This is a genomic window from Methylobacterium sp. Leaf85, from assembly GCF_001422125.1.
Classification (GTDB): domain Bacteria; phylum Pseudomonadota; class Alphaproteobacteria; order Rhizobiales; family Beijerinckiaceae; genus Methylobacterium; species Methylobacterium bullatum.
The window spans coordinates 280,063-329,657 of record NZ_LMME01000031.1 but is presented as its reverse complement, the minus strand read 5'-3'; the positions used below and the strand labels follow the sequence as shown (position 1 = coordinate 329,657).

Below are 49,595 nucleotides of genomic sequence, written 5' to 3'. Positions count from 1 at the left end.
GTGGATGGTTTTGTCACCGCCCTACACACGTGTAAAGGGCGGACCAATTCCAGGCCGCTGCGGCGGAGTAAAACCAGGCCAGTGGCGGTCGGCCGCTTGAACGATGAAGGGGCCCGATCGGGCCCCTTCATCGTTCGTCGCCAACCATGAGGATCAGGCCGACAGGATCTCGCCCGTCTCGGGATTGTGGGGATCCGCCGTGGCCTGGTTTTGCTCCGCCCTTCCGTCGGCCCGACTGCGCCGGCTGCGGGAGGATTTGAGGCGGTAGCTGTCGCCGTTTAAGCTCAGGATGCTGACGTGGTGGGTCAGGCGGTCGAGCAGCGCGCCGGTGAGCCGCTCCGAGCCCAGGACCGAGGTCCAATCCTCGAATGGCAGGTTCGAGGTCACCACGGTCGAGCCACGCTCGTAGCGCTGGGAGAAGACCTCGAACAGCAACTCGGCTCCCGTCGGCGACAGCGGCACGTAGCCAAGTTCGTCGACGATCAGCAGCTTGACCGAAGCCAGTTCACGCTGCAGCCGGAGCAGACGGCGCTCGTCGCGGGCCTCCAGGAGCTGGTTGACCAGAGAGGCCGCGGTGGTGAACGCGACCGAGAAGCCCTTCTGGCAAGCCGCCAGGCCGAGCGCCAAGGCGATGTGCGTCTTGCCGGTGCCGGAGTTGCCGAGTGCGATGACGTTCTCTCGGCCGAGGATGTAGCCGCAGCGCGCCAGTTCCAGCACGAGCATCTTGTTCAGGCTCGGGATCGCGGTGAAGTCGAAGGTGTCGAGGCTCTTCACCGCCGGGAAGCGTGCCGACCGGATCCGGCGTTCGATCATGCGCCGCTCCCGATCGATGAGTTCCAGCTCGACGAGCCGGAGCAGGTAGCGCGGATGATCGACGCCACCCTGGGCGCACTCCCGGGCGACCTTGTCGTACTCGCGCAGCACCGTGGGTAGCTTCAGCTGCTTGAGGTGGTGGGCGAGCAGGATCCCCGGCGTACCGCCGGTGGTACCGCCCGGCATCGTCTCGTCACGCGCCGCGCTCATGCCGCCACCTCCGGCACCAGCACCGTATAGTCGGCGGCCACGGTCGTCCTCACCAAGGTCCTGGGCAGATGCGGATAGGCCGCCAGGTCGAGCCGGGGCGGTCGTCGTTCGAGCCGGGCCAGGGCGATCAGCTTAACCGCGTCGAAGCCGATCGCCCCGAGCCGGATCGCGTCGGTGACGGCTGAGGCCACGACGTCCTTCGGCATCGCCTCCATCAAGCGCAGAACCTGGATGAACTCGCGCTTGCCACGGTTCCCCATGCGCGCCTCCAGGAGGTGGCGCAGGTGCTGGAATGCCTCGGGCAGATCCCAGCCCTGGAGCGCGGCCGCTTGGTCGAGGGCGTTCGGTTTGGTCTCGATCAGCGCGAGGTAATGCAACGGATCGGAGACGAACACGCCGGTGCCGTAGCTGCGCTCATGCCGGGCGATCTCGATACCGCCACATAGGATCACGACCTCCTCGACGAAGCCCTTCACCAGCACGTTCCGGAAGCCGTAGGCGGTCGGCACCGAGTAGTCGTTGCTGCGGTAGCGAACCAGCGCTGTCGAGGAGACCCGCCCAGCCCGCTTCTCACACGGCTCCAGCGGGACCGCCGGCAAGGCACGCAAGACGGCACGATCGGCGACCAGTCGCGTGCCGATGCTCTCGGCATGCCGTCCGGCCCGTTCATCCTGCCGGGTCCGGCAGCGTCGTTCTAGATCCGCGTTCAGTTCTTCGAAGGACGCCGCCACGGGGGCCGGGGTCATGAAGTTGGACCGGGCGTACTTGACCAGGCCTTCGACCTTACCCTTGTCGTTGCCCTTGCCCGGACGCCCGAAGCGGTCCCGGAACAGGTAGTGGCTCACCAACTCGGTGAAGGCGCGGGTGCGATCGCGCTGGCCTCCGCCGCAGATCTTGGCGACCGCGATCTTGGTGTTGTCGTAGAGGATCGACAGCGGCACGCCGTCGAAGAACCCGACAGCAGCGACATGTCCATCGAGGAACGCCTCGGTGGTCTCCCGCGGATACGCCTTCACGAAGCAAGCGTCGGAGTGCGGCAGGTCCATGCAGAAGAAGTGGATCTTCCGGCGCACGCCGCCGATGGTGGCGATCGCTTCGCCGAAGTCGACCTGGGCGTGGCCAGGCGGGTGCGCCAACGGCACGAAGGTCTCCCGCCCGCTCGCACGTGCGATCCGGACGTGATCCTTCACCACCGTGTAGCCGCCAGCATAGCCGTGCTCGTCGCGCAGACGCTCGAAGATCCGCTTCGCCGTGTGCCGTTGCTTGACCGGTGCGATCCGGTCGGATTCCAGGATCGCATCGATCACCGGCAGCAGCGGTCCCAGCTTCGGCTTCTCGATCGGCTTCGAACGCGTGTAGCCCGGCGGCAGTGAAAACCGGCACATCTTGGTGATCGTCTCTCGGCTCAACCCGAATATCCGAGCTGCCTCTCGACGTGAATTGCCACCGTTGAATACGAACTGCCGAACCGCCGCGTAGACTTCCACGACAAACATCCTCAGCTCCTCTCGAAAGAGAAGCTTCTCCACTGGCCGGATTTTACTCCGCCCGCATCAGCACCCCGCCGACGCTCCAGTGGATGGTTTTGTCACCGCCCTACACANAAACATCCTCAGCTCCTCTCGAAAGAGAAGCTTCTCCACTGGCCGGATTTTACTCCGCCCGCATCAGCACCCCGCCGACGCTCCAGTGGATGGTTTTGTCACCGCCCTACACAGACGGTATGGTCAGGAGACCGGCGGCTCTTCTCCGGCCAGACGCTCAGACCCAAGAATGTCCGGATCTTTGCGGCCTTATGGAGCAAATGCACCAAATATGATGGCGTAGGCCATCGCATAAGGCTGCATTAAAATCTTCATTGATGGCGTGCCGTTGATCAAAGATTGAAGTCTCACTGCCCTTGCCGGCGGCGTCCAAAAAGGAGGAGGCCGACCCAGCCTACCAGCCAACCGACCCCGTACACCACTACCGCGCTCGCGACGGAAAGCGATGCGATTGTGAATGAGTTGGGCAGCTGGCTTATGGCGGGTGTAAGCCGTGCTGCCTCTATCACGATCAGAGCCGGGATGACTGGGAGCACTTCCGCTAAGAACTTTGCTTCTTCGTCTCCTCGTATTGAAGCAGCATAGAACCACGAGGCGAGCGAAATCGCTGCGTAGGCTGCGATGAGAGACAGACCTGTTTTGCTGGCCCTCATGATTGCGGGACCATGCTATCGCTTATGGGCTTGGCAAGCGATGCCATGAGTTCACGCCGCTTCTGATTAAGCCTCGCGTTGGGAGGCCATGCGGTGATGATCCGCCGCTTGACGGCCAAGACGTAAATGCGCTCGCTCGCAGTCTTGAGACGGACAGAAAAGATGGCCTTGCCTTTTGGCCTTTCGACCAACCGTAGAGCCCGCCCCTTGGTGATATCGTTGAGCATGGCGGTGAACTCGCCCGGTGCCATGACGATGCCATAGCGAGCCAAAAGCTGGCGGTGGAAGTGCCAGTGATCGGACGGGATGGACGCGCCTAGCCAGCGCTCGTCAAACGCTTCGTCGCTAGCCCTAGCCATAGAGCGGTCTTTCGCGATGCGGACTGGCCTATTCCCAATTTTCGTAACGGCCCGTTTGTGGGCCGACCGGGGGAGTTGGTTCTTCGATGTTTAACCGAAGTTGTCTAGCTGCGGGCTTATGATCAACAACCTTTTCAACCGTATACTCTGTTCGTAGAGTATCGGCAGATTGCATCTGTCGGACTCTTACGTCGCATATCAACACGTCGCCTTTAGAAAACGACACTTCATTATTATTCACTTTGCTTAAGAACTCAAGATCATTGATTGTTGCGCTGATCTGGCTGTTGCCATCATAAAGGCGCCATTTGTTATCATGCTTGAACGCAAGAGCGACAATAGAGAATGCAGATCGGCGCACGTCATCTAAAAGAACGTGCTCCTCATCCTCAGGTTTCTTAAATACGAAGGCTTCTTCATCATTGATGATGAACGGGTCGGCGTGTCCTTTGAAGGCAATGAAGGTGTCAATTCCCTCGGAAAGCAAAGGCTCATATACAACCTTTTCTGCGGCATCTCTTACAGCCAGGTCTTGATATAACTGCATAACTTTGAGGGGGACAATCAGCGTAGTGCTGCCATGAGTTATTCTGACTGTATCGGCATCAAGCCTTTCCACCTTTTCAGGCTTCTGTCCTCGCAGCTTTTTGATAAGCAAAAATAGACCAGTTGCACCTCCAGAAGCGCCACCTAGGAGCGCGAGTAGATTTGATGCTGCTGTTGCCTCATCACCTTTTAAAAATCCAACGATTTGCCGTGCAACCGTTTGTATTATATCAAGATCTATATTGAAGCACCCTGGGTGCGTTGCTCTTACCTTGACGGCGATATTTGTGTCTTTGCCATTTAATGCCGAGTTCGCGGCGTCAATAAGCTGGCCGACAGCTAGTAGCGCCGGGGCAAGCGCGCGCACGTCCATAGTGCCGTCTCTTAACGCCTCACCATCGTATGCGATCGTGAACTGTGCCTTGCTCATCTCGGCATCCGCCATCTAAGTCTCACTAATATAATGACTTTTGCCAAAATTGCGATGCCGTTAGGTATCCAATCTAACCTCTTTTGCGCCTATGGCGGTTAAAACTTGCACGAGAAAAACCGCCGTAAACTTCCCTCGTGCCAGCTTGTTGCGAATGTTCGGCTCCGTCTCCTTCACGCCGATAGCAGCCAGCTTGTCGACAAGCTGCGCGTAGGTAACGCCTTTCCGCTTCAGTTCCGCCTTTAGTATCGCCTTCACGCGCGTATCCCAGTGTTCCTCTAGGCCTTCGGTCATGCGTCTGCATCCTATCTGATTGCGGATGCCATCATACGCGATGCTTTTGCCCTTGACTACGGTGTGGTTATGCCATCATATGCGATGCATAAGCATTCGAGACGATGGCAATGGCCTCCCACTTCCTCCTTTCCGCAGCCGCCCGTACCCTTTCGCTCAAGGCGATCTACAAGGGCGGCGAGGACGCGGCCTACCAGACCTTCAAGCGCCTTCGCTGGCCTGAGACGGATGGTGAGCCCGTGTGCCCCGGCTGCGGTTGCCTCGACCACTACGACATCTCGACCCGTCGTCGCTTCAAGTGCGCGGGCTGCGGTAAGCAGTTCAGCGTCACCAGCGGGACCATCTTCGCCTCGCGCAAGCTGGCCTTCACGGACTTATGCGCCGCCGTCGCTATTTTCGTGAACGCGGTGAAGGGCCTCTCGGCCCTGCAACTCGGTCGTGACCTGTCGGTGTCGTACAAGACCGCCTTCGTCCTCGCCCACAAGCTGCGCGAGGCCCTTTCGGCTGAGACGGCGGGCCATGGCCTAGACGGCGAGGTCGAGATCGACGGCGCGTACTTCGGCGGTCACGTTCGTCCTGAGAACCGCAAGGAGGATCGCAAGGATCGCCGCCTCAAGGAGAACCAGAGCGACAAGCGCCGGGTCGTCATCGTCATGCGTCAGCGCAAGGGCCGCACCCTGACGTTCGTCGCCAAGCGCGAAGCCGAGGGCGTCGCCCTGGCCGAGCAGCACGTCGCCCACGGCTCCAAGGTCTATGCGGACGAGGCGACCCACTGGGACGAGCTAGAGGCCAAGTTCCCCGACGCTGGCCGCATCAACCATTCCGAGGCCTACTCGGCTGATGGTGCCAACACCAACCAAGCCGAGAGCTTCTTCGCCCGCCTGCGCCGCATGGTGTCGGGCCAGCACCACTTCGTCACCGCCCGCTACCTTCACCAGTACGCCGCCGAGGCCGCTTGGAAGGAGGACAACCGTCGCCTGCCGAACGGCATGGCCTTCGCTCAGACCATCCGCCTGACCATGGTGTCGCCCGTCAGCCGCGCTTGGAAGGGGTATTGGCAGCGTGCTGCGGCGAGGGCGTAAAACGCACTGCGCTACCGATAGCCCCTTCCAATACGGATCGAATGTTACATATATACCACGACATGACCTCGTACGCTCACTATGGTACTTCAACACCCAAGCCAATTTAGACTAGGAATTTAGCCGTGAAAGAGTCGTTCGGCCATAGGCCCGTCGACATTGCAAAGTGGTTCATAAACGCCACGGACCGAGAGTCCGGGGACGCGATAACTCACCTTAAGGTTCAGAAACTTGTGTATTATGCACAAGCTTGGTCGATTGCCCTCTATAATAAGCCTTTATTTGATGAAGACTTTGAGGCTTGGGCTCACGGGCCAGTCGCAGTTAGCGTATGGGATAACTATAGAGAGCACGGGTTTGCGTCTATTCCTGAGCAAAAGTTAAAAGTGAAGTTTTCTGAAAAACCATTAGCTTTACTCAATGCGGTAAATAAAAAATACGGCATCTATACAGCTAAGAAATTAGAAAACATGACACACAAAGAAACCCCATGGCTTGAGGCGCGCGGTGATCTACGCGAGCTTGATAAGTGTAATACCAAAATATCTAAAGATACGATCAAATCATATTTTAAGTCGAAAATAACGGCTTAGAAATGCAAGTGAATGGAGATCTTGTACTACCTGACATTGACGAAGAAAAAGATGAAGGCGACTCCCTTGAGGTTGCCTCAGCTAATGCAAAAAAAGTAACTATATCAATGCAGTATTGGCATTCTGGCTCGGAATGTATATCTGAGTGGCAGAGGCCCGAATTAAAGAAACTTGCCAAACTAATTAACAAAGTACAAGGCTTCACGGAAGCAAGTTTGAAGGCTGACCCTGGTTTAGGATGGAAACTTCATTCCGGCCCCGCCAAGGGAGGTGGCTTCTCACGCCCTACATATCTATCAAAAGACATTGAGCTATCCGAATTGCGCGTTGATGGAAAATCAAGGGTCCACGGAGCTTTGATTGACGATATATTTTTCTTGGTTTGGCTGGACAGGGGTCATGCTGTTTTTCCCCAGAAGAAGCAGTAATAGCCTGAAAATCCATTAGGCCGCACGTTCGATTAAAATCGAATTGTGCGGGCGCATCTTTTATCGTCCTCTTTCCCGCCAAACCTGCCCGTCCTTCGTCCGCTCCCCCTCGACCATCCGGCTCGCACGCATCCGTCTGAGCGCGCAGCCGACGCGGCGGGTTACGTCCGTCAGTAGGCGACGATCCCGCCCGTCCTTGCCCTCCGTCTGGCAAACGAGAACCGCTAGCTGGCGGGCCGTCAGAGGCCCGTCTGCCTTGCGTATCTCGGCCAGGAGGTAGTCCCGCAGTTCGTTGCGGTAGAACAGGACGATACGGGCCGCGCGGGGCGTGGAGCCTACCAGTTCGCCCCGATACCCGCAGGCGTCCAGCACCCTATCCAGGGCCTCTATTTCGTTGGAGAGGATCGCCATGCGCTCGCGCAGTTCGGCGTTCTCTCGGCTCAGTTCCTCGCGCTTGGCGAGCAATCCGTTGATAAGGGTCTGGTCCTGCATTTTGCCATCATAGGCGATGACATAAGCCTTTACATAGCGTGCTTTTTGGTGCATTTGCTCCATAAGGCCGGATCTTTTGAGCGTTTCTCGCCGAACTCCTGCTGCACCGTCGAGATCGGATGGGTAGGCCCGGCGATCGACAATTTTGCGAGATGCACCAAACCGGCATCGGTTCGGCCATGCCGCGCAGGAATACGCGCCTACAATTTCGAGATCAGGGCGCGAAGGCGCTCCTGCGCGAGTTTGAGACGACTTTCGGCCTTGGATCGAGCCTCGCCGAGGCTGGTGAATTCGTCTTCCTGCGTGCTCAACTGAGCGAGATACCTCCGGGCAAGTTCGCTGTCTTTGGGAACTGCACCGAGGTTGCTGCGAATGCGCTCCTGCTCTGTGCTCACTTTCGCGATCCGGTCATTGATCTCCGTGATCTCACGGGCAACGGCTTCGCTGTCGGAGTGGGCATTTGAAAGCGTTTTCAAGGTGTCCGCCAGCTTCGCGTCGCCGGTAAGGGAACTCCAATGCAGGAGCATCGACGCGTCGGCGTCGACGAGCGCGTAAGTCTCGACGTGGAGGCGTTCCAGCACCGCCTGAACCTCGGCCGTACCCGCGGCGGGAACCGAGACCTTCAACCGATAGGCCGTCGGGGTCTCGGTATCGAGCGCCGCGGACGTGAAGGTCCAGCCACTGCGGCGTGGATGCTCGATCACGACGGTGCGCGGTGCGTCCTGAGCGCCTTTCACCGTGTAGCTCGTCACTTCGCGCGATCGTGTCTTGGCCCGGACCGCGCCGTCGACGACCGTAATCTCCGTCAGTACCTGGTTCGGCTGCGTTTCGGCCTGGACGCGGACTTTCCGATCGACGGCGAAGGCGGCGAAACGCTGTTCGCCGACGGGAGTCGCGGGCAGCCGCGCATCGCCGACATAGCCGAGCTTGCCGTCGTAGATCGTCATGATGCCCGGCGGCAGCGTCGCCGCGGATCCGTTGCGGATCATCAGAACTGCGGTCGGGTGGACGCCCTGTCCGGGTTTCCAGAGCGCGATCCGCGCGGCCTCGATCTCGGTGTCGAGGATGGGCACGGATAATGTGCGGCCGACTCCCAGATCGACGGGGTGGGGGAGCGTGAAGTTCGCCGCCACATCCCCTTCCGTCGCGTCGGCAGCCGCCGCTGCCGGCGCGGCCTCGTAGCGCGCATCCGGTAATGACAGTCGGTCCATTCGCGAAATCGGAGCCGGGCGGGGAGGCGAGGGGGCAGCGATCCCGTCGTCCTGGAACGCGCGCGCGGCGGCCCTGGGCGCGACCGTACCGGGATCGAGGTCGGGCAAACCGACCTCGTCGATCGGAAGCGGGGCCTCCGGACGCTGGCGCCAATAGCGGCGATGCAGACGCTGCCGGAGCGCCACCGGCGATCCGGACGAGAGGGTGACGGTAACCCCCTTCCAATCCTCGCCCAGGGCGTTCTCGATGATCGCCCAGGCCTGGAGGTTCGCCCGCCCGCTTCCGCCATCGACGAGCCGATAGCTCGTCTTCCACACGGGCGCGGGAACCACATAGGTGAGACGAACCTCGCGCTTGCCGGTGCCGACGAGGGCGATCTCGACGCGGCGGGCACCGTCGGCCTTGGCCTTACCGGCCACGTCGACCACCTTCGCGATCCTGTCGACCATGGCGGGATCCCGGATCGTCACCGTGACGCCGTCCTCGACCTTCACGGATTCCAAGGTGCCGGCCTCCGTCAGGACGGAGAGCACGCGCACCGTTCCGGTGTCGGATCCGGCGTCCCGCGTGGACAGGCCGAGCACGCGCCCTTCCAGCACCCGCCCGGAACTCTCGATCCTGATCTTGACCCCTTGCAGCTTGCCCGCGAGCTGCGCGGAAGACGAGAGATCGTCTGCGGTGAAGGGCGCGGAGCGCAGGACCTCCTCGACCTGATCCTCCGCGTCCAGCCGGATGGCGCCGACCGAGCCTGCGGGGTCGCGCACCACGAGGCTCTTGAGGATGTCGTCGATCTGATCGGCCTGGACGTCGATCGCGACCGTGGTGTCGCCCTCGACGGACCGGGTCACGGTGACCTCGGCGAGTCCGCCGCTCGACAGCGTGACGTCCCGAATGCCGCCCGACGCCGCCATGAGAGGCGGTGCCGTGGCGAGCATGAGCATCAGGCTTCCGGCCAGCATCAATTGATAGGTCACCATCGCTACCTCCTTTATCCGGTCACGGGCTCCCGCAGGCCCGCCTCGTTCGAATACCGTCTTGCCGTCGGCCTTCGGCGTGACGGCGCCGGAGACGTTGCTCCAAGTTCCGGCAAGGCCGTCCTCGGGGGGATGCGCGGACTGCGCAAGACGGTCACGCGCCCTGCGATCTCGCCCAGCTGCAGCGCCGCCGGATCCTTGGCACCGAAGCCGAAGGCGGGGCGGGCGTGCGGGGGCCATCTCGCGCGGCGCGGGCGGGGTTCCACGCGGGGTGGCGGAACGTCGTCGGGGGCGGAGGCCGGCTGCTCCGTCCGAACCATGGCCTTCGGGGGCTCGGCGGCGGGCGCCCGCCGGTTCGCGGGTGCCGCTTCGCGGACCGTGTCACGAAGGAAATCCTCCGTGGTGGCGGCCCGACCTGTCGGGGCGAGGCGGGCCGTTTCGGCCGGCCGGCCGCTGCCCCTGCCGCCGTCGCGCGGGGCGGGCGCTTGCGAGACGGCGGGAGCCTGGCGGCGTTCGCCCTCCGGCACCGTGATCCGAAAGGTGTAGGGGAGCGTCCGACCGTTACTGAAGGTCACGTCGACGGACAGCGTGTCGAGACCGGAAAAGTCGGGTCGAGCCGTATAGAACTTGGCGCTCAGCATCCAACATCATCAATCTCTCTGGAAACTATTACCGCAAATTTGTGCCCATATTGATATATTTTTGCCATAATATCTGAGGGTGGATAATTCTTATTCTCAAAAGGAGTGGATTCTTTCCTGCCACTAGGCATGAGCAAACTTCTAGTCAGGCCTCGGAAATCGATCTAGTAGTGCACATGAGCTATGCCGCGCCCGGCCCGTGATGGGCATGCCGGCCATCAAACGCTTGGCACGGAACGATGGAAGGTGCTCCCAGTGACATGAGCGTACGCGAGATGACGGCTCGAGGAGCCGAGACCGTCATCGTCGCCGACGACCATCCGCTGTTCCGCGAAGGGATGAGGCACGTCGCCGAACGCCTCTTTCCGGAAGCGCTCGTTCAGGAGGCCGCCACGATGGAGCAGGTTCTGGCGCTCGCCCGCGCCGGGCGGCCGCCGAAGACCTTCATCCTCGACCTGCTGTTTCCCGGCCTCGATCCTCGCTGTTCGATCCGCAGCTTGCGTGAGGAGTTCGAAAAGGCGTCGATCGTCGTCGTCTCGATGATCGACGACGAGGAGCTGATCCGTACCGTGATGGCCGAAGGGGCGGACGGGTTCATCGGCAAGGCGCTGCCCGCCAGCGAGATCGCGCTGGCGATCACGGCGATCGACGAGGGTGAGTTCGTGATCCGGCGAGCCGCGACCTCGGAGATCGCCGTGACGCACAGCCCCCTTCCGTCCCTGACGCAGCGTCAGCGGGACGTTCTGCGCCTCGTCGCGAAGGGACGCACGAACAAGGAGATCGCCAGGGAACTGGACATCTCTCCCTTCACCGTCCGCATCCACGTCTCGGCCCTGTTGCGCGCCCTCGACGTTCCGTCTCGTTCGGCCGCTGCCGCGAAGGCGGCCCATGCCGGGATCTGGAGATGACCGGCTCCGGCCGGGCCGGAACCGGATCGTACACGTGCCCTATGTAGGCTTGGCCGGGATTGTGGCAAAGCCCGATGCCATGATGCGATCCGGTCAAATCGCTGGGCGTTCAGCGCGTCGAAGCATGGCGGCTGCCGTGGCCCTGGTGGGATCCGCCGCCGTGACATACGCCCTCGAGCCCCCTCGCTGGCAGCTGAAGGGCGTCGAAACGCTGACTTCACGGATCGGGACGGGAAACGGGAACGGGGATGCACAGGAGGTCGACGAAGCCCGCGGGTCGGTGGTCAGGACGATCAGCCGGAAGGCCTGCTGATGGGACTTCGCCTCAAGTCATACGGGACGGCAGGGTCGAACGGCTTCTCCATCCTTCTCCTTCGGTTCCGGGAGGTCCCCCTGCATTGGGCGTTCGTCGGCGAGGTTCCTGCCGGTTCCGAAGAGATGGCCAGCTGCCCGCCTGAGGACGAGGGGGCCTGCCGGTTCGGTGCGAGCAAGGGCCTCCTCGACATCCCGCCGGAGGATTCTGCGGGGCTCCTGTCCTGGCCGCCGATCCGCGTCGCGCTCACGGGCACGGGCACGGTGAGGGGACAGGATGGAAAGGTGCGCGCCGCCACGGACGCGGATGACCGCGTCTACCGGATCGACGAGGCCGTGGGCGCATACCGCTAAGATGGGCAGGAGGCCGCGGACATCGAAATGCGCCAAACGCTCGTGTCCCGTCTCCTCGAGGAGATTCCAATGCCGAATGGCGAGCCCCCGGCCGCTCATCGCTCTCGAACGACCTTCCGCATGAGCGGATCCCAGACGGGCGCCCCGACGAGGCCGGTCCACCGGTGAGGGACATGAACCGCGAGCGGGACGAGGATTCCGGTAACGAGAAGGCGCAGGCGTTCATCCGGATCGTCGTGATGGGATGCGTCGACCTGTACGTTCTGACCCGGGTCTTCGCCGGGATCGCCGGCCCCGACCTGAAGATCATCGCCGTTCTCCTGACGGTCCACTGGCTTCTCGCGGTCGCGATGTATCTTTGGATCTCGCGACATCCGGGCAGCAGTCCAAGACGGCGCGGCCTCGCCTTCGCCCTCGACATCGGTGGGATCACCTACACGATGGCCTACGGTGGCGCGCCGTTCCTCCCGCTTTACGTCATCGTCCTGCGCATGATCGTCGGGAACGGGTTGCGGTTCGGTCTGACGGCTCTGAAGATCTCGACGGTCGCCGGGCTCGTCTCGATCGCGGTGACGACCTCCGTCAACGCGTACTGGCGCGACAACCCCTTCCTCGTTCTCACGTTTGTCCTCACCACCATCTTGGTGCCGACCTACATCTATGATCTGCTGAAACGCCTGCGCGGCGCCTACGAACGCGAGCAGGAGGCGAGCCTGTCCAAGTCGCGCTTCCTGGCTCAGGCGAGCCACGATCTGCGTCAGCCGATCCACGCCATCAGTCTGTTCACCGCCTGTCTGCGCAGCGCGAAGCTTGGCGCCGGGGAACTGCAGATGGTCGACAACATCGAGCGGTCTCTGCAAAGCGTATCCCGGCTGTTCAAATCGCTCCTGGACATCTCGACGCTCGACAGCGGCAAGGTGCAGCCTCGCCTCGAACCGGTCGAGATCAACGAGATCATTGACGAGGTTCTGCGCCAGAATTCGCAGGCCGCTCAGATCAACGGGATCGAACTCCGCAGCGTGCCCTGCAACGTCGTCGTCGGGACCGATCGGGCGCTGTTCACGACGATGCTTCAGAACATCGTCAACAACGCGATCAAGTACGCGCCGGGCGGCGCGGTTCTCGTCGCCTGCCGGCGGCGCCGGAATGGCCGGCTCGCCGTCCAGGTCTACGATCGCGGGCCCGGCATCCCCGTCGAACATCAGGCCAAGGTCTTCGAAGAATTCTATCAGGTTCGCCGACGGGGCGATTCTGACATCGAGGGCGTCGGCCTGGGGTTGCCGATCGTCCAGCGCCTCGGCCGACTCCTGGGCGTGGAGGTCGAGCTCCGCTCGATACCGGGGCGCGGAACCTGCGTGACCTTCGACAATCTCCCGATCATCCCCGAGCCGGTTGCCGCGAAGGCTTGGCACGCGCTCGATCCGCCCGCGACGCTGCGGGGCTTGCGGGTGCTGCTGGTGGAAGATGACGAGGCCGTCTTGATCGCGACGGCGAGCCTCCTGCGTAGATGGGGGTGCCAGGTGCGAGCCGAACTCGCGATCCCGGGCGCCGTCGCCGATCTGGATCTCCTGATCACCGATTTCGATCTCGGACATGGCGTGACGGGAACGGACTGCATCGCGGCGATCCGGACTCTCTCAGGCCGCGACGTACCGGCCCTGGTGATGACCGGCCACGACCAGGCGTGCGTACGCGAGGATCTGGGGGCGCCGGACATTCCGATCCTGTCGAAGCCGGTGCGGCCCGCCGAATTACGGTCGGTCATCGTTTCGCAACGGATCAGGATGCGTGCGTGAAGGGGCCGGCTGTTCCAGCCAAATGTGAGAAGGAATAGGATATGATCGATAGAGGGTATCTGATCGCCGCGGCGTTTGCCTTCGGCTTCGTTCTTTCCGCTCCGGCGTGGGCTCAGAATGCGCCGAAAGGCTATTACGAAGCCATGGCCGAGGCGGGCGGTCAGCTCGATGCCTTCGGAGTGGCATGTGGCAAAATCGATCGGATCACAGCAACGACACATCGCTCCAAACTGCAGCAGGATTTCGCCACCAAGGGGCTGTCGGCGGTGGAATTTGCCCGGATCTATGACAAGGCGTTCGACGCGATGACCGTAGAGACACAATCGAATCCCGCTTCACTGAAGGCGAGTTGCGACAAGATTTCTAAGATCGTCACCCCCCCGAAGTGATCGCGGTTCGTCTGATGTCATGGCGTCCGGCGGTCGTGCGCTTCCAACGGTGCGGCCGTGCCTATCGGATCTGATCCATGTCGATTGCCGGAGGTCGGCAGGAACGCTCCCAGATCGGAGACCATCGTCGGCAAGAGCAGTGCCACGGCAGGTTCCTTGAGGTCGCGTACAAAATTCTGCGCCGTGCACGTGGTCGCAATCGCCCTGCTCAGCCCGGTTTCGTCGCCGGCCTCAGAAGTGGATCGGCCTTGAAGCGTGACCCCGCCTCGACGTGTGATTCTATGTATAAATCAATGCTTTAAGCTATTTCGCGAGAAGCGAGATCTTTCAGCGCTTATTCTCGCCGGGCGTCCTCGTTGGACAGCCTGCGCCGGTGGGCCACTTCTCAAACCCGCAGGTTCGTCTTCGACGGAACCCGCCCCTGGCGCAGGTCGATGCGGGATCGTTGGGCCGCTGCGACTGGAAGGTCCATGCCCTCCGAGGCGGACCGTCCGGGTCTCCGTCTTGAGGTACCAGGCCCCCCTTGCTTGCCCACGCGCAGCACCAGGCCGCGCTCCTGCTCGTCGGCCCGCTCGTGAGCGCGCCCCTCCAACCGGCCTGACGCCACAAGTTTCCGTGCGGCCTCGACGTGGCGTGCGGTGAGTTTGGCGCGCTCGCGTGTCCGGGCGTTCGGGGGCGGCATGCGGGCTCCGGGGTCTGATACCAGTCACGCCAAAGCACCCGCGGCAAGGCTCTATACCTACCTAGTTCAGGGATTTTCCCAGCTCACACAGGGGTTTGGCGAACGGCGGAGAGGATCAGGGAAGGGGGTCGAAAAGGCGCGTCTCAGCTTCCCAAGCTGAATGTCGTCGGTTCGATCCCGATCGCCCGCTCCAGTCCGACGATGTGAAGCCTCGGGCTTTTCTCCGGTACGCTCGACCTTTCGTTCTCCTCTCGGGCCAGCGACCGATCCGTGATCGGCCCCGACTCGGGTCTGTTCCCGAGGATCGAAGGCGACTACACCCGGCTTCCGGCACCGTCACGCACGTGTGGCGGACCAACCCCGACGTCGCGGATTTGGGGGCGGGGCCTTCGACAGGAATCATCGCATGCGGTCCAGCCGAAGATTGTCCGAACGCTGGTTGACGCTCGGGCTCTGGCTCATCGCCTTCCTCTTTGCCTGGTTCCTCATCGGCCTCGGCTCCCTCGTCGTCGGCGACCTGCCGCAGGTGGAGCACCGCCAGACCCTCGAACAGTTCCTCGACGGGCCGACGGACGAGGCGGCGGCCGAGTCCCTGAAGCGGATCCGGCGGGAGCAGGACGACAACCGACGCCGGACCGAGCAGGAGCAACTCGCCCTCGATGCCGCGCGCTCGGCCTCGGAGGCGGCCCGCGAGACCTTCGCCAATTGGCTGAGGACCCGCGACGCGACGCAGCGCGTCGATCAGGATCCCGACCTGATCGCGCGCACGCAGGCGCTCGATGCCTTGAAGGGGGCCGAGCGGACCATCGAGGAGCGGCTGGAAGCGTTGGCCAAGGCCCGGCTCGATCTCTCCGAGGAGGAGGAGCCGCTCACGCGGGCGGAGAGCGAACGGCGTAGGGCGGCCGAGGTCAAGCTCGGCGCTGCGGAGCGGGAGCAGGAGTTGCGCGTCTTCGGATACCGCCTCGCCCTGACGCTGCCGCTTCTGGCGCTGGCCGGTTGGCTGCTGCTCAAGCGACGGCGGAGCCGCAACTGGCCCTTCGTCTGGGGCTTCGCCTTCGCGGCGACCTTCGCGTTCTTCGTGGAGCTCGTCCCCTATCTGCCGAGCTATGGCGGCTACGTTCAATACGGTGTCGGCGTCCTCGTGACCCTCATCGCCGGCCGCGCCGCGATCGGTGCCCTACAATCCTACAACGAGCGGCAGAAACTCGCGGAAACGCGCCCGACAGAGGAGCGCCGGGGCGAGATCGCCACGGACCAGGCGCTGGAGCGGCTTGCCAAGAAATCCTGCCCGGGCTGCGAGCGGCCCATCGCCCTCGACGATCCGGGCCTGAATTTCTGCCCGCATTGCGGCCTCGGCGCCTTCGAGCGCTGCCCCGCCTGCGACCACCGCAAGAGCACCTTCGAGCGTTTCTGCCGGGCCTGCGGAACACCCTCGGCCCCCGTGGCGCATCCGGTCGCCACGTGACGACAGAGGGCCACCCGCGGTTCTCCCGGCCTCGGGAAAGGCCGGGGCGCACCGGCGAAAAAATCCCGCTCGGTTCGAAACCCCTCAACGATTGCAACCCACTAACCGTCGAGCTTAAAGGATTTTTTAACGCTGATCGGTATGTTTGATCTCGGCCCGACAGTCTGGAACGCTCTCTCGGCGTGATGTCGAGAACCATCAGCGTGAGATGAGATGAAGAAGTCCGGCTTGAGCCTGATGTCGCTGAAGTCGCTTTATGCCCTGGTGGCGGGAGGCTCCGCGCTCGTCGGCATCGCCGTCGTCGTGGGCAGCATGACGATCTTCGGCCCGGGCCGGACCGACGCGCGCAAGCCCCTCGATGCCGCGCAGACCTCCCAGCGCTTCGCCGCCGCGGTCGATCGCGGGGTCTATGACGTCGTCCAGGATCTCAAGACCCTCGCGATCACCCTGAAGCAGGCGTCCCCGCGCCTCGATGCGGATGAACTGCAGCCGGTGATGAGCGCATGGCTCAGGTTGCGCCCCGATTATGCCGAACTCAACCTCGTGGGCTCGAATGGCCGCGTGAAGGTCGCCGGCAACGATCTCGGATTCGGCCGGGACGTGTCCGGCCGGTCCTGGTTCCTGCGAGCCAGGACCTCCCAGGCCATCGTCGCCGTCCCGTCCCCGGGGGGCAGCGGCCAGACTGTCTTCGACATCGCGCTCCCGGTTTCGGCGACGGTGTCCGGAGGCGACGATGTTCTCGTCGCGCGCCTCAACGAGGCGTGGCTCGGCGATATCGGGGACAAGGTGCTCGGGCCGTCTCGCGGCGCGGGCGGTGCCATGAGCCTGTTCGTCCTCGGCGCCGACGCGCGGCCCGGTTCGGGCCTCATGGCGCAACAGGCGGCCGGTGCACGGGAGGTGGTGGAACAGGCCACGCCGAGTGCTGGATTCCGCGACCTCGGCCCATCGGGCTGGCTCGCCGTGGCGCGGGTGCCGAATGCCGGGCTGCCGCGGAGCCTCGAGGCGGCCCTGCCCGACAACGGCAGCCTGGCGCTGTGGCTGGCGGCGTGCGTTCTCACGGCCTGCGCCGGCTGGGTCGTCGGCGATCGCATCGTGCGGCGGCTGAAGCTGATCGGGGAAAGTGAGCAGGGCGTCTCGTCGCCCTCGCGCATCGCCGAACTGGTGGAACACGAGGAGCGTCTCGTCGCGCGGGAGCGCAGCGGCGTCCGCGCCCTGCAGGAGACGCGCTCGGCCCTCTCGCGCATCCGGGAGCGCTTCCGCACCTTCGAGGCCATGTCGGGCTGGACCTACTGGGAGATCGACATCGATGCCGGCAGCGTCACCTGGTCCGATCCCGCCACGCGTTCGGCCCATGCGGTCCCGGACCGCGCCGTCGCCCTCACCGACCTGAAGAGCGGCATTGCCCCGGACGACCGCGACCTCATGGATTTCACGATGCAGGCGGCGCTGGATCAGCCCGGCCCGCACGACGTCGTTCTGCGCACCACCGGGAACCTGGCGGAGAATGGCCAGCGTCGCCTCTTCGTTCGCTTCATCCGCGCCGAGGGCGACACGCAGACGGCCAAGCCCACGATCCTGCATGCGCTGAGCCGCGAATTCGTCGGCGAGGCCGTGAAGGACGTGGATCGCGTCGGCGGTTCACCGGCGGAGGGCAGCACCTCTCCGATCGATCGCCGTCGCCGGGAGAGCGACGCTCCCGCGGAATCCCGCACCGGTACCGTCCTGCGCAAGGTGGTGGACGGGGTGATCCACGACTTCAACAACGTCCTCACCATCGTCATCGCCAATCTCGCGACCCTTCAACGGCGTCATGACCTTCCCTCGGATCAGGGGCGCCTGATCGATGCCGCCCTGTCGGGCGCGCAACGCGGATCGAGCCTGACCCGGCGGCTCGTCAACTTCGTGCGCCGTGACGATACCGGCCTTCAGGAGACCGATGTCGGTGTGACGCTGGCCGCCTTCGGCCCGTTCCTCGGCGCCAACGTGCTGCACCAGACCACGGTCGAGACCCGCGTCCGCCCGGGGCTGGCCAAGGTGCTGTGCAGCGAGAAGGTCCTGGAGGCCGTCCTCCTCAATCTCGCCTTCCATGTCCGCGACATCGGGTCGGAAGGGTTCGCCATCGGCGCCGACGAGAAGGTGTTGACGGACGACGAGGGCATCGCCCTCGCCTCCGGCCGCTACGTGCGGATCGTCCTGGCCAGCGGAACGCCGGGCCGCCATGCCGCCGAGATGCCCTCGAGCGACAGCGAGGCGACCAAGGCGGTGTCGGCCCTCCTCACCCAGGTCGGCGGCGGCTTCCGGCTCCTCTCGGATGGGAGCGGCGGCACGGGCTTCCTCGCGGAGCTCTGGCTCCGGGCCGGAGAGGCGTCCTCGGAAACCGAGGCGTCCGAGGCCGGTGCGCGGATGCCCGCCCTTCGGGTCCTCCTCGTCGACAGCGACAGCCTCGTGCGCCAGAGCTTCGCCGATGCCCTCGTCGATCTCGGTCACGTCGTCGTCCAGGCCGGCTCGGCCGAGCACGCCCTGGCGCTCATCGACGAGGCGAAGGATTACGACGTGATGATCGCCGACTGGGCCATGCCCGTGGTGAGCGGCCTCCAGCTCGCGGTGACCATGACCAACCGTCATCCCCAGATCCGCGTCATTCTCGCGAGCCCGGGGGGCCAGTTGCCGGCGAGCGCCCGCGCCTTCCTGCATATCGAGAAGCCGTTCCGCTATCCCGCACTCGCGGCCGTCATGCGCGAGGCTGCCCGGAAGGCCCCCTCGGCCGCTGCCTGAGACGGGCCGGCGCCCGCATCGTCCCGTGAGCGCCGGTCGGAGACATCGGCCGGCGTCGACCCGAGGGTCGCTTGCCGAGGAAGAGATGGGCCGATGGTCGCCCCCGTCCGGAGCGCGTCGAGCGGATCGCCCGCGTCGAACAACCGGTCCCCCGCCTGCCACCATGTCGACCGGCCGTTCCTGGTGACGCGCGCCATTCGGGGCTGCCGTGAGGCGACGGCGCCCGGTTCAGGGATCGGCCGCCCTGCAACGGATATGTCCGAGTCCGATTGCGGCACGAAATGAAGTCAAGCCGCGCAAGATTTCGGTAAGGTTTCGAGAGGCCGTAAATTCTCGGATGCTGTTAGGTTCCAGTTAACGTTGACGCAACATAAAGGAACCAGCGTCGATGGTAACGGTACCCGCTGAGGGATGCATCCGGGCGCGTCGGGACAACAGGGTCGTGCCGCCATGAACCGCTTTGCAGGTCTTACCGCTGTCCTCATCCCCGCCTTCCTCGGTGGGATGCAGGCGCAGGCTGCGGATTGGTACACGGGTGCCGAGCCGGTCGCCCGCGACGATGCCTGGACGACGGCCGTGGATGCCTCGGCGGCGGTGACCTCGAACAGTTCGGCCTTCGGCTCGGTCACCGGCACCTTCGCGACGGAAGGCACCCTGCTTCAGAGCGGCCCGCGCGTCCGGGTCGAGGCCGTGGCCGGAACCTACAGCTATCCCGGTCAGGGGGTGGGACAGCGGGTCGACGGCTACCAGCAGGAAGCCGCTCTCAGCGCCGGCTACGAGTGGATCTGGCGCGATGCCGCCCTGGCCGGCTTCGTCGGCTTCAACGTGCGGAGCAACCAGCTCTCGATCCTCGATCCGGGCAACCCGGTGGTCGGAACCGGCGTCGGTGCCAAGCTCGCCGCGAATTTCTATGCCAGACCCTCGGAAAACACGATGGTCTCGGCCTACGGCTCCTACTCGACGCAGTTCAGCGCCTATTACACGCGCTTCCGCGCCGGATACATGGTCGCGGACGGGGTGTATATCGGCCCCGAGGTGATGTTCCTGGGCGACAATTTCTTCACCCAGTATCGCATCGGCGCCCATGTCACCGGCTTCTCCATCGGCCCGATCAAGATGGCCGTGGGCGTCGGCTACGTGAAGGACCGGATCCAGGGCGCCGGCTATTATTCCAGCGTGGAGGCCCGGGCTGCGTTCTGACGTCGCACAGGCGGTGTTCCGTTTTGGTGCACCGCACTCTCGTGCATGGCCGCGGCGTCGCAGCTGGCCGGTCCTGTCCAAAACGACACATTAAAAACGCGATTTCTCTATTTCGAGCCTGGCAAGATAATCGCAACCGGTTGGCCGCACTCTGTGCGCGCGGCCCGCCGGGCTCTGTCGTGTTTCGGGATTTGCGAAGTTAAGCATCCTTCCTCACGACAGCTTCATCCAGCCGCGCGATACTTGCCTACGTCGACCCATTGCCCGCCCCCAGAGGGATACTCGTTTTGAGATCTGCATTGCGCTGGACCGTGTGGCTGGTGTCCACGGTCGCCGTACTCGCTCTGCTGAGTCAGCCGATCAGCACGCAGGATCAGCTCGCCATGAGCCTGTGCGCCATGGCGGCGATGATCGTGCTGTGGATCTTCTTCGACAACCCGCCGGCGCGGTTCGTCTTCCTGGCCCTCGGGAGCCTGGTGGTCCTGCGCTACATGTTCTGGCGCGTCACGAACACGCTGCCGTCCCCGTCCGATCCGGTGAGTTTCGGGTTCGGCCTCGTCCTGCTGCTGGGCGAACTCTACTGCGTCTTCATCCTCTTCATCAGCCTCATCATCAACGCCGATCCGCTGCGCCGCAGCACACCGCCCATGGGCGCGCCCGAGGACCTGCCCACCGTCGACATCTTCGTGCCGAGCTACAACGAGGATGCGGGGATCCTCTCGACCACCCTGTCGGCGGCCAAGCTCATCGACTACCCGGCCGACAAGCTCCACGTCTGGCTGCTCGACGACGGCGGCACCGACCAGAAATGCGCCGATCCCGACCCGGCCAAGGCGCAGGAGGCGATCCAGCGGCGGAGCGAGCTTCAGGCCCTGTGCATGGCGCTCGGCGTCACCTACCTGACCCGCTCGCGCAACCAGCACGCCAAGGCGGGCAACCTCAACAACGGCCTCAAGCATTCCCAAGGCGAGATCATCGTCGTCCTCGATGCGGACCACGTTCCGTTCCGCTCCTTCCTCCGGGAGACGATCGGGCATTTCGCCGCCGATCCGCGCCTGTTCCTCGTCCAGACCCCGCACGCCTTCCTCAATCCGGACCCGATCGAGCGGAACCTGCGCACCTTCGACCGCATGCCGTCCGAGAACGAGATGTTCTACTCGGTGACGCAGCGCGGCCTCGACAAGTGGAACGGGTCGTTCTTCTGCGGCTCGGCCGCCCTCCTGCGCCGGCGCGCCCTGGACGAGGCCGGCGGATTCTCCGGCGTGACGATCACCGAGGATTGCGAGACCGCCTTCGAGCTGCATTCCCGCGGCTGGAACAGCATCTACGTGGACACGCCCCTCATCGCCGGCCTGCAGCCCGACACGTTGGTGGCCTTCATCGGCCAGCGCTCGCGCTGGTGCCAGGGCATGTTCCAGATCCTGATGCTCAAGAACCCGCTGTTCAAGCGCGGGCTCCACCCGATCCAGAAGCTCGCCTACCTGTCGAGCATGACGTTCTGGTTCTTCCCGGTGCCGCGCATGATCTTCATGTTCGCGCCCATGCTGCACATCTTCTTCGACCTGAAGATCTTCGTGGCCAGCGTCGATGAGTCGATCGCCTACACGGCGACCTACATCGTCATCAACCTGATGATGCAGAACTACGTCTACGGCAAGTTCCGCTGGCCGTTCGTCTCGGAGCTCTACGAATACGTCCAGGGCCTCTATCTCTTCCGCGCGATCATTTCGGTGATCGTGTCGCCGCGCAAGCCGACCTTCAACGTCACGGCCAAGGGCGCCGCCCTCGACCAGGACCATCTCTCGCCCATGGCCTGGCCCTATTTCGCGGTCTACTTCATCCTGCTCATCGGCTGCGGCACGGCCCTCTACCGCTACCTGTTCGAGCCCGGCGTCACCAACCTGATGCTGGTCGTGGGCCTGTGGAACTTCTTCAACCTTCTCACCGCCGGCGTGGCCCTCGGCGTGGCGGCCGAGCGCCGGACCACCGAGGCGAGCCCTTCGCTGGCGATCGACCGGCAAGGACGCCTCGTCTTCGGGGGCCGCGCACTCGATGTGGCCATCGAGCGCGCCTCGGCGCTCGGCTGCACCATCCGTTTCGGAGCCGAGGGCCTGCCGCCGGGGGCCGGGAGCACCCACCGCATGGGCCAGCTCTCCGTGGTTCCCATCGACGGCGCGCCCGTGCAGGTCCCGCTTCCGGTGGAGATCGGCGAGATCACGCAATCGGGCGATGAGGTGGTGGTCACCCTGCAGTTCCAGCCCCTCGATCCCAAGGGTTACGGGGCGCTGGCGAGCCTGATGTACGGCGATGCCGGTGCTCTCCTGCGCTTCCAGCAGAGCCGCCGCAGGCACAAGAACATCCTTTCCGGCACGCTGCAGCTGATCTGGTGGGGCCTGGTCGAGCCGTTCCGCGCGGCGAGCTATGCCTTCAAGGCCGGGCATGCCTCGACTGAGGAGGCCGCAACCAAGGCCGCCAAAGCGCCCGCCGTCCTGCCGAAACCGGAGGCGAAGGCCCCCCTCCTGGCCCAGCGCCCGGCGCCCTTCACCGCTCCCGGAGACACGCCTCCCACCCCCCCGCCCGGCCCGTCCGACAATCCCCTCGTCGTCCGCCAGGGATCGAGCCGCATTCCCGGCAGCGAGGCCGCGACGGACTGGGTCCGGCTGATGCTGGAATTCGAGAACGACCGCCTTCTCGAAGGAGCAGGAAAGCAGGCGAACCGCGGGTCCAGCGACCCACTCGTGCGGACGTGAGGGAGATCGCCATGCAGTCCGTTCGCATTCTCGCCTGCCTCACCGCCCTCGGCCTCGTCGTGTCGACGCCTGAGAGCCGGGCCCAGAGTTTTCTCGGATCGGGGCCGACCGAGCGCTTCTCGGTCCCCCCCGTGGGTGATGCCATGCGTCGCCCGGAGGCCCCGCCGCCGCCCCGCACCAGTCCCCCGCCGGAGGAGGCCCGGCGCGACACGCCCGCCGCCAGGATCGCGCCGGCGCGGCGCTTGGCGGCCACCACCGACGGGTTCCGGATGGAAGGCGAGGAGGCGATGCTGCGCTTTCCCGTCTATCTGACGGAAGCTCAGACGCGGGGCCGCCCGCGCCTGCGCATCTCCTACCTTTCGGCCATCTCGGTGGCGCCGGAAGCCTCGGAACTGACCGTGAGCGTCAACGGCGCCGTGGTCGGCCGCACCAGCATCCAGGCGCCGGGCGCGGTGAAGGTGGTGGAGTTCGAGATACCCGAGGGAAGCCTCAAGCTCGGATACAATTCCGTCTCCCTGCAGGCGAGCCAGCGCCACCGGGTCGATTGCTCGCTCAACGCCACATACGAGCTCTGGACGCAGATCGACCCGTCGCGCTCAGGCCTCGTGATCGCGCCGGTCGCCGCCGCCAGCCTCGAACTCAAGGATCTCCCCGCCCTCGAACCCGACGACAGCGGTGCCCTGCCGGTCCGGGTGGTGGCGAACGACAAGCCGAACCTGCCCCGGCTCGAACGCATGATCCACGCCGTGGAAGCGGTGGGCCTCATCGGCCGCATCGCTCGCCCCGTGGTCGAGTTCGGCCCGCCCATGACGGGTCGGGCCGGCCTCAACCTCATCGTCGGGACGGCGGCGGAACTGCGGGAGATGCCCGATCTCGAATCGATCGGCGCCACCGGCGGGCCGAGGCTGGTGGTCCTGCCGCCGCGCCCGGACCGGGCGCCGACCCTGGTCGTCAGCGGCACCAGCTATGCCGAGATCGAAGAGGCCATCGCGTCCCTGGCGCGGGGAGGCGAGGTCTACGGCACCCCGGCCGGCCTGAAGGCCGCGTCCCTGGCGCGCGGCACCGTCATGGAGGGGGACGAGACGGTCTCGCTGCAGAGCCTCGGCGTCTCGACCCGCGAATTCTCGGGGCGGCTCCTGCGCACGGCCTTCGATGTCTACCTGCCGGCCGACTTCCTGCCGGCCGACTACGGCAAGGTCATGCTGAACCTGGCGGGCGCCTACGCGTCCGGCCTGACCTCGGAAGCCCGCATCCTCGTGGATCTCAACGGCAGCAATGCCGCCAGCGTGCCCCTGGCCCAGACCCGCGGCGAGGTCTTCGAGAACAATACGATCCCGCTGCCCCTCGCCCGGTGGCGTCCGGGCCTCAACCGGGTCGCGATCATGGCCCAGGTTCCCACCCCGGCGGACGAGACCTGCGGCCTCAACGCCACGGATTCGAAGCGGGAGCGGTTCCTGATCCTCGACCGCGCCAGCCTGTCGATCCCCACCCTTGCACGCGCGGCCAGGATCCCGGACCTCGCCGCGACGACGAGCGGAGCCCTGGCCTTCGTCAAGTCGGAGCGCCGGCCGCGGCTCGTCCTGCCGACCCTCGACAAGGATACGGTGGCCGCCGCCGCGACCCTCGCCGCCAGATTGGCGGGGGCCGCCGGGCGGATGATCGATTTCGAACTCGCCGGCGACCTGCAGGGCGGCTCGTCCGGTCCGACCCTGGTCGTCGGCCCGGTGCGCTCCCTGTCACCCGCGACCCTGTCGGGGCTGGGCCTCGACCCGGACCAGATCAAGTCGATCTGGCAGGCGCGGGCGGAAACGGCGCGGGCTCCCGGTCAGTCGGGCTCGGTGCCGGCGCCGACCCTGGACCGGCTTCGCCGCAACCTGCCGCCGCGCTGCAGTCTTCCCGAACTGATCCTGCGCCCGGCGCCGGTATCGACCCCTCCCGTGGCCTCGGCCGGAGAGACGCGGCGTGCGCCCCAGGCCAGGCTGTCGGACGGGGATCTCGTGACCAAATGGGACGAGACTCTGCGCGCGCGCCATCCCCTCCTCGAGGCGGCGGACGGCGTCGTCGAGCGGGCGGGGGCCTTGGTCAATTCCCTCGTCGGCGATCCCCGCGCGTTGTTCAGCGCGGCACCGTCGACGCCCGCCACCGTCACCGTCCCCCCCGGCGCCAGCCTGCTCATGGCCCAGGGCTTTCCCTCGAAGGCGGCGGTGCAGAGCGGCTTCGACGGGTCGGTCACCGTGGTCACCGCCCCCAACGCCCTGCTGCTCAAGGCCTCGACGGCCTGCCTCGTGGATCCCGAGGTCTGGTCGCGGATCGACGGGCGCTTCGCGTTCCTCGATGCGTCCGACGGCTCCCTGGAGACGGTGGGAGCCCGGAACGTGGACCTCATCGAGACGAAGACCCGCTCCCTCTCCAACATCCGCCTCGTCACCGCCGGGTGGCTGTCGATGAACCCGGCGATCTACGTGGCCCTCACCCTCGGTCTCGCCCTGCTCCTCGGCCTGACGACGACATCGCTGGTGCGCAATATCGGCCGGAAGAACGGATGACCCGCACCATGCGTCCCCTCCCAGGCCTGGCGCTCTGCGCCGCGCTGGCCGTCGTGAGTTCCCGGATCGGTCCCGCGAGGGCGCAGGACGGCGCCTCGCCGGTCCCGCCCGCCACCGCGATCCCCGGCGCCCCCAGCGCGAAAGGCGATGCCATGCCCGGAGCCGCCAAGGCGACGGTTCTCGTCGACTCGCTCAAGAACCCCGATCTCTGGCGCTCCTACCGGTCCCGCTTCGTCACCGAGGCGGGCCGCGTCGTGGACACCGCCAACGGCCTGATCAGCCACAGCGAAGGGCAGGGCTACGGCATGCTCCTCGCCGTGGCCGCCAATGACCGGGTCACCTTCGAACGGCTGTGGGGATGGACCCGCGCCAACCTGATGGTCCGCTCCGACGAGCTGATGGCCTGGCGCTGGGAGCCCGGCAAACGGCCGGCCGTGGCCGATCTCAACAATGCCTCCGACGGCGATGTCCTCGTCGCCTGGGCCCTCACGGAAGCGGCCGAGGCCTGGGACGAGCCCTCGTACCGGGTGGCCGCGCGGCGCATGGCCGTGGAGGTCGCGCGCAAGACCATCCTGTTCAAGGACAAGAACGGGGCGCTGCTGCTGCCGGCGGTCTCCGGCTTCTCCGCCGCGGAGCGCGCGGACGGCCCGCTGATCAACCTCTCCTACTGGGTGTTCCCGGCCTTCGCCCGTCTCCCCATCGTGGCCCCCGAATTCGACTGGGCGGCCCTGACCGCCAGCGGCCTCAACCTGATCCGCCGCTCCCGCTTCGGCACGGCGAAGCTGCCGACCGAATGGATCTCCCTGAAGGGCGACGAGCCGCGTCCGGCGGACGGCTTCCCGCCGCTGTTTTCCTACAACGCCATCCGTATCCCGCTCTACATGGTCTGGGCGGGGGTCGGGCGCCCCAGCGATTACGAACCCTTCGTCGCCCTCTGGTCGGGTCCCGACCGCGAACGTCTGCCCATCGTCGATACCGCCGACGGCCGGACGGTCGAGTCCTTGAGCGAGAGTGGCTACACTGCCCTGTCGGCGCTGCTCTTGTGCGACAGGAAGGGCACGCCGCTGCCCGACGGGTTCGGACGGCCGCAGGGGAACGAGAACTATTACCCGACGACGCTGCACCTCCTGTCGATGGTGGCGCTGCAGATGAGGAACCTGTCATGTCCGGCACGGTGATCCGCGTGAGGGAAAGGCCGGTCACCGCTTCCTCGACGTCGCGCGCGCGCCGGCTTGCGCTGCTGTGCGGCGCCGGTCTCTTCCTCGTCACCCCGGCGGCGGCGCAGACCGAGAACCCGGACGAGGCGGCGCGCGCGCCCGCGATCATCGCCCCGCCCGGCAGTTCCGGCGCCGCCGGCATGGTCGACGAGAGCGCCCTGCGCTATTATGCGTCGCAGAAGCAGACGGCACGGATGAAGGCCGAGGCCGCCCGGCTGAAGCAGCTCTATCCCGGCTGGGTCGAGCCCACCGACCTCGACACCCTTCAGCCGAGCCCGCCGGAAGAGGCCCCGCTCTGGGACCTGTTCACCGCCGGGCGTTTCGACGACCTCGACGCGGCGATCGCGGCAAGGCGCGCGGTGGACCCGAACTGGCGCCCGTCCGACGAGCTGTCGCGCAAGCTCCTGCGCGCCAGCTTTCGCAGCCGCCTGAAGGCCCTGACCTCCGCGCGCAAGACGGCGGACATCGTGGCCCTCTACCGGGCCGACCCCTCCGCCCTCGATCCCAGCGACGTGGAGAGTTACTGGACGACCGCCGAGGCCCTGGCCTCCGAGGGGGGCACCGCCGAGGCTCTGGCTCTCTACAAGTCCGTGCTCGACACCAGCAACGACACCGGCGTGCGGTTGGCCACGATCCAGAAGGCGATGGCCACCCTGCCGATGACCATGGCGGAGAAGCTCATCGCCATGGGGCGCGGCGATGCCGAGGGAGGTTCCGAGTTCAAGGCGATCGCCAACGACATCACCCGCGCCCGCATCGTCGCCGATCTCCACGGTGCACCGGCACAGGAGCCGAGCCCGGCGGACATGGCCGCGTTCCAGGCCTATGCCCGCGCCTCCGGCGATTCGAGCCAGACCGGGCTGCTCGGCTGGTACACCTACAACCACCGCCAGTTCCGGGCGGCCCTCGACTGGTTCAAGCTCGCCATCAGCCGTGGCGGCGATGCCATGATCGCCCACGGCCTCGCTCATACCCTGCGCGAACTCGGGATGCTGCGGGAGGCCGAGGAGGTCGCCTATGCCTGGCGGGACAAATATGTCGGCAACAGCATTCTGTTCATCGACCTCATGGGCCGCAAGCTCACACAGGCCAATCCGAGCTTCATCGATCTCGACCGGATCAACCGCTACGCCAAGGTGACCCTGGCCACGGCGTCGGGGGAGGGGGCCGAGGCGCTGGGCTGGTACGCCTACAATTCCTGCCAGTTCGAGGCTGCGCTCGAGTGGTTCCAGCACGCGGTGGCCTGGCTTCCGAGCGAATCCGCCGTGACCGGCTATGCCCTGTCGCTGCAGCGCCTCAAGCGCAAGCAGGACTACCTCACGATCGTCAACCGCTATGACGGCCTGTTCCCGAAGGTGGTGGATCTGCTGTTCCGCGAGGGACCGGCCGGACCGCCCCTGGCCTGCGCGGCCACGGCGGACGCATCCCCGCCCCAGGGCGGGCGCCCGGCACCGGGGGCGCCCGCCCCCGCCTCCGCCCCGGCCGCGCCTGCGCGGAACACCGCCGCCTATGGCCGGGTGCCCAAACCGGATTCGTCGGGGGACGGCCAGGCCAAGCCCCTGCCGGTCCAGCGCAGCGAGTTCCCCCTCGCGGTGCCGGCGGAGAACCCCCTGCGCTACGCTCCCCCGTCCCTGGCGCGGGTGGTGGCGGATCGGCAGGACGGGGCCTTCCTCGCCGAGCCGCCCGTATCGAAGACCATGCCGCTGGTGGCGCGCCGGGTATCCGGAGCGGGGCCGATGCCCTACGAGAGCTATGGCTTCAACCTGATGCCGGGCTATGATGGCTCGGAACGGTCCTCCACCCTGTCGGAGCCGGGCGAGGGCACGATGTGGCGAGCCCAGCAGGCCGCGCGAACCCGTGCCCCGCAGGAACGGGCGGCGTCGGAGACGGACCGCTTCACCTTGCCCAACTCTCCGGCCGCCAACCGCGGCTACGATAACCCCGACACCGCGCCGAGCTCGATGCAACGTCCATGATCCGCTCCAATCGGTCCGCAGCCGCCCCGCGATCCGGCGTTTTCGCCGCCCTGATCCTCCTGCCGTTGGTGCTCACGACACGGGCGGCGCTGGCGGAATCCGTGGTCGAGATCCCCGGCGCGGGCCGCATCGCGGATGTGGCGCAGACCGCGTTTCGCGATGGCTACGCCCAGCGCGTCACCTATGCCGGGGGGGCGCGCAACTACGCCGAGATCAGCGTTCGCAACGGCACCGATACCGGCTCGCGCTTCGGCCCGGCCCTGTCCATGGGAAAGCCGACCCGCCTCGGGATCGCCGCGGAGCTTCTGGCGCGGTTTCCCGGTGAAGTGATGCGCGTCTCCACCGTGCCCAAGCGGAACGCCTACGGCCCCGTAGGCCTCGCGGTGGGCAGCAATTGCCTCTACGCGTGGCAATGGATCGACCTCGCCCCGCGATCGGGCGGGCGATCGGCTCCCGAGAGCCTCTTCGGAGGCAGCACCGAGCGCGCGGCGTCCCTCCGGGTCAGCCTGTGCCGGACGGCCACCGCGACCCTGGCGGATCTCGTCTCCGGCGTCGAACGCATGCACCTCTCCATCGGCGCCGGACGCGATGGCGGCGGAGCGCGCGTGTCGACCCGTCCAGCACCAAAGACACGACGCGAGCGTCCCTCCGCCCAGGCCGCGAAAGCGGTCGAGAAACCCTCAAAGGCGGATCCGCAGCCTCCTGGAGCCATGGAGCGGCCGAACGCGCGGGCTCAGAAGGCCGAGGACAACCGGCGGGTGCCCCTGTCGCCCGCCGTGGAGCGCAGCGTCCCAACCGTTCCACAGCCTGCCGTCGGCACCGCCACCGTGCCCCTTCCGGCCGGTCCCGCCGCCGGGGCACCGCGGTACATTACTGATACCGCGCCCGCCCTCGCGCCCACGGTTCCCGTCGCCGCACCCAAACCCGCGCCCAGAAGCGTGGAAACGGAAGACCGCCTGTCTCCCGACCTACCCCTGCGAGCCTATCGTCCGCCGCCGTAACGATATTCACACGGATAGATCTCGCCCCGATAGCCCTATCCGCAGTCGATGCCGGACCGGCAGCCTCTTGCCGCATCGTATCGGCGAGCCTGAACCGATCTTTCTTCGCTCGTGGGGTGCGCGCATGCATCGCTGCCGAATCGTTCCGACCTGATGATGTACTTTGACCGGCCGCTTGCTGTGCGGGTCGTGGGTATGGTGATAAACAGAGGGTCGATTAGCCATTCTATCTATCGTTTTATGAATGAGTGACCGCCTGCATCCAGTGTTGGTCTGGTCATATTCGTGGTGGTCCGACGATACGAGCAGTGAAATAGCCTCGTCATGAGGTGTCGCCATACACCAATACGATTTATTATCAATATATTCAACGTTGGCGTGCATCGGCGCCGGGTCTTTAAAAGGTTACGGAATGGTTTATGGATTGTTGAAATTTAGTCGGTAATTTTGCGTCGGGGCAATATTGGCAATGCAGCATTTCGACAAGGGGCATTTGCCCGAGCCGAGTCGGCATTTTGCCGATCACTTGGCCATCCAAGCCATCTTGGTCTGTCGCGTTGCGATGGAAGTCGTTCTGATCGGGGCAGTGGTGTTTGGGGTCATGTCCTTGGTTTAAGCCTAGGATATGACCTCCCGTATATCTTGATTTTTCTATTAATTGGCTATTCATATGAATTCAATATTTGTTTTCTATAGCATAGGGTCTGCAGGCGCATGTTAAAATGACGATCAATCGATAGTAATTATTCATCGAGGCTGCGGCAGCCGAGCGTCATCCGACCGGTCGACCTGAGGCTGGGCGACCGTTCTACACCTCTCGACGACGGCAAGCGTCGCCGGCTTGTCGGCAAGAACCTGGAAAACATTCGTCCGCAAAAGCACTGAAATTCAAAAAACCATTTTCTTGCGAACGGCTAACTCATCTCGCTAAGACATGGCACGTCAACGTGGATCCTCATCGGACGGGTTGACGATCCGCAGTCGAGACCAAGCTTTCGTCGTGGCTTGAGCTGGGTCTCGTTTCGCGCCGGACCGCTTTTTCCGTTCTGGAGACGATGATGACCGACGACACGCCGCGCGTCAGGTTGGACGCCGATTGGCCGCCGCGGGTCCACGCCTTCGTCCGTCGGAGCGACCGGCGTTGTACGATTCCGCCCGTCGAGCGGGTGAGGCGAGGCCCATGAGTGACGCACCCCGTTTCGGGATCTGGGCGGCCGTCCACGGCTCGCGCGCGTCCCACCACGATCCGGACGAGCCGGACGATGCCAGCTGGACGCGCAACCGGGCTCTGGTGCTGGAAGCCGAGGCACTGGGCTTCGACTCGGTCCTGGTGGCCCAGCACACGGCGAACCCTTACGACGACGAGCGCGACCAGCTGGAAGCCTGGACGGCCTCCGCTGCGCTCGCCGCCCTGACCCGTCGCATCGAGATCATCGCGGCGATCAAGCCCGGGCTCTACCATCCGGTCGTGCTCGCCAAGATGGCCCTGCAGATCGAGCATGTGAGCGAGGGTCGCTTCGCCCTCAACCTCGTGAATGCCTGGAACAAGGCCGAGTTCGAGCGGGCGGGCCTGCCCTTCCCGCCCCATGACGACCGCTACGCCTATGGCCAGGAATGGATCGGCCTCGTGGACCGCCTGATGCGGGGCGAGCGCGTGACCCACGCAGGCCGGCATTTCCAGGTCGAGGATTACCAGTTGCGCCCGGCCGGCACCTTCCGGCCTAGGCCGACGATCTATCTCGGCGGTGAATCCGAGCCGGCCCGCGCCCTGGCGGCGGAGCGGGCGGATGTCTGGTTCATCAACGGACAGCCTCTCGACGTCGTCAAAGCGCTGATCGCGGACGTGGCGCGCCGGCCCGCCGCCAACGCGCCCCTGCGCTACGGCCTCTCCGCCTTCGTGATCGCCCGGGAGACGGATGCCGAGGCGCAGGCCGAGCATGCCCGGCTCCTCGCCCTGGCCCGGCGCGACGAGGGGTTGCGGAATGCCACGAGAGCCCGGACCGACGCCGCGAGCGTGATGTTCGCCAAGACCGACGCGGCAGCGACCCAGCATGTCGGCACCAATGGCGGCACGGCGGCCGGGCTCGTGGGCAGCTACGAGACCGTCGCCGCGCGCATCCGCGCCTTTCATGACGCCGGCATCGACCTGTTCATGCTGCAGTTCCAGCCGTTCGAGGCCGAGATGCGGCGCTTTGCGAAGGAGATCCTGCCGCGCGTGCGGTGAGCCCGTGGGACGGCGGATGAGGTGCGACTTTCATCCTCCGCCCCGGGGCTGCATCGTGATGTCCCTTTTGCATGAGGCCGAACATCTATATGTCGGAGGGTCAAGCAGGAGGATCTGACGATGCCGAAGGTGTCACAGGCGCAGGCCAAGCTGAACCGGCAACGGGTCGTCGAGGTCGCCGCCGCCCTGTTCCGCGAGCGTGGGCTGCACGGCGTCGGCGTCGCCGACATCATGGCCTCGGCGGGCCTGACGCATGGCGGCTTCTACGGCCAATTCGCCAGCAAGGAGGCGCTGGCGGTCGAGGCGTTCGACCTGGCCGCCAATCAGAACTGGCGCCCCGACGATCTCGACGGATGGATGGCGAGTTACCTGACCCTCGGTCACGTTCGAAATCCGGGCGTCGGCTGTCCGCTGGCGGCCATGGTCAACGACGTGTCGCGCGAGGCGCCCGGTTCTCCGTTGCGGGCGCGGTTCCTCCACGGTGCCCGCGACCTGATCGAGCGCATGACGGGCCTCCTTCCCGCGGCCCTGGCGAAACGGCGGCGGCAGCGGGCCCTGGCGAGCCTGTCGCTCATGATCGGAGCCGTCGCCCTGGCCCGCGCCATCGACGACGACGCGCTCAGCGAGGAGGTGCTGGCGGCGGCCCGCGGCGTCCTCACCACGGGCAAGGTCGGCTGAAGAGGCGCGGGCTCAGCCCTTCCAGGCCTTGAGCGCCGCGAAGGGGCTGGAGGCCGGATCGGGCTGGGGCGGGTTGAGCACCGGCTCCACCTGGGAGACGGCATCGGCCAGGGAGAAGGCCGATCCGGCATTCAGCTTGCCGCCGGCCGCATCCTTGTGGCCGCCGCCACGGAACTTGCGCGCGCCGTCCAGCGCCGTTTCGTTGTTCGAGCGGAACGACAGCGAACCCGTGCGCTGGACATTGACCACGCGGGTCGCCCTGCCGCCCTCCATCACGAGGTCGGACACGCGCTGGAACATGCCGGAATCGAGGCCGAAGGAGAGCAGCGTCCCATCCGAGAGCCGCTGGAACAGGGCATCCGACCGGGCCAGCGCCCGGGCCATCCGCATGCGGGTGGTGAGGGTCGGGTCGTCCTGGGGCTCGTCGGCCAGGAGCGCATCCACGAGGCGACGCCGGGTCGCGGCGATCTCGGCCTCGACGCGGGCCGGCGATGCCCCTTCGCGCAACAGGGCGGAGACCGCCCGCAGCAGCGCGCTGATGAAGCGGTCATGCCAGGGATGGCCCACCGGGATCAGCGTCGCGACGTTGTCCCAGAAGATCTCGTCCAGGGCGAGGCCGCCCCGGAAGGTCGGGCGCTCCTTCTTCCACAGGTCGAGGGCATCGACGGCGGCGACAAGCGTCTCGAGTTCCTCGGTCGTCTCGCCCTCGACGTCGCGCGAGGCGTAGAGTTCCCGATGCTCGTAGGCGAGGCGGGTGGCGCAGCGGTCCTCGTCGATGAGGACGACCACGTTCGGGTCGGGGAGTTCGACCCGCGTCAGGCCGGGTCTTTCCGGCACGGGCGCAAGGGTGAGGCCCTGCTCGCGCAGCTGGTCGAGGGAGGAGGCATGGTGGTCGAGCACGATCAGCCGGTGCCGCGCGGCCTCGTCGCGACGCAGGTTCATGGAAGTGAACCGGGTGATGAAGGTGACGGCGACGGCCTCCAGGCCGAGATCCGTCATGATCAGGCATTCGGGCGCCTGGGCGCGGGAGAGCCGCTTCAGTTCCGCATCGACCACCGGGCCGACATCGGCATAGCGCGGGATATGGACGATCCGCGACACGTCGAGGAAGGCACCGACGATGGTCGAGGCTCCGTAGCCGTCGAGGTCGTGGTGGGTCAGCTGGGTGACGGTCAAGGTTCGTCCTCGTGGCTCGGGTCTTCCGCTCGCCTTATGGGGCAGACGGACGGCCTCGGCGAGCCATACCACCGGGGATCGGGTGAAATTCCCCGGCGGCGGCGCGTTACGCCGCGCGACGCGGCCTCTCCGGTTCCTGCTGCGTGAGCGAGTGTTTGGCATGGCAAGCGGCTGGAGCATGCGTCCGCAGACGTCGCGGGTTTTTGCGCTCACGCTTCGAGACAACACGATCGACCCAGCTTTTCTCCTCACGGTACACGCAGGAGTCACCGTCTTCGTTCAGCCCCTGTCCAGCTTCGCAAATATAATGTCACTCAACGGCTCAGCTTGTCGGTGCATGACATTTCAAAGAAACTTCTATTGACGATGTGATTCCGAGGGGAGACGTTGCTTGTGCAAGCTTAAAGGTTTCTGAATACATTTTTCAGAACGCGTTAAAGCGCTCGTCACTAGGACCGACACCGACATAACGGTGGAGAACCATGACGATCGACGCCAGCGATATCCACGGCCCTTTCGAGGTGCTGGACGCGGGGAAGCGGGCCTCCGGCTCCCACGCCACCGGCGGCGAAGCGTCGTCTTCCGAAGCGGCGGCCTTGGCCTGCCCCGCCGCGGCCGGAGCGCGAGCCGGCATGGATACGGAATCCCGGCGCCGGATCGGACGAAATCTCCGCCTTCTCTACGGCGACGTCCTGAATCTGCCGCTGCCCGACCGGTTCGAGGCCCTCCTCACCGAACTCTCGGCCAAGCCTGCTTCGCGGGAGACCTCATGATGACCAGCCTCCTTCATCCCGTCGGAACGCCCGCCGGCGCCGATTCCGAGATGCGCGATCTCCTGCTCGGCGCGATCCCGGCCCTCAGGGCCTTCGCCTATTCGCTGACCTACGATCTCGACCGCAGCGACGACCTGGTTCAGGACACGCTGGTGCGCGCCTGGACCAAGGCGGACAGCTTCGCTCGCGGCACGAACCTGACGGCGTGGCTGTTCACCATCCTGCGCAACCTGTTCTATTCCGAGCAGCGCAAGCGCAAGCGCGAGGTCGAGGATGCCGACGGTGCCCATGCCGGCCGACTGACCAGCCTGCCCGAGCAGGAGATCCGGGTGGAGATGCGGGAGTTCCAGGCCGCCCTCGACCTGCTGCCCCTGAGCCAGCGCGAGGCCCTCGTCCTCGTGGGCGCGCAGAGCTTCACCTACGAGGAGGCCGCCGAGATCTGCGGCGTCGCCGTGGGCACGATGAAGAGCCGCGTGAGCCGCGCCCGTGGCCGGCTGATCGAGACTTTGGGCATGAACGGCACCGAGGATATCGGGGCCGACGCGCTCACGCGGGCGGCGCTGGGCGGCGCCTGACGCCGCCGCGCCGGCCTCCTGGGACGGCGGCTCGGCGTATCGCGGAAGGGGCCCTTACTTGCACTCCTCGCGGGCGCGCTTCATCGCGTCACCGAATCCCGCCAGCGCGTATTCGTCGCTGGTGGAGGTGCCGCGCATGGACACCGTCTTAACCTGGACCTTGGCCAGTTTGGCCATCTCGCCGACGAGGCGGGCTTCCTCGGACGGGTTCTGCAGCCAGGCGTTCTCGTCCTTCACCACCAAGCCGTACTGCGAGGTGCCGAGGCTCAGGGTCGGATCGGAGGCTGAGGTGGCGTTGGCCTTTGCCTGGCTGGCGGCGGGCTTGGGCGGGAAGCCGAACATCACCGCGACCTCGTTCTGGACGTTGTCACCCTTGCGGATGGTCACGAACAGGTAGGCGGTGTCGCGCTTGAGGGTCTTCGGCGAGCGGGCCTGGGGCTGGGCGATGGCGTAGCAGGTGCGCGACTTGCCCTGGCCGTTGGCAAAGACGTTCCAGTCGCCGAAGATGGCCACCGGCGTCGCCTGCTGCATGCCCGGCGCGCTGACCGCCTTCTTCCTCTCCCGCCCGCGTCCCCGGGATTTCGCCGGGGCCTCGGTCTCGGCGGCGGCCTCCTGCTGCGCCATGGCCGGCGACGGACCGGTGAGATGGGCTGGGCCGAGGATCGGCAGGACAGCCGCCGTGGCGCTGACGACGAGGAGGCGGCGGAGAGGATGCGGCATCGTGTTCAGGTTCTCGAATACGAAAGAAAGGCCGCCGGCAGCGCGCGCGGCGGACCTGCGTCATCGGCGGCGTTCGTCGTGGTGTCGACACATGCTGCCAAATTGTCCGGAATTGCGGCGGGACGGCATCCCGTCGGACCGGATCGAGCATCGGGTTCGCGCAAGAGCCCCGCAGTCCCGGAGGATTCAGGCCGGGTGTGCCTCCGGTCCGAAGGTCGATCCCGCGAGGATGGCACCCATCGCCATCTCCACCCGAGGCGGCTCGGCGACCGCCACGCCGACCGTCGTCAGATCGGCGATGGAGCCCGCCAGATGCGGTGCGGTGGCCGTCGCTTCCATCACGTCGCGGACGGGCAGGGCGCGGGGCTTCGGGTCGTTGTAGGGCGTGTTGTAGCATTTGCGGATCGATGCCCAGAAGGCAGAGCTGTCCGCCTCGGGCAGGCGGGCCAGAACGGCATCGATCAGCGTGGTGGCTTCCGCCGCGAGGGCGGCGGTGTCTTCGGGATTCATCCAACTCTCGACGGGCATCGACATCTCCGGCGTGCTTGGTCCGAGCTTTAGGCAGGATCACATAGCTCGACCGTGAACGCATCCGCTCCGGCCGAGCTTTTTTGTCGCCCTGTGAATCACGCTGTCGCGGCTGGCGCGTCGAGGAGCGCCAGCCAGCGTGTGGCCTGCGCCCTCACGTTGTCCGGCGCGGTGCCGCCATAGCTGGTGCGGCTGGTGACGGAATTCTCCACGCCCAGCACCGCATAGACCGCATCGGTGATCCTGGGCTCCGCTTCCTGCATCTCGGAGAGGGACAGTTCCTCCAGCCCGATCCCCTTGGCGGAGGCGGCGCCGACGAGGCGGCCCGTGACGTGGTGCGCCTCGCGGAACGGCAGGCCGAGCTCGCGCACGAGCCAGTCGGCGAGGTCCGTGGCGGTGGCGTAGCCGGAGCCGGCGGCGCGGGCGAGCACCTCGGCATTGGGCTCCAGATCGCGGACCATGCCGGTCATGGCGGCCAGACACAGGGAGAGCGCCTGGAGCGCGTCGAACGTGCCCTCCTTGTCCTCCTGCATGTCCTTCGAATAGGCCAGCGGCAGGCCCTTCATCACGATGAGCAGGCTGGTCAGCGCGCCGATGACGCGGCCGGACTTGGCGCGAACGAGCTCGGCCGCATCCGGGTTGCGCTTCTGCGGCATGATCGACGAGCCGGTGGTGTAGCCGTCCGACAGTTTCACGAAGTTGAACTGGGCCGAGGTCCAGACCACCAGTTCCTCGGCGAAGCGCGACAGGTGCACGGCGCAGATCGAGGCGGCGGAGAGCGACTCCAGGGCGAAGTCGCGGTCGGCCACGGAATCGAGGGAGTTGGCGGTGGGCCGGTCGAACCCGAGCGCCGCCGCCGTGGCGTGACGGTCGATGGGGAAGGACGTGCCGGCCAGCGCCGCGGCCCCGAGCGGACATTCGTTGAGCCGCGCGCGGGCATCGCGGAACCGGCCACGGTCGCGGGCCAGCATCTCCACATAGGCGAGGCAATGGTGCCCGAACGTCACGGGCTGGGCCGATTGCAGATGGGTGAAGCCCGGCATCACGGTCGACGCATGGGCAAGGGCCTTCTCGGCCAGGGCCCGCTGCAGGCCGGCGGCCTGCTCGTCGAGGCTGTCCAGGGTGTCGCGCACCCAGAGCTTCATGTCGGTGGCGACCTGGTCGTTGCGCGAGCGGGCCGTATGCAGGCGCCCGGCGGTGGGGCCGACGATCTCGGTGAGACGGCTCTCGACGGACATGTGGATGTCCTCGAGCTCACGCTTGAACACGAAGCCGCCGCCCTCGATTTCCGCGCGCACGGCCTTGAGACCGTCCTCGATCGCTGCCACATCGGCCGATGGCAGGATGCCCGCCTTGCCCAGCATCGCCACATGCGCCAGCGAGCCGCGGATATCCTGGGGTGCGAGGCGCTTGTCGAATCCGATGGAGGCGTTGATCTCCTCCATGATCTCGGCGGGGCCGCTCGCGAAGCGCCCGCCCCACATCCGGTTGCTCATGTCGACACTGTTCCTCTCGGCCGCCCCATCCACCCGTCGGGCGACGCAACGATGATGCCCGGAGCCAAGGCGACCCTGGCTGCGGGAGCCGTCGTCGCCGTCCTGATCGCGGGCGGTCTCGCCGTATACGGGACGCGTCCGACCGGCGGCAACAGCGAGGCGGTGGCCGAGCCGTGCCGCGGCGCCGTCGAGACGATCGCGCGCCTCGCGCCCCACGCCCGTGGCGAGGTGGCGGCCATGGAGGTCTCCAAGATTCCGCGCCCCGCGCCGGACCTCGTGTTCAAGGGGCCGGACGGTGCCGACCGGAGCCTCGCCCAGCTACAGGGGCGGCTCGCGCTGGTGAACCTGTGGGCGACCTGGTGCGCGCCCTGCAAGGCCGAGATGCCGGCCCTCGACCGGCTCGAGCAGACGCTGGGGGGGACGGACTTCACCGTCGCGGCGATCAATGTGGACACCCGCAATCTCGAGAAGCCGCCGCAATGGCTGAAGGAGAATGGGATCACGAACCTCGCCTACTATGCCGATCCCGGCGGGCGGGTGCTGCCGGCCATGCAGAAGGCGACAGGTTCGCTCGGCCTGCCCACGACGATGCTCGTGGACGCCAAGGGCTGTATCCTCGGCGTGATGAAGGGACCGGCCGATTGGGGCAGCGAGGATGCCAAGCGGCTGATCCGAGGGGCGCTCGGCCGCGCGCCGGATTGAATCCAAGCCGAGGTGAGACCGGACCTCGCGCTTGATCATGGCGGCGGCCGATGCTCGCTCTTATCAGTGTTCGCGCCATTCAGCCTCGGTTGTGTTCAGTCTAGGGATGGGCGCGACACGACTTTGTGTTTGCCGCTCAGGGCGTGGCAAGTGACGGTCTGCGACGTTACGGGATCTTAAGACGATCGGTGTTCCATCCGAAATTCGGATTTCGAGGTCGCCGCTTCCATGTTTCCTAAGTCTTTCTCTGTTCGAGCAAAGCTCGTCGTCAGCTTCGGAATCATGTTCTTGTTGTCAGCTGCACTTGCAGGGGCATCGCTGTATTTCCTTCGGGCGGTCAATGACATCGCGCGGGAAATGCGGGACGATCACCTGCCGAACACCGAGATGCTCGGCAGGATCCAGGTTCTCGCCCTGCGGCAGCGGGTGAGTGGCGGGCGCCTGATCAACGCGGATACGCCGGAGTTGCGCGCCAGCGCCGCCGCCACGATCAAATTGCGGGCCGATGAGATGCGCGACGTCCAGGCCGCCTACACGCCTCGCCTGGACACGGCCGAGGAGAAGGCACTGTACAAGGCGTTCGAGACCCAATGGGTCGCCTATCTGGCGTTGCAGGACGGCATCGTCATGGAGGCGCAGGCCGGGAATCTCGCCCAGGCCCAGCGCACTTACAACACGACCATGTCGACGGGGATCAGTGCGGTGCTGACCGAGCTTCAGAAGCTCGTCACCTACGAAGCACGCGTGGCGCGCGAAAGCGGCGCCCAAGCGCAGGCGACCTATGACGGTGCCGTGATCGCGACCATGGTCCTCGTCGCCATCGCCGCGCTCATGGCTTCAGGCGCCGCCATCATGCTGGCACTCACCGTGAGCCGCCCCTTGCGCCGGATGACCTCGGCGATGGAGCTTCTGGCTGGGGGAGACACGGATATCGACGTCCCCGGCGTCGATCGCATGGACGAAGTGGGCGCCATGGCGAAATCCGTCGTGGTGTTCAGGGACAACATCATCCGCACTCGTGCCCTGGAGGCGGAGACCGAAGCCGCGCGCGCCGGCTCCGAGGCCCAGCGCAGGGCGGTCATGCTCGACATGGCCGATCGGTTCGAGGCCGCCGTCGGCGGCATCGCCACTCAGGTCAGCGCCGCCGCCACGGAGTTGCAGGCCACGGCGGGCAGCATGAGCGCCACCGCTACGATGACCGCCCGACGCTCCGGCAATGCCGCGGCCGCTGCGGACACCGCCGCCGCCAACGTCACCACGGTGGCCTCTGCCGCCGAGGAGCTCGGCTCGTCGGTCCAGGAGATCGGCCGCCAGATGCAAGGCTCGGCCAGCCTGTCCCAGCGTGCCGTCATAGAGGCGGCCGAGACCGCCGCGCTCGTTCGCGATCTCAGCGAGTCCACCGCCCGCATCGGCGATGTGGTGTCCCTGATCTCGACGATCGCGGGCCAGACCAACCTGCTGGCGCTGAATGCCACCATCGAGGCTGCGCGAGCGGGCGAGGCGGGGAGGGGCTTTGCCGTGGTCGCCTCCGAAGTGAAGGCACTGGCGAGCCAGACCGCCAAGGCGACCGAGGAGATCACCGGCCAGATCGCGCGCGTCCAGGCTTCCACCGGCATGGCGGTCTCGGCGATTGCCGGCATCACCCAGCGCATCCGTGAGATCGACGACGTGTCCGCTTCCATCGCCGCGGCCGTGGAGGAGCAGGGCGCGGCGACTCAGGAGATCGTCCGCAACGTCACCGAAGCCTCGGCCGGGACCAGGGAGGTCAACCACAACGTCAGTGCCGTGGCCTCGGCCGCCGAGGAGACGGGGGCCGCCTCGGCCCAGGTTCTCGCCTCGGCCTCGGAATTGTCACTGCAGTTCAACCAACTCGATGCCGCGATGTCGCAGTTCCTCTCCACGGTCCGGGCCGCATGACAGCGGGCGCCTGATCCGCCGTAAACCTTTCCGGTCCTGGATCATTATGCCTTCGTCGCATCGGGATCGGCAGGTGCGATGGCACGGCGGCTCTCGTCCGCGACGGCTGGGAGTGAGAACGATGCGCCTCGTGGGAATCTTGATGGCGGGGCTCCTCGGCCTCGCGCCCGCCTGCGCCGTCGAGGCGCCGGCCTATCTCCTCGTCGGGCTCGACGGAAAGACCTTCTTCCTGCCCGAGGGCGGCCGGAACGGCCCCAACGGCCGCGATGCGCTGGCCATCGTCGATGTGAGCGACGAGGCCCGCCCCCGCCTCGCTCATGTCCTGCCCCTCGACAATTCCGTCTACGGGCCGCCCACCAACCTGCAGATCACCCCGGACGGACGGCTCGGGCTGGTGGCGAGTTCGGTGCTCATGCGGCAGGAGGGCGAGGCCTGGTACGCGCAGGCGGACGACCGGCTCCACGTGATCGACCTCCTCGCGGACCCGCCGCGTCTGGTGGAGACCATCCGCGTCGGGCGCCAGCCCTCGGGCCTCGCCATCGCGCGGACAGGCGATGTCGCCCTCGTGGCCAACCGCGAGGGCCGCAGCGTCACAATCCTGTCGATCGCGGGGACGAGCGTGCGCGCCGTGTCCACCGTGGATGTCGGCGACGAGGCGGCGGCTTTGGCCATCGCCCCGGACGGGCGCCGCGCGTTCGTGGCCAAGAACAAGGCCGCCAAGGTGGGTGTCCTCGCCCTCGACGGCGCCAAAGCCACCTACGATCCCGCCCTCGACCTTCCCGTCGGCCCCGGCATCTATGGCCTCGAGGTCACGCCCGACGGGCGTTTGGCACTCGCCGCCAATACCGGCCCCGAGCCCAGCGACGGGCACGCCGACAGCGTCAGCGTGATCCGGGCCGATGCGCCGCGCCCGGTGGTGACCGATCACCTCGGCATCGGCGATACGCCCGAGACCCTGGCGATCTCGCCCGATGGCCGGCACGCGGCGGTGGCCGTGGTGCGCGGATCGAGCGCTCCGGCGAGCGGCCCCGGCTACATCCCGACCGGGGCGGTGGCGCTGCTCACCATCGATCCGTCGCGGCTCGTCCGCCGCACGGGAGAGGCCGAAGCCGGAAGCGTGACACAGGGCATCGCCTTCAGTCCCTCGGGCACGCATGTCTATGTCGGCAATTACGTGGACCGGACCATCGGCGTCTACCGCGTCGAGGGAGACGCGGTGCGCGATACGGGGTTCAGGCTGAGCCTGCCCGGCCAGCCGGCCTCGATGCGGGGGCGAGCCGGACAGTAACGCCGAGGCTGCCGCGACCGGATTACCTTTGACTGCCCGACCCGATCCGGAAAGCCGCTCGGTCCGACGAGACTACTTCCTGTATCGCCAGCAATTTAATTCTGGAACCTGCGCCATTTATCGCCGGTTTTTCGCGTTCCATACCGAAAGAGGCGCGCAAGCCCGAAACATGGGCCAGCCCGAGGCTCGGGCCGCCGTCACCGGAACGGGGGGCGGACCGGAAACCACCGTCACGGCGCCTCATACGTCGACCACGGGCCAGACCGTTCCGCCGGGTGCGGCCGGCGCCCCATCGGAGCCGAACGAGCGGACCGACCGGCAGAAGCGGCTGGACCGCGTCCTGAACGGGATCTGCCAGGGCCGCTGATCCCGAGAGGATCAGGCCCGGCGCAGGCGCAGGCCGAAGGCCCGCAGGGTTCCGAGCAGCAGGGTGCCGTAGACGAGGGCGCCGACGAGCCCGAGAAGCCCAAGCACCACGATCTCGCGGAAATGCGGCAGAGCCGGCACCGACCGTTCCACGATCGGGAGGCCGTAGATCGCCGTGGCGGCGAGGGCGGCGCAGGCGACGACCACGCCGATGATCGTGATGCCGAGGCCCCGGCTCGGCGCTGTCCATCCCCGGCGCCAGGCGAGCCCCACGAGGAGTGCGAGGTTGAGCCATTGGCCGATGGCGGTGGCCAGCGCCAGGCCGGTCACGCCGTAAGGCCCGGTGAGCACGATCTTGAGCGCGACGTTGAGGGCGATGGAGGCGAGCGAAGCGATGAGCGGCGTCATCGTGTCCTGGCGTGCGTAGAAGCTCGCCACCGCGCTGCGCACCAGCACCACGGCGGGGAGCGCGAGGCCGTAGGCGGCGAGCACGGAAGCCGCCCGCGCGGCATCCTCGGCCTGGAAGGCTCCGCGCTGGAACAGGGCCGTCATCATCAGGCCCGGCAGGGTGAGGAAGGCGATGGTGAAGGGGGCCGACAGGGCGAGCGAGAAGCCCGCCGCCCGGTTCTGCGCCGCATGCGCGCCAGCGACGTCGCCCTTGGCGATCCGCCGGCTCATCTCCGGAAGCAGCACCGTCCCCGCCGCGATGGCGATGACGCCGAAGGGCAATTGGTACAGCCGGTCGGCGTAGTAGAGGGCCGAGACCGCGCCGGTGGGCAGGAAACTCGCGATGATCGTGTCGGCGAAGGAGGCGATCTGAAATCCGGCCGAGCCGATCACCGCTGGTCCGAGGACCTTGAAGAACCGCGTCATCGCCGGATCGCGCAGGCTCGGCTTGCCCATCCCCGGCGCGATGTCCGCGCGCCGGCAGGCGAGCCAGACGAGGCCGAACTGCAAGATGCCGGATACCGAGACGCCCCAGGCGGCGGCGTAGGCGGCGTTCGGGAAGAATCCCGCCAGGGCCAGGGCCGCCAGCATCGAGAGGTTGAGGAGGACCGGTGCGCCCGCCGCCACGGCGAAACGCCGATGGGCATTGAGGATGCCCGACAGCAGCGTCACCAGGGTCATGAACAGGAGATAGGGGAAGGTGATCCGCGTCAGCGAAACGGCCAGATCGAAGCGGAGGGGATCGTCCGAGAAACCCGGTGCCAGCGCGCGCACCACCCACGGCATCGCCGGCAGGGCGACGGCCAGGAGAACGATCTGCGTGAGCAGCATCAGGGTGAAGATGCGGGTGGCGAAACGCTTGGCCGCGCCGTCCTCGCCGGTCTCGGAGAGGCCGGCATAGGCCGGGACGAAAGCGGTGTTGAACGCCCCCTCGCCGAAGATGGCGCGGAAATGGTTCGGCAGCCGGAAGGCGACCACGAAGGCGTCTGCCACCGGACCGGCACCGAGCACGGCCGCCATCACCACGTCGCGGGCAAAGCCGGTGACGCGGGACACCAGCGTCCAGCCGCCGACGGAGAGGATGCTGCGGATCATGCGAATCGACCGGAGAGAGGGAAACGGAACGCCTCGTCGATGCGCGTTCTTCCCTCCCCCTTGTGGGGAGGGAGCGAGGGTGGGGTTGGTTCCGCCGGGCTCCGCAGCGGGTCGCACAGCCACCCCCACCTCCAACTCCTCCCCACAAGGGGGAGGAGTGCCGCGCTTCGACTGCCTCGTCAGGCTCGATGGATGCGGGCAGTTCCGTAAGACAACGCCGCGGGCCGGAAGACCCGCGGCGCGACCGTGAGAGCGGAGCTTACTTGGACGCTTCGCCGTAGAGCTTCTCGACGTATTCCCAGTTCACCAGGTTCTCGATGAACGCCTTGAGGTAGTCGGGGCGGCGGTTGCGGTAGTCGATATAGTAGGAGTGCTCCCACACGTCGACGCCGAGGATCGGCTTGGCGCCATGCACCAGCGGGTTCTCGCCGTTGGGGGTCTTGAGGATCGCGAGCTTGCCGTCCTTGACCGCGAGCCACGCCCAGCCCGAGCCGAACTGGCTGACGCCAGCCTGGATGAAGTCCGCCTTGAACTTGTCGAAGCCGCCGAGATCCTCATCGATCTTCGCGGCCAGGGCCGCCGGGGCCGCGCCGCCGCCATTGGGCTTCATCCAGTTCCAGAAGTGGAGGTGGTTGAAGTGCTGGCCGGCATTGTTGAACAGCGGCTGGTTGGTGCCGTAGGACGCCGTGACGATCTCCTCGACGGTCTTGCCTTCGAGACCCGTGCCTTCGAGCAGCTTGTTGCCGGTATCGACATAGGCCTTGTGGTGCTTGTCGTGGTGGAACTCGAGGGTCTCCTTCGACATGTAGGGGCCGAGCGCGTCGTAGGCGTAGGGCAGTTCGGGCAGGGTGAAGGTCATCGGCAGGTCTCCCGGGTCTGGTGGCACAGGATGGCGGGTCTCGCTCCGAGGGATGCGAGGGTCGCGCCGTCATCCGGCCAACGCGCTCGTACCTAAGTCGCTCCTCCGCCAAGGGCAACGGGCGTCCGGTATCGAACGGTGAACGGGGATTTCCTTGCCGATCGATTTTGCAAAACCCGGGCCGGGCCTTACTGTGCGCGCCGCACTTCCTACGTGCAGGCGTCATCTAGAGAGTTCCATGATCCTCGCGCTGTTCGCGCTCGCCGTCGTCATGATCGTCGGCGGCATTGCCTCCGTCGTCCAGGGCTTTCCCTATGTCAGGCTGGAAAGCGGATGGACGATGACCATCGCGGGGGCCGCCACGGCCTCGTCCGGCGCGCTCCTCCTCGGCCTTGCCGTGGTCGCCACCTACCTGAAGCGCCTGGAGCGGGTCCTGTTGGAGCAGGGGGCCGGGCTCGGCGTCGATCCTTCGGTGTTCGAGGCACGGGGCCGGATCGAGCCGCCGGAGCTCGGCGCGGCCGATGGGGCGGAGGAGGCGGTTTCCCCCGGGCGGCAGCGCCCGAGCGCGGTGGGGCTCGCCGAGCCGAGGCTCCCGTCGCCGCCCCGTTTCGCCGACGAGGCCGCGCCCGCATTGCCCCTCGGCAGTGACCCGGCATCGCCCCTCCTGCCGGATCTCCTGCCCGATCCGCCGCCGCCGCCCGTCGAGGACGCCCGGCAGAGCCCGATCCGCGCGGTCGAGCCCGATTCTGAAGCGGCACCGGCGCGCCGGATCAAGCCGAACAAGCCGCCGCGGGCGGTCAAGCCGACGGCCATGGTCGATACGGTCATTCCGGCACCGGAGCCCGCGCCCATTGTCGCGGACGCCCCCCCGGCGCCAGTCGCGGTGCCTCCATCGCCGCCCCGCGAGGCCGATCGGGAGGAGCCCCTGGGCCTGCGATCGTCCGTCGTGGATGAGCCGGAGACTGCGCCGGAGCCCGTGCCCGCCCCGCCGCCGCCGCCCGAGGAAGCCGATCCAGCCGCGAGCCCCGCCAAGGGCGGTCTTGCGGTGGTGGGCACTTATGCCTCCGGTGGCAACACGTACGTGATGTACTCGAACGGCTCCATCGAGGCGGATACGCCGCGCGGCCAGTTCACCTTCGATTCTCTCGACGAGCTCAAGGCCTTCGTCGAGGCGGGCGGCGAAGAGGGGGCCGCCCGCGGCGCGGCGTGACGCTCCCGTCAGGCCAGCGGGTTCAGCCCCTCGGTCCGGGCGGGCAGCGGCGCCGTCATGGTCAGGCGAAACCCTTCGGGCGGATAGCTCGTGGCGATGTCGGCACGGACCTGGGCCGTGAGCACGCGCTGCAGCAGGCGTGAGCCGAAACCCTGGCGGGTCGGCGGTCGCACCGGGGGCCCATCGGATTCCGACCATTCGAGATGCAGCGTCTTGCCGTCCGCATCCTCCGTGACGTTCCAGGTGATGGTGACCCGTCCCTCCTGCGTCGAGAGCGCGCCGTGTTTCGCCGCGTTGGTGGTCAGTTCGTGGATCGCCATGCCGATCGGGACCGCGATCTCGGAGGCGAGGTCCACCGGTGGCCCGTCGAGGACGATCCGCCTCGCGCCCGGACCGTCCGAGGCACCGTCGCCATAGGGTCTGAGCTCGTTCTCCAGGAGGTTGCGCAGGGAGGCGGTCTGCCAGGTATCCTCGGTGAGGACCGAATGGGTATGGGCGAGCGACATGATCCGCCCGACGAAAGCCTCGTAGAAACTCTCGATGCTCGACGCCGTGCGGGCGGTGGAGCCGACGATGGCCTGGACGGTCGCCAGAGTGTTCTTCACCCGGTGGTGCAATTCGCGGATCAGCAGGGCCTGCCGCTCTTCGGCGATCCTGCGTTCGGTCACGTCGGCGACGACGCCGATGAGCCTGCGGGGGAGGCGGTCGGGGGCGTCGCTCTCGAAACGCCCGGCCATGTCGATGATGCGCCACGCGCCGTCATGCGCGCGTTGGATGCGGCCGCTGGCCTGAAGGGTGGAATCCTCGCGCAGAGCCGTCGAGATCGCCCGGCGGAACGCGGGGCGGTCGTCGGGATGGAGGACGGTACTCAGGAATTCGCGCTTGCCGAGTGCCCCCTCCTCGGGGCGACGCCCGAAGATCGCGAACATGCGCTCGTTCTCCCAGACGGCCTGATCGTCCAGCATGTGCCATTCGAAGATGCCGAGTTCGGCCAGCGACGTGGCGATGCGCAGGCGCTCCTCGCTCTCGCGGAGGGCGTCGCGCGCGCCCACCCGCGTCGTCACGTCCTGCAGCACGCCCACCACGATTCCGGACCGGTCGCCCACGGCACCGATCGCCTGCCCCCTGGCACTGACCCGGATCTCGATGTCGTCGCCCGCGCGTCGCAGGCGGGCCTCGATGGCGAAGGGGGTGCCGGCGCGCATCGCCGCACGGGCGGTCGCCTTCACCCTCTCCACCTCGGGTGCCTCCATCAGGCCAGCGACCTGCGGCCAGGTCAGTGACGTACCGGGAGGGAAGCCGAGGATATGGGCCGCCCGCCGCGACACTCTGAGGAGCCCGTCCGCGAGATCGATCCGCCATTCTCCGAGCCCGGCGGCGGTGAGGGCGGCGCGGTTCTCCTCCGAGCGCACGATGTCGTCGGCGTCGACCCGTTCCACTACGAAGGTTCGAAGGTGGCCCTCATCCGTGGCCGCCGAAGGTCGGATGCGGACGTCCAGGGGCGTGCCGCTCGTGGTGGTCCAGCGCCGGATGCCGGCGGAGAGCAAGTCGGGATCGTCTCCGAACACGGTGACGGGTTGGCCCGGTAGGCTTCCGGCTTCGTATCCGAGCAGGGTCGTCAGGAACCGGTTGGCATCGTAGATGCGATTCGTGGCGGGATCGACGATCACCAGGCCGATCCCGGCCTCGTCGAAGCCGCGCCGATAGGGGTCGGCCGGGGAGCGCGCATCCCCTGGCACTGGCGATCCTCGATCAGATCCGCTGCCCACTCCGCACCCTCACTCGGCGGCGCCCCGGACTCGTATGGGGCATCATCGCTCGATCCGGTAACCCCGGATGCTCGTTGCCTCGGCATCTGAGGTCGCAACGCTCTGCGCCGCAAGGGCTTACGACGAAAAAGCAGTGCTGGACCGCACCCGCTCAGCCGAGGCGGCGGAACTCCAGGTAGGTCGGACCACGGCCGGCCGCGATCGCCTTGGCCTCGTAGCGGGTACCCGGCCATTCCGGGAAGGGTCGCGTCCAATCGGCCGCCGCTTCGGCGGTCCAGTCGAGGGCGTCGCACCGGGCCGCCCGCACCAGGGTCCAGCCCGCATAATCGTCGATGTCGCTGGCAAAGCGGAAGACGCCGCCGGGCTTCAGGACCCGGGCGATCTCGGCCAGTGTCTCGTCCGAGACGAACCGCCGCTTGCGCTGGCGGCGCTTGGGCCAGGGATCGGGATAGAGCAGGTAGACGCGGGCGAGGCTCGCATCCGGAATGGCGGCGAGGAGCTGCGTGGCGTCCTCGTCCCAGATCCGGACATTGGCGAGGTCGCCGTCATCCACGGCCCGCAGCAGCTTGACGACGCCGTTGACGAAAGGCTCGGCGCCGATGATGCCGACCTGCGGGTGGCGCGTAGCCTGGGCGGCCAGATGCTCGCCGCCGCCGAACCCGATCTCGAGCCAGACCTCGTCCACCGGATGCGGGAAAAGCGCGGGCAGGTCGAGCCGTGCACCTTCCGCCGGCAGGGCTACGCGCAGGCGCGGCAGCAGATCGGCCAGACGTTGCTCCTGTCCGGCCCGCAGGCGCTTGCCCTTGCGCCGGCCGTAGAAGGCGCGGTCCGCGCCCTCGATTGCCGTCCCGCCCTCGTCGGGCGGGAGTTCATCCCGCCCGTACGCCACGGGTCAGGACAGGGCCGACTTGAGCTTGTCGGCGAGGTCGGTGCGCTCCCACGAGAAGCCGCCGTCATCCTCGGGCTTGCGGCCGAAATGGCCGTAGGCGGAGGTGCGGGCGTAGATCGGCTTGTTCAGGCCGAGGGCGAGGCGGATGCCGCGGGGAGAGAGGTCGAGGGCATCCATCAGCACGGTCTCGAGCTTGGCCTCGTCGACGGTCCCGGTGCCGTGCAGGTCCACGTAGATCGAGAGCGGCTTGGCGACGCCGATGGCGTAGGCGAGCTGGATCGTGGCGCGGGTGGCGAGGCCGGCGGCAACCACGTTCTTGGCGAGGTAGCGCGCGGCGTAGGCCGCCGAACGGTCGACCTTGGTCGGATCCTTGCCCGAGAAGGCGCCGCCGCCATGCGGTGCCGCGCCGCCATAGGTGTCGACGATGATCTTGCGGCCGGTGAGGCCGGCATCCCCGTCCGGGCCGCCGATGACGAACTTGCCGGTGGGATTGACGTGCCAGACGGTCTCCTCGCCGACCCAGCCCTGGGGCAGGGCCGCCAGGATGTAGGGCTCGACGATGGCGCGCACGTCGGCGGAATCGAGGGTTTCGTCGATGTGCTGGGTGGACAGCACGATCTGGGTGACGCCGACCGGACGGCCGTTCTCGTAGCGGACGGTGACCTGGCTCTTGGCATCGGGGCCGAGCTTGGCCGCATCGCCCTGCTTGCCCTTGCGGGCGTCGGCCAGATCCTTGAGGATCTTGTGGGCGTAGTAGATCGGCGCCGGCATCAGCTCGGGCGTCTCGTCCGAGGCGTAGCCGAACATGATGCCCTGGTCGCCGGCACCCTCGTCCTTGTTGCCGGACGAATCCACGCCCTGCGCGATATCGGCGGACTGGGCGTGGAGGTGGATGGCGATGTCGTTGTTCTTCCAGTGGAAGCCCGACTGCTCGTAGCCGATGTCCTTCACCGCTTCACGGGTGAGGTGCTCCAGATGCTCGAAGGTCACGGAATCCGGGCCGCGCACCTCGCCCGCGATGACGATGCGGTTGGTGGTGGCCAGGGTCTCGACCCCGAGGCGAGCTTCCGGCATCGCAGAAATATAGGCATCCACGATGGTGTCCGAGATCCGGTCGCAGACCTTGTCCGGATGGCCTTCGGAGACCGACTCGCTGGTGAACAGGTAGTTGGAACGCGGCATCTGAGGCCCCCCGGTTTCGGGTTCGCCTCGGCAGCGTTCGACCCGGTCTTCGGAACGGA

41 protein-coding genes are annotated in these 49,595 nt (G+C 66.5%); 24 read left to right on the top strand and 17 right to left on the bottom strand.

Features of this window, described 5'->3' with window-relative positions:
• Positions 1–153 precede the first annotated feature (153 nt).
• The 5 genes from istB to ASF08_RS17790 form a co-directional block, all read right to left on the bottom strand.
• The gene (gene istB / locus ASF08_RS17805) at positions 154–1,023 is read right to left on the bottom strand and encodes an IS21-like element ISMex8 family helper ATPase IstB (RefSeq protein ID WP_056147873.1); all 870 of its coding nucleotides are present in this window, start codon (positions 1,021–1,023) and stop codon (positions 154–156) included.
• Positions 1,020–2,519, bottom strand: coding sequence for an IS21 family transposase (istA, locus tag ASF08_RS17800; RefSeq protein ID WP_056147870.1), 1,500 nt, complete (start codon positions 2,517–2,519; stop codon positions 1,020–1,022). Before istA ends, istB begins: the two co-directional genes overlap by 4 nt.
• A gap of 697 nt (positions 2,520–3,216) precedes the next feature.
• A complete protein-coding gene (locus tag ASF08_RS17795) occupies positions 3,217–3,579 on the bottom strand; it encodes a hypothetical protein (protein ID WP_056147868.1) in 363 nt (120 codons plus the stop codon).
• A gap of 28 nt (positions 3,580–3,607) precedes the next feature.
• Positions 3,608–4,570: a hypothetical protein gene (locus tag ASF08_RS24935; RefSeq protein ID WP_156629632.1), complete on the bottom strand. Its 963-nt coding sequence runs from the start codon at positions 4,568–4,570 to the stop codon at positions 3,608–3,610.
• 45 nt (positions 4,571–4,615) lie between these two features.
• On the bottom strand, positions 4,616–4,849 hold the full coding sequence (locus tag ASF08_RS17790) for a DUF6471 domain-containing protein (RefSeq protein WP_056147865.1): 234 nt from the start codon (positions 4,847–4,849) through the stop codon (positions 4,616–4,618).
• Positions 4,850–4,959: 110 nt separating this feature from the next.
• Here ASF08_RS17790 and ASF08_RS17785 point away from each other — a divergent pair, with 110 nt between their 5' ends.
• The 3 genes from ASF08_RS17785 (at position 4,960) to ASF08_RS24930 (ending at position 6,952) form a co-directional block, all read left to right on the top strand.
• Positions 4,960–5,931, top strand: a complete 972-nt coding sequence (locus tag ASF08_RS17785) for an IS1595 family transposase (protein ID WP_056147863.1) — start codon at positions 4,960–4,962, stop codon at positions 5,929–5,931.
• A gap of 125 nt (positions 5,932–6,056) precedes the next feature.
• A complete protein-coding gene (locus ASF08_RS24270) occupies positions 6,057–6,524 on the top strand; it encodes a Panacea domain-containing protein (protein WP_082473260.1) in 468 nt (155 codons plus the stop codon).
• 8 nt (positions 6,525–6,532) lie between these two features.
• Complete coding sequence (locus ASF08_RS24930) at positions 6,533–6,952, top strand: hypothetical protein (RefSeq protein WP_156629631.1); 420 nt, start codon at positions 6,533–6,535, stop codon at positions 6,950–6,952.
• 60 nt (positions 6,953–7,012) lie between these two features.
• On the opposite strand, the gene ASF08_RS17780 is transcribed toward ASF08_RS24930, so the two are convergent.
• The 3 genes from ASF08_RS17780 to ASF08_RS25395 all read right to left on the bottom strand — a co-directional run bounded on the left by ASF08_RS17780 (position 7,013) and on the right by ASF08_RS25395 (position 10,271).
• Positions 7,013–7,507, bottom strand: a complete 495-nt coding sequence (locus ASF08_RS17780) for a hypothetical protein (RefSeq protein WP_056147860.1) — start codon at positions 7,505–7,507, stop codon at positions 7,013–7,015.
• 137 nt (positions 7,508–7,644) lie between these two features.
• Positions 7,645–9,633 (bottom strand): DUF4139 domain-containing protein, encoded by a 1,989-nt coding sequence (locus ASF08_RS17775; RefSeq protein WP_056147857.1) that lies wholly within the window; start codon positions 9,631–9,633, stop codon positions 7,645–7,647.
• Positions 9,634–9,644: 11 nt separating this feature from the next.
• Entirely contained in the window at positions 9,645–10,271 is a 627-nt protein-coding gene (locus tag ASF08_RS25395; RefSeq protein WP_056147853.1) for a hypothetical protein, read from the bottom strand.
• A 260-nt stretch (positions 10,272–10,531) separates the two neighbouring features.
• Between ASF08_RS25395 and ASF08_RS17765 the strand changes: the two genes are divergently transcribed.
• The 14 genes from ASF08_RS17765 to ASF08_RS17690 all read left to right on the top strand — a co-directional run bounded on the left by ASF08_RS17765 (position 10,532) and on the right by ASF08_RS17690 (position 32,544).
• Complete coding sequence (locus tag ASF08_RS17765; protein WP_156629630.1) at positions 10,532–11,179, top strand: LuxR C-terminal-related transcriptional regulator; 648 nt, start codon at positions 10,532–10,534, stop codon at positions 11,177–11,179.
• Positions 11,180–11,491: 312 nt separating this feature from the next.
• Entirely contained in the window at positions 11,492–11,845 is a 354-nt protein-coding gene (locus ASF08_RS17755) for a hypothetical protein (RefSeq protein ID WP_056147848.1), read from the top strand.
• Between the two features lie 173 nt (positions 11,846–12,018).
• Positions 12,019–13,641: a hybrid sensor histidine kinase/response regulator gene (locus ASF08_RS17750; protein ID WP_056147846.1), complete on the top strand. Its 1,623-nt coding sequence runs from the start codon at positions 12,019–12,021 to the stop codon at positions 13,639–13,641.
• Positions 13,642–13,682: 41 nt separating this feature from the next.
• Positions 13,683–14,030, top strand: a complete 348-nt coding sequence (locus ASF08_RS17745) for a hypothetical protein (RefSeq protein ID WP_056147842.1) — start codon at positions 13,683–13,685, stop codon at positions 14,028–14,030.
• A gap of 1,088 nt (positions 14,031–15,118) precedes the next feature.
• The gene (locus ASF08_RS17735; protein ID WP_056147839.1) at positions 15,119–16,177 is read left to right on the top strand and encodes a zinc ribbon domain-containing protein; all 1,059 of its coding nucleotides are present in this window, start codon (positions 15,119–15,121) and stop codon (positions 16,175–16,177) included.
• A gap of 213 nt (positions 16,178–16,390) precedes the next feature.
• Positions 16,391–18,952, top strand: coding sequence for a response regulator (locus ASF08_RS17730; protein WP_056147836.1), 2,562 nt, complete (start codon positions 16,391–16,393; stop codon positions 18,950–18,952).
• Between the two features lie 450 nt (positions 18,953–19,402).
• Positions 19,403–20,152, top strand: coding sequence for a cellulose biosynthesis protein BcsS (gene bcsS / locus ASF08_RS17725; protein WP_018041773.1), 750 nt, complete (start codon positions 19,403–19,405; stop codon positions 20,150–20,152).
• A 287-nt stretch (positions 20,153–20,439) separates the two neighbouring features.
• Positions 20,440–22,902 carry a UDP-forming cellulose synthase catalytic subunit gene (gene bcsA, locus ASF08_RS17720; RefSeq protein ID WP_056147834.1) on the top strand — a complete coding sequence of 821 codons (2,463 nt, stop codon included), beginning with the start codon at positions 20,440–20,442 and terminating at the stop codon, positions 22,900–22,902.
• Positions 22,903–22,913: 11 nt separating this feature from the next.
• A complete protein-coding gene (locus ASF08_RS17715; RefSeq protein WP_056147832.1) occupies positions 22,914–25,448 on the top strand; it encodes a cellulose biosynthesis cyclic di-GMP-binding regulatory protein BcsB in 2,535 nt (844 codons plus the stop codon).
• Positions 25,445–26,626, top strand: coding sequence for a glycosyl hydrolase family 8 (locus ASF08_RS17710; RefSeq protein ID WP_056147829.1), 1,182 nt, complete (start codon positions 25,445–25,447; stop codon positions 26,624–26,626). The genes ASF08_RS17715 and ASF08_RS17710 overlap by 4 nt, the downstream gene beginning before the upstream one ends.
• Entirely contained in the window at positions 26,611–28,641 is a 2,031-nt protein-coding gene (locus ASF08_RS17705; protein ID WP_056147826.1) for a hypothetical protein, read from the top strand. The genes ASF08_RS17710 and ASF08_RS17705 overlap by 16 nt, the downstream gene beginning before the upstream one ends.
• A complete protein-coding gene (gene bcsN, locus ASF08_RS17700; RefSeq protein WP_056147823.1) occupies positions 28,638–29,642 on the top strand; it encodes a cellulose biosynthesis protein BcsN in 1,005 nt (334 codons plus the stop codon). The genes ASF08_RS17705 and bcsN overlap by 4 nt, the downstream gene beginning before the upstream one ends.
• A 1,180-nt stretch (positions 29,643–30,822) precedes the next feature.
• Complete coding sequence (locus ASF08_RS17695) at positions 30,823–31,866, top strand: LLM class flavin-dependent oxidoreductase (protein ID WP_056147819.1); 1,044 nt, start codon at positions 30,823–30,825, stop codon at positions 31,864–31,866.
• 120 nt (positions 31,867–31,986) lie between these two features.
• Positions 31,987–32,544 (top strand): TetR/AcrR family transcriptional regulator, encoded by a 558-nt coding sequence (locus ASF08_RS17690; protein WP_056147816.1) that lies wholly within the window; start codon positions 31,987–31,989, stop codon positions 32,542–32,544.
• 12 nt (positions 32,545–32,556) lie between these two features.
• Here the strand turns inward: ASF08_RS17690 and ASF08_RS17685 are convergent, their stop codons facing one another.
• The gene (locus ASF08_RS17685; protein ID WP_056147813.1) at positions 32,557–33,720 is read right to left on the bottom strand and encodes a dimethylmenaquinone methyltransferase; all 1,164 of its coding nucleotides are present in this window, start codon (positions 33,718–33,720) and stop codon (positions 32,557–32,559) included.
• 482 nt (positions 33,721–34,202) lie between these two features.
• Here ASF08_RS17685 and ASF08_RS25900 point away from each other — a divergent pair, with 482 nt between their 5' ends.
• Together ASF08_RS25900 and ASF08_RS17675 are read left to right on the top strand one after the other, a co-directional pair.
• The gene (locus ASF08_RS25900) at positions 34,203–34,493 is read left to right on the top strand and encodes a NepR family anti-sigma factor (RefSeq protein WP_056147811.1); all 291 of its coding nucleotides are present in this window, start codon (positions 34,203–34,205) and stop codon (positions 34,491–34,493) included.
• The gene (locus ASF08_RS17675; protein ID WP_056147808.1) at positions 34,493–35,068 is read left to right on the top strand and encodes a sigma-70 family RNA polymerase sigma factor; all 576 of its coding nucleotides are present in this window, start codon (positions 34,493–34,495) and stop codon (positions 35,066–35,068) included. Before ASF08_RS25900 ends, ASF08_RS17675 begins: the two co-directional genes overlap by 1 nt.
• Before the next feature lie 54 nt (positions 35,069–35,122).
• Here ASF08_RS17675 and ASF08_RS17670 read toward each other — a convergent pair whose 3' ends face one another.
• The 3 genes from ASF08_RS17670 to argH all read right to left on the bottom strand — a co-directional run bounded on the left by ASF08_RS17670 (position 35,123) and on the right by argH (position 37,812).
• Positions 35,123–35,788 carry an invasion associated locus b family protein gene (locus ASF08_RS17670; protein ID WP_082473258.1) on the bottom strand — a complete coding sequence of 222 codons (666 nt, stop codon included), beginning with the start codon at positions 35,786–35,788 and terminating at the stop codon, positions 35,123–35,125.
• Positions 35,789–35,974: 186 nt separating this feature from the next.
• Positions 35,975–36,316, bottom strand: a complete 342-nt coding sequence (locus tag ASF08_RS17665; RefSeq protein ID WP_244474568.1) for a hypothetical protein — start codon at positions 36,314–36,316, stop codon at positions 35,975–35,977.
• A gap of 98 nt (positions 36,317–36,414) precedes the next feature.
• Positions 36,415–37,812, bottom strand: coding sequence for an argininosuccinate lyase (argH, locus tag ASF08_RS17660; RefSeq protein WP_056147803.1), 1,398 nt, complete (start codon positions 37,810–37,812; stop codon positions 36,415–36,417).
• A 54-nt stretch (positions 37,813–37,866) separates the two neighbouring features.
• Between argH and tlpA the strand changes: the two genes are divergently transcribed.
• From tlpA to ASF08_RS17640, 4 genes are all read left to right on the top strand, one after another.
• A complete protein-coding gene (tlpA, locus tag ASF08_RS17655) occupies positions 37,867–38,514 on the top strand; it encodes a thiol:disulfide interchange protein TlpA (RefSeq protein ID WP_056147954.1) in 648 nt (215 codons plus the stop codon).
• 228 nt (positions 38,515–38,742) lie between these two features.
• Positions 38,743–40,431: a methyl-accepting chemotaxis protein gene (locus tag ASF08_RS17650; protein ID WP_056147802.1), complete on the top strand. Its 1,689-nt coding sequence runs from the start codon at positions 38,743–38,745 to the stop codon at positions 40,429–40,431.
• Between the two features lie 121 nt (positions 40,432–40,552).
• Positions 40,553–41,719: a YncE family protein gene (locus tag ASF08_RS17645; protein WP_056147798.1), complete on the top strand. Its 1,167-nt coding sequence runs from the start codon at positions 40,553–40,555 to the stop codon at positions 41,717–41,719.
• 169 nt (positions 41,720–41,888) lie between these two features.
• Positions 41,889–42,086 (top strand): hypothetical protein, encoded by a 198-nt coding sequence (locus tag ASF08_RS17640; protein ID WP_056147794.1) that lies wholly within the window; start codon positions 41,889–41,891, stop codon positions 42,084–42,086.
• 11 nt (positions 42,087–42,097) lie between these two features.
• Here ASF08_RS17640 and murJ read toward each other — a convergent pair whose 3' ends face one another.
• Both murJ and ASF08_RS17630 read right to left on the bottom strand, forming a co-directional pair.
• On the bottom strand, positions 42,098–43,627 hold the full coding sequence (gene murJ, locus ASF08_RS17635; protein ID WP_056147791.1) for a murein biosynthesis integral membrane protein MurJ: 1,530 nt from the start codon (positions 43,625–43,627) through the stop codon (positions 42,098–42,100).
• A 259-nt stretch (positions 43,628–43,886) separates the two neighbouring features.
• Positions 43,887–44,486 (bottom strand): superoxide dismutase, encoded by a 600-nt coding sequence (locus ASF08_RS17630; protein WP_018041792.1) that lies wholly within the window; start codon positions 44,484–44,486, stop codon positions 43,887–43,889.
• A 238-nt stretch (positions 44,487–44,724) separates the two neighbouring features.
• Between ASF08_RS17630 and ASF08_RS17625 the strand changes: the two genes are divergently transcribed.
• Positions 44,725–45,696 carry a hypothetical protein gene (locus ASF08_RS17625; protein WP_056147788.1) on the top strand — a complete coding sequence of 324 codons (972 nt, stop codon included), beginning with the start codon at positions 44,725–44,727 and terminating at the stop codon, positions 45,694–45,696.
• A gap of 8 nt (positions 45,697–45,704) precedes the next feature.
• Here ASF08_RS17625 and ASF08_RS17620 read toward each other — a convergent pair whose 3' ends face one another.
• From ASF08_RS17620 to metK, 3 genes are all read right to left on the bottom strand, one after another.
• Entirely contained in the window at positions 45,705–47,465 is a 1,761-nt protein-coding gene (locus tag ASF08_RS17620; RefSeq protein ID WP_056147786.1) for a sensor histidine kinase, read from the bottom strand.
• A 151-nt stretch (positions 47,466–47,616) separates the two neighbouring features.
• Positions 47,617–48,354: a tRNA (guanosine(46)-N7)-methyltransferase TrmB gene (gene trmB, locus ASF08_RS17615; protein ID WP_187273453.1), complete on the bottom strand. Its 738-nt coding sequence runs from the start codon at positions 48,352–48,354 to the stop codon at positions 47,617–47,619.
• Positions 48,355–48,357: 3 nt separating this feature from the next.
• Positions 48,358–49,536 carry a methionine adenosyltransferase gene (gene metK / locus ASF08_RS17610; protein ID WP_018041796.1) on the bottom strand — a complete coding sequence of 393 codons (1,179 nt, stop codon included), beginning with the start codon at positions 49,534–49,536 and terminating at the stop codon, positions 48,358–48,360.
• Positions 49,537–49,595: the final 59 nt, after the last annotated feature.

Excerpts from the sequence above, each read along its gene's own strand:
- istB (WP_056147873.1), bottom strand. The coding sequence starts at position 1,023 with ATGAGCGCGGCGCGTGACGAGACGATGCCGGGCGGTACCACCGGCGGT.
- istA (WP_056147870.1), bottom strand. The coding sequence starts at position 2,519 with ATGTTTGTCGTGGAAGTCTACGCGGCGGTTCGGCAGTTCGTATTCAAC.
- ASF08_RS17795 (WP_056147868.1), bottom strand. The coding sequence starts at position 3,579 with ATGGCTAGGGCTAGCGACGAAGCGTTTGACGAGCGCTGGCTAGGCGCG.
- ASF08_RS24935 (WP_156629632.1), bottom strand. The coding sequence starts at position 4,570 with ATGGCGGATGCCGAGATGAGCAAGGCACAGTTCACGATCGCATACGAT.
- ASF08_RS17790 (WP_056147865.1), bottom strand. The coding sequence starts at position 4,849 with ATGACCGAAGGCCTAGAGGAACACTGGGATACGCGCGTGAAGGCGATA.
- ASF08_RS17785 (WP_056147863.1), top strand. The coding sequence starts at position 4,960 with ATGGCCTCCCACTTCCTCCTTTCCGCAGCCGCCCGTACCCTTTCGCTC.
- ASF08_RS17780 (WP_056147860.1), bottom strand. The coding sequence starts at position 7,507 with ATGGAGCAAATGCACCAAAAAGCACGCTATGTAAAGGCTTATGTCATC.
- ASF08_RS17775 (WP_056147857.1), bottom strand. The coding sequence starts at position 9,633 with ATGGTGACCTATCAATTGATGCTGGCCGGAAGCCTGATGCTCATGCTC.
- ASF08_RS25395 (WP_056147853.1), bottom strand. The coding sequence starts at position 10,271 with ATGCTGAGCGCCAAGTTCTATACGGCTCGACCCGACTTTTCCGGTCTC.
- ASF08_RS17765 (WP_156629630.1), top strand. The coding sequence starts at position 10,532 with ATGAGCGTACGCGAGATGACGGCTCGAGGAGCCGAGACCGTCATCGTC.
- ASF08_RS17755 (WP_056147848.1), top strand. The coding sequence starts at position 11,492 with ATGGGACTTCGCCTCAAGTCATACGGGACGGCAGGGTCGAACGGCTTC.
- ASF08_RS17750 (WP_056147846.1), top strand. The coding sequence starts at position 12,019 with ATGAACCGCGAGCGGGACGAGGATTCCGGTAACGAGAAGGCGCAGGCG.
- ASF08_RS17745 (WP_056147842.1), top strand. The coding sequence starts at position 13,683 with ATGATCGATAGAGGGTATCTGATCGCCGCGGCGTTTGCCTTCGGCTTC.
- ASF08_RS17735 (WP_056147839.1), top strand. The coding sequence starts at position 15,119 with ATGCGGTCCAGCCGAAGATTGTCCGAACGCTGGTTGACGCTCGGGCTC.
- ASF08_RS17730 (WP_056147836.1), top strand. The coding sequence starts at position 16,391 with ATGAAGAAGTCCGGCTTGAGCCTGATGTCGCTGAAGTCGCTTTATGCC.
- bcsS (WP_018041773.1), top strand. The coding sequence starts at position 19,403 with ATGAACCGCTTTGCAGGTCTTACCGCTGTCCTCATCCCCGCCTTCCTC.
- ASF08_RS17715 (WP_056147832.1), top strand. The coding sequence starts at position 22,914 with ATGCAGTCCGTTCGCATTCTCGCCTGCCTCACCGCCCTCGGCCTCGTC.
- ASF08_RS17710 (WP_056147829.1), top strand. The coding sequence starts at position 25,445 with ATGACCCGCACCATGCGTCCCCTCCCAGGCCTGGCGCTCTGCGCCGCG.
- ASF08_RS17705 (WP_056147826.1), top strand. The coding sequence starts at position 26,611 with ATGTCCGGCACGGTGATCCGCGTGAGGGAAAGGCCGGTCACCGCTTCC.
- bcsN (WP_056147823.1), top strand. The coding sequence starts at position 28,638 with ATGATCCGCTCCAATCGGTCCGCAGCCGCCCCGCGATCCGGCGTTTTC.
- ASF08_RS17695 (WP_056147819.1), top strand. The coding sequence starts at position 30,823 with ATGAGTGACGCACCCCGTTTCGGGATCTGGGCGGCCGTCCACGGCTCG.
- ASF08_RS17690 (WP_056147816.1), top strand. The coding sequence starts at position 31,987 with ATGCCGAAGGTGTCACAGGCGCAGGCCAAGCTGAACCGGCAACGGGTC.
- ASF08_RS25900 (WP_056147811.1), top strand. The coding sequence starts at position 34,203 with ATGACGATCGACGCCAGCGATATCCACGGCCCTTTCGAGGTGCTGGAC.
- ASF08_RS17675 (WP_056147808.1), top strand. The coding sequence starts at position 34,493 with ATGACCAGCCTCCTTCATCCCGTCGGAACGCCCGCCGGCGCCGATTCC.
- ASF08_RS17670 (WP_082473258.1), bottom strand. The coding sequence starts at position 35,788 with ATGCCGCATCCTCTCCGCCGCCTCCTCGTCGTCAGCGCCACGGCGGCT.
- ASF08_RS17665 (WP_244474568.1), bottom strand. The coding sequence starts at position 36,316 with ATGCCCGTCGAGAGTTGGATGAATCCCGAAGACACCGCCGCCCTCGCG.
- argH (WP_056147803.1), bottom strand. The coding sequence starts at position 37,812 with ATGAGCAACCGGATGTGGGGCGGGCGCTTCGCGAGCGGCCCCGCCGAG.
- tlpA (WP_056147954.1), top strand. The coding sequence starts at position 37,867 with ATGCCCGGAGCCAAGGCGACCCTGGCTGCGGGAGCCGTCGTCGCCGTC.
- ASF08_RS17650 (WP_056147802.1), top strand. The coding sequence starts at position 38,743 with ATGTTTCCTAAGTCTTTCTCTGTTCGAGCAAAGCTCGTCGTCAGCTTC.
- ASF08_RS17645 (WP_056147798.1), top strand. The coding sequence starts at position 40,553 with ATGCGCCTCGTGGGAATCTTGATGGCGGGGCTCCTCGGCCTCGCGCCC.
- ASF08_RS17640 (WP_056147794.1), top strand. The coding sequence starts at position 41,889 with ATGGGCCAGCCCGAGGCTCGGGCCGCCGTCACCGGAACGGGGGGCGGA.
- murJ (WP_056147791.1), bottom strand. The coding sequence starts at position 43,627 with ATGATCCGCAGCATCCTCTCCGTCGGCGGCTGGACGCTGGTGTCCCGC.
- ASF08_RS17630 (WP_018041792.1), bottom strand. The coding sequence starts at position 44,486 with ATGACCTTCACCCTGCCCGAACTGCCCTACGCCTACGACGCGCTCGGC.
- ASF08_RS17625 (WP_056147788.1), top strand. The coding sequence starts at position 44,725 with ATGATCCTCGCGCTGTTCGCGCTCGCCGTCGTCATGATCGTCGGCGGC.
- metK (WP_018041796.1), bottom strand. The coding sequence starts at position 49,536 with ATGCCGCGTTCCAACTACCTGTTCACCAGCGAGTCGGTCTCCGAAGGC.